The following is a 57,110-nucleotide window of genomic DNA, read 5'->3' on the forward strand; positions in this document are numbered from 1 at the left end:
GCGGCATCCGAGGCCCAGGAGTACGAGAAGGCCGCCCAGTACCGCGACCAGCTGCAGGCGCTCGACGCGGTGCTCGCGAAGAGCAACGTGGTGCTCGCCGACAGTGTCGACACCGACCTGTTCGGCATCGAGCACGATGAACTCGCGGCCGCCGTTCAGCAGTTCGTCGTGCGGGGCGGGCGCATCCGTGGTGTGCGGGCCTGGATGGTCGACAAAGAGCTCGACCTGACGACCGCCGAGCTCGTCGACTCCATTCTGCAGACCGCCTACGACGCGCAGATTCCGCCGCGTGAGATCATCGTGCCCGCCCTGCCCGACGACGCGCACGAGCTCGAGCAGTGGCTCTCAGAGCGGCGCGGCACATCGAAGGTGGCCCTGAAGACGGCGCAGCGGGGCGAGAAGGCGGCGCTCATGCAGACCGCCACGCTGAACGCGAAGAACGCCCTGATGCTGTACAAGACCAGGCGCAGCTCCGACTTCGTCGCGCGCACCGAAGCGCTCACCGACATCATGAACGGGCTCGGGATGACCGACGCACCCCTTCGCATGGAATGCTTCGACGTGTCGCACCTCGGCGGCACCAACGTCGTGGCCTCGATGGTGGTCTTCGAAGACGGGCTGGCGCGCAAAGACCAGTACCGCCGCTTCACCATCCCCGAGACCACCGACGACACCGACTCGATCTACCAGGTCATCGCGCGCCGGCTCTCGTATCTCAAGGAGGGTTCGGAGCGCGCCGAGTCCGACACGGTCGCCAAGAAGTTCTCGTACCCGCCCAACCTGCTCATCGTCGACGGCGGCCAGCCCCAGGTGCAGGCCGCGGCCCGCGCCCTCGAGGAGTCGGGCGTCGAGGGCATCTTCCTGTGCGGCCTCGCGAAGCGCCTCGAAGAGATCTGGCTGCCGAACGACGACTACCCGGTCATCCTGCCCCGCGGCAGCGAGGCGCTGTTCCTGCTGCAGCGTATCCGCGACGAGGCCCACCGCTTCGCGATCACGCACCAGCGAGCCCGCCGCAAGCGCGACATCACCTCGGTTCTCTCAGAGATCCCCGGCCTCGGCCCGGCCCGCGTGAAGACCCTGCTCAAGGAGTTCGGTTCGGTCTCGAAGCTCAAGCAGGCCTCAGCCTCCGAGATCGCCGAGGTCAAGGGTGTGGGCCCCACCCTCGCCGCCTCCATCGTCGACCAACTCCGCGCCTGACACGCCAGCTGGTATCATGAGCTATGCTTAGTTTTTGCAACGATGCCGACCATGTCTCACTTCGAATTCACCGGCGCTGAGAGGCCAATCGGAGCTGGCAAAACCGTCAGACAGATCCGCACGCTGGTCGACCTGCCCGATACGAGAACCGATCTCACTCACCCAGAGGGTGTAAGAAATGTTAAGGCAGGCGAAGTCGGCGGATGGATCGAGAGTAAGTCTGTTGTCGACGAGTTTGGCAACCTACGTCCTCGGCTTGGCGGCACTTCCTGGGTGGCCGATGAAGCTTGTGTCTACGGCCAAGCACGTCTCGAAGACGACGCGCGAATCGAAGACAACGCCTCAATATACTCGAACGCCGTCATGTCAGGCCAGACACGAGTCCGCGACCACGCGCGAATAAGTGGGCACGCGCGGATACTCGGGCGAGCCACCGTGGACAACCACAGCATGACTTTCGACGATGCCGTCGTTGAAGACGATTCTCACATCACTGATAGCGCTGTCGTCTGTCAGAACTCTCACGTCGCCGAGTCAGCGCGTATCGGCGGCAACTCGCGGATTCGAGGCTCTTCAACGGTCACGGGTGGTTGCAGTGTGCTCGGTCTGGCAACAATCGAGGGCAATGCCGTCCTCAAGGCTGAGACGATAATCTGCGGAACCTTCGCAATCGGAGGTGAAGCACTCATTGAATCAAGCAACCACATGTTGGTGATACATCCGATCGGTCCTGCGACCATGTTCGCGACACTCTTCTACCGAACCGCGTCCGGCCTCGGCGAAGTGGCACACAGATTCGAGCAACCCTGGCTCGGAAGCCTCAGCGACTTTCGAGTGGAAGCCACGAATTTTCTCGCGCGGCTCGGAGTGGCCGATCCCCGGAGGTCGCTCTGGCGCGCCCAATACGATGCGCTCGACGCATTGGCTACGCTGGCAGAGCGGAATTGGCAGTCATCAGTAGCCTCTGATCGCCTAAAAACGAGCAGTTGAACAGCCAGCGATCGATTCATCGCGAGGATGTTGGCGACGAAGTCGCGCTCGAATGAAGCGGTCATTGCCCCCTCTCCGGCCCTTATGCTGAGCAACATCAGCGACGGGATAAGGCGATGACAAAAGAACCTTTGAAGGCATGCATGGTTTGCGGCAACTTCACCGTGCGCCCCGTGGGCTGGGATGTCTGCCGCGTCTGCTTCTGGGAGGACGACGGGGTGATCGAGCCTGATCGACACAGTGCCAGCAATCACATGACCGTCGCGGAAGGTCGAGAGGCGTTCGCCCGCTACGGCGCCGTCGAAGAACGCTTCGCTTCGAAGGTACGGCCCCCGAGAAAGCGGGAGCGGCCCGAGAACCAGCCTTCGCCGACCTAGGGCGGCTCGCTTTCGGGGTGTGTAGGCCCGATAGTCTAGAAGCCAGAGCAAGGCGAGACCGCGCACGCGCCCGAGGCGAAAGCACCCATCACGATGACACTCGACACTGCCGACCAGCAGGAAGTGCTCATCGTGACCGGAATGTCGGGCGCGGGTCGATCGACGGTCGCGAACGCGCTCGAAGACCTCGGCTGGTACGTGGTCGACAACCTGCCGCCGCAGATGCTGCGCCCGCTGGTCGACCTCGCCGAACGGGCCGGGGGAGCGCTGCCGCGGCTGGCGGCCGTGGTCGACGTTCGGGGCCGCGACTTCTTCTCCGACCTGCAAGACATCATCGAAGACCTGCGCAGCGGCATCCAGCTGCGCATGGTGTTCCTCGAGGCGACGGATGCCGCACTGGTGCGTCGCTTCGAACAGGTCAGGCGACCGCATCCCCTGCAGGGAAACGGCACGCTGCTCGATGGCATCGGCGCCGAGCGGGCCCGCATGACGCCGATCCGCGAGTCGAGCGACATCGTCATCGACACGTCAGACCTGAACATCCACCAGCTCGCCACGCTCGTCGCCGAACGATTCCAGGCCGCCGACACCGCGGGGGTGCAGGTCACCGTGATGAGCTTCGGTTTCAAATACGGGGCCCCGAGCGACGCCGACGGCATCGCCGACTGCCGCTTCATTCCGAACCCGTTCTGGATTCCCGAACTGCGCGACAAATCGGGTCTCGACCCCGAGGTCAGCGACTACGTTCTGGCCCAGGAAGGCGCCGAAGACTTCGTTGAGAACTACGCCAAAGCCCTTGCACCTGTGCTCGCCGGGTACCAGCGCGAGAACAAACGCCACGCCACGATTGCCATAGGCTGCACAGGCGGCAAACACCGCTCAGTGGCGGTCGCCCGCAGGCTGGCAGAACTGATCAGCACCAACCCCGGGGTCGCAGTGAGCGTCAAGCACCGCGACCTGGGGCGCGAATAGGAGATAACAAGATTGGCCCTCACCGCCGATGTCAAAAGCGAACTGACCGGGGTCGTCGTCAGCCGAACGGCAGCCCGGGCAGCCGAATTAGCGACGATTCTGCGTTTCGCCGGGGGGCTGCACCTCATCTCCGGCCGAATCGCCATCGAATCTGAGCTCGATACGCCCGAACTCGTCAAACGGGTGCGCAAAGACCTGGCCGAGCTGTACGGCGTGCGCGGCGACGTGTCGCTGGTCTCGGCCTCTGGCGCCCGCCGCAACAGCTACTACCTTGTGCGCGTCATCGACGGCGGCGAGACCCTCGCGCGGCAGACGGGGCTGCTGGATGCCCGGCGGCGCCCCATCCGGGGGCTACCCAACCGGCTCACCACGGGGTCTGCAGAAGAGCTCGCGGCGGTCTGGCGGGGTGCGTTCCTCGCCCAGGGTTCGCTGACCGATCCCGGCCGGTCGGCTGCCCTCGAGGTGGTGTGTCCCGGCAATGAATCCGCCATGGCTCTCGTGGGGGCCGCCGCTCGCCTGCACGTCTCGGCGAAAGCCCGTGAGGTGCGCGGAGTGCACCGCGTGGTCATCCGCGACGGCGAGTCGATCGCTGCGATGCTCGGTCTCATGGGGGCCGCGCAGTCGCTCGCGAAGTGGGAGGAGATGCGCCAGCGCCGCGAGGTGCGGGCCACCGCCAACCGGCTGGTGAACTTCGACGACGCGAATCTGCGTCGCTCGGCGCAGGCCGCCGTCGCCGCCTGCTCCCGCGTGGAGCGCGCGCTCGAGATCATCGGCGACGAGGTGCCAGACCACCTGAAGTATGCAGGTGAACTCCGGCTGAACTTTCGTGACGCGAGCCTCGACGAGCTGGGCCACCACGCCGACCCGCCCATGACGAAGGATGCCATCGCCGGGCGCATCCGCCGGCTGCTCGCCATGGCCGACAAGAAGGCCTCCGACCTCGGCATTCCCGGCACCGACGCGAACCTGCCACCCGACCTCGACGACTGACCGACCGCTGACCGACGACCGGCTCGACGAACGACGCGACGACCGGCCTGCCGTGCCCGGTCGCCGGGTACGGGCATCCGGTTGCCGGGAAGCATTCAGTGGCCGTGCGGTTGACATCAATAGAATGGTCAGGTGGGCAGTACGCCCGGAAGCCGACTCTTCGGCCTTCTGCCGCGCCCCACATCACAAGTACAAGGAGAAAAGCAATGGCTGAATACACTCTTCCAGATCTTCCCTACGACTACGCAGCTCTTGAGCCGCACATCAGTGCGAAGATCATGACCCTGCACCACGACAAGCACCACGCGACCTACGTCGCGGGCGCCAACACCGCCATCGCCGGCATCAAAGAGGCGAGCGAGTCAGGCAACCTCGGCGCGATCAACAAGCTCGAGAAAGACCTCGCCTTCAACCTCGGCGGTCACGTCAACCACTCCATCTTCTGGACCAATCTGACCCCCGAGACCCAGACCCCCGAGGGCGAGCTCGCCGCGGCCATCGACGACTCGTTCGGGTCGTTCGAGAAGTTCCAGGCCGCCTTCACCGCCGTCGCCCTCGGCGTTCAGGGTTCGGGCTGGGCCGTTCTCGGCTACGACGTGATCGGTCGCAACGTCGTCACGTTCCAGCTGTTCGACCAGCAGAGCAACCTGCCCGCCGGCGTCGTTCCGCTGTTCATGCTCGACGTCTGGGAGCACGCGTACTACCTCGACTACCTCAACGTGCGCGCCGACTACATCAAGGCCATCTGGAACGTCGCGAACTGGTCGAACGTGGCCGCTCGCCTCGCCGCCGCGACCTCGAAGACCGACGGCCTGCTGGTACTGTAAAAAGCGATGCTGGCGCGGGCTCCTCACGGAGCCCGCGCTCTCGTGACCACCGTTTTCACACCTCACAACACACCGCCCCGAGGGGCCACAGTTACAGGAGCACTACGTGTCCGTAAAGATCGGTATCAACGGCTTCGGCCGCATTGGCCGCAACTACTTCAGAGCAGCGCTGGCCAAGGGCAGCGACATCGAGATCGTTGCCGTCAACGACCTCACCGACAACAAGGCTCTGGCCCACCTGCTGAAGTACGACACCATCGGTGGCCGTCTCGACGCGACCGTCGAGCTCGATGGTGACAACATCGTCGTCAATGGCAAGCCGATCCTGGTGCTGGCCGAGCGCGACCCCGCCAACCTGCCCTGGGGCGAGCTGGGCGTCGACATCGTCATCGAGTCGACCGGCCGCTTCACCAAGTCGTCGGATGCCCGCAAGCACATCGACGGCGGAGCCAAGAAAGTCATCGTGTCTGCCCCCGCCACCGGCGACGACGTCGCGACGCTCGTGCTCGGTGTCAACGAGGGAACCTACGACCCCGACATCCACGACATCATCTCGAACGCCTCGTGCACCACGAACTGCCTCGCGCCGCTCGCCAAGGTGCTGCTCGACAACTTCGGCATCGAGCGCGGCCTGATGACCACGGTCCACGCGTACACGGCCGACCAGAACCTGCAAGACGGCCCGCACAGCGACCTGCGCCGCGCCCGTGCCGCCGCTGCGAACATCATCCCGACGTCGACCGGTGCCGCCAAGGCACTGGGTCTCGTCATCCCCGAGCTCGTCGGCAAGCTCGACGGCTACGCACTGCGCGTTCCGGTTCCCACCGGCTCGATCACCGACCTCACGGTCGAGGTGACCAAGCCCGTCACCGTGCAGCAGATCAACGAGGCGTACAAGAACGCCGCGAACGGCGAGCTCAAGGGCATCCTGAGCTACACCGAAGACGAGATCGTGTCGAGCGACATCGTCGGCGACCCGCACTCCTCGATCTTCGACGCCGGTCTGACCAAGGTCATCGGCAACCAGGTCAAGGTGGCGTCGTGGTACGACAACGAGTGGGGTTACTCCAACCGCCTCGTCGACATCACCGAGTTCGTCGCAAGCAAGCTGTAGAGACACCCCGAGAAGTGACGATACGAACACTCGAGAGCCTCGGGTCGCTCGCCGGTAAGACGGTCATCATCAGATGCGACCTGAACGTGCCGTTGAAAGACGGTGTCATCACTGACGACGGACGAGTCCGTGCGTCACTTCCCACGCTTCAGGCGCTGGCCGGCCAGGGAGCCCGGGTGGTCATCGTGAGCCACCTCGGCCGCCCTGACGGCGCGCCCGAGGCGAAGTACAGCCTCGCGCCCGTCGCCGAACGGTTGTCAGAGCTGCTCGAGGCGCCGGTCGCCTTCGCAGCCGACACCGTCGGCGACGCCGCGAAGGAGGCCGCCGCCGCTCTCGGCGACGGCGAATTCGCGCTGCTCGAGAACCTGCGGTTCAACCCGGGCGAGACCGCGAAGTCAGACGACGACCGGCGCGCGTTCGCCGAACAGCTCGTCGCCGCCACCGGCGCCGACGTCTTCGTGTCAGACGGATTCGGTGTTGTGCACCGCAAGCAGGCGAGCGTCTTCGAACTCGCCCAGCTGCTGCCGAGCGCAGCCGGCCTGCTGATCGAGACCGAGCTCCAGGTGCTCGACCAACTGACCGAGACGCCTACGAGGCCCTACGCGGTGGTTCTCGGCGGCTCGAAGGTGTCCGACAAGCTCGGGGTCATCGGCCACCTGCTGCCCAAGGTCGATTCGCTGCTCATCGGCGGTGGGATGCTCTTCACCTTCCTCGCGGCTCAGGGCTACCAGGTCGGCGCCAGCCTGCTCGAGAAAGACCAGATCGACACGGTCAAGGGGTACCTCGAGAAGGCGAAGCAGCTCGGTGTCACGATCGTGCTGCCCACCGACGTGGTCGTCGCATCGAAGTTCGGTGCCGACGCCGAGCACACGGTGACGAGCGCAGAGACGATCGAGGAGACGCCCTTCGGAGCATCCGGTCTCGGTCTCGACATCGGCCCCGACACATCGAAGGCGTTCGCCGAGATCATCGAGGCGTCGCACACTGTCTTCTGGAACGGCCCCATGGGCGTGTTCGAACTCGAGCCGTTCGCCGAAGGCACTCGTGCCGTCGCAGCGGCTCTGACCAAAGTCGACGGCCTCGGCGTCGTCGGCGGCGGCGACTCGGCGGCGGCCGTTCGCGCACTCGGATTCACTGATGACCAGTTCGGTCACATTTCTACGGGTGGCGGTGCCAGTCTCGAGTTTCTCGAAGGCAAGCGTCTCCCCGGCCTGGAGGTTCTCGGATGGATAGCGTGAAAAGCCCCGCAACCCGCACCCCGCTCATCGCGGGCAACTGGAAGATGAACCTCGACCACCTGCAGTCGATCGCCTTCGTGCAGAAGCTGGCCTGGAGCCTGAAAGACGCCTCGCACGACTTCGCCGACGTCGAGGTGGCCATCTTCCCGCCGTTCACCGACCTGCGCTCGGTTCAGACCCTCGTATCGGCCGACAAGCTCGAGCTGGCCTACGGCGGGCAAGACCTGTCTGCAGCCGACTCCGGTGCCTACACCGGTGAGATCTCGGGGCAGTTCCTGTCGAAGCTCGACTGCGTGTACGTGATCATCGGCCACTCCGAGCGTCGCACGATGCACAACGAGACCGACGAGGTCGTCGCGGCCAAGGTCGCCGCCGCCCTGAAGCACGGGCTAGTTCCCGTCATCTGTGTGGGCGAGACGGCCGAAGACCTGGAGAGGTTCGGCCCGAGCGCCGTTCCGGTATCGCAGCTGAAGGCCGCCCTCGCCGGCGTACCCTCTGACGCGAACATCGTCGTGGCGTACGAGCCGGTCTGGGCCATCGGCTCGGGCCAGGCCGCCACGCCCGACCAGGCCGAGGCGGTCTGCGCTGCGCTTCGAACGGTGATCGCCGAGAGCCTCAGCGATGACACGGCTGCGGCCACGCGCATCCTCTACGGCGGCTCGGTGAAGTCGGGCAACATCGCCGGCTTCATGCGTGAGCCCAACGTCGACGGTGCCCTCGTCGGCGGCGCGAGCCTCGACATCGACGAGTTCAGCGCCATCGTGCGCTACAAGAAGCACGTCGGCGTGTGAGCTGTGAGTTATACTGACTCTTGGTCTTGGGGGGCCAGAGTCCCTCTTTTGGTGTGTGAAAGGTAATCCGTGCAAATCCTTCAAGTCGTTCTCCAGGTACTTGTCGGCATTACCAGTCTCCTGCTCACGCTGTTGATCCTGCTGCACCGCGGTCGCGGCGGCGGCCTGTCTGACATGTTCGGTGGTGGTGTCACCTCGAACCTCGGCGCCTCAGGCGTTGCAGAGCGCAACCTGAACCGCATCACCGTCATACTCGGGCTGATCTGGGTTCTGTCGATCGTCGTGCTGGGTCTCATCACCAAGTTCGACACGGGCAGCTAGTTCACCGGCCCACATTTCATCATCGGTAACGAGGGGTAATTTCCATGGCTTCAGGCGGCAGTGCAATTCGGGGGTCTCGCGTCGGCGCCGGCCCCATGGGCGAACAAGACCGCGGCTACCACGCCGATCGCATCAAGGTCTCGTACTGGGATGCTCTCGGCAATGAGACCGTTCGATACTTCGCCGCAAACCTGCCCGCCGAAGAGATCCCCGAGACCATCGATTCGCCCCAGTCGGGCCTGCCCGCCGGTCGCGACCAGCTGAACCCGCCGTCGGTGGCGAAGCTCGAGCCCTACAAGACGCACCTGGCCTATGTCAAAGAACGCCGCACCGAAGAAGAGGCGGCCCAGCTTCTCGAAGACGCCCTGGCCCAGCTGCGCGCGCGCCGCGGCACGGCGGCTCCCGTCGCCAACTAGTTCAGTCCGTTGGAACGGCCGCGCCCGCCCTCGGGTTGCGGCCCTTCCATCATCTACAGTCAACCGAGCGCGCAGTAGTGATAATGTCTCACTATGGCACGAAAGAAGCGACTGGGTTCCGTAGCGGGATGGTTTGCGATCCTGGTTTGGCCCGCAGTGATCGTTGCCTTCTTCGTATCACTTCTCATTCCTAAGCCACCGACTCCGATCTACGATTTCAGCTTTCCACCCGGCCTGTGCGCTGACGCTTCGTCGAGTCCGACGACTGTAGCCGTCAATTTTGAGGCCCAAGTCGCCAAAAGCCTTCCCCCTGAATCTGATTCCGACCTACGCCCTCATTTCGTATCAGCCAGGCGGCACTGGAGATGACGCTCCCGGGGAGCCTGTAAAAGTGAACCCCGACACGACAACCTTCCCGTGGTCGCAAACTGTCGTCATTCATCCGGGCGTTGGCTGCGACAAAATAGCGATGAGTGCGATTTCCAAAAGCGGGGGCACAGTGACGTGCCGCATAGTTGTCGACGGGCAGGTCACGTCAGAAGACACCGAAACAACGGAGTCTAGGATTCAACCAGGTACCAAGCCCGGCGCACTGTGCGTGACTGACCTCGGCAAACTGCTGTCGACGCCATGATTCGCACTCATCGGCACTGTCAGCGACGGTGTGTGATCTAGCGCTATGGTGTTGAGTATCGAGCGTGACGTAGGCCCTTCGGCCGATCCAAGCCATTCATCGCACCTAGGCACCCGGCTGTGATTGAGGCACGGCGCTGATGGTCGTTGTGGCCTAAGATCAGTACGAGGGTGCGATGAGGTTCTCGGGAACCTCGGCGCTCCGACTCCAGCCAACGCGAGGACGAGCGCCGGGAACTTGTCGGCACCGGCGAGCACGAGCCAGATGCGGTCGGGCCGACTGGATGACCGGCAGCGTCAGGCTCAACCGCAGGGGTGGGGCTTGGGGGGGCAGCAGCGCTCCTTCCGTCACCATCCGATCTGGCCTTCCGAAAGCATGAGCAGCTTATTCCCTGAGATATAATCGGATTCGTGACACATCCACACGCAATGGTAGGGCATATCGTGCTGACGAATATATGTTCTGGCGCCGGATGTATCAGAGGTTATCAACTGGGAACAATCTTCTTGGCGATTGCTCCGATTTTCGTGATAACCATTTCCATTTGGGTAGCGAGACCAGCAAGACGATTACGTAGTATCGCCGTGGGTTCTGTGGTTGCTCTAGCCATGTGGGGCTACTTGATCTGTGAATTAATTATTGCCAATCCGTGGGCAACGGGATTTTGGGTGTGGCAACAGCAGTTTTCGTTTCTGTGGTTTTAGTCCGCATTGCACTCGGCGCCGAGTCCTCCAGCAAGCCTTCTGCGGATGCGTCGGTTTGCGTGCTCCAACTGGGTTCTGAATGCTAGTAGGAGGGAGCGATGAGGTTCTCGGGAACCTCGGCTGCCGCCTCTTTGTCGACGAAAAAGACGGTGCGTTTGCGGCCCTCGGCCCCGGCGACCGGCACCTCGTCGACGCTGGCACCGGCCAGGGCGAGGCCGAGCGCCGACGCCTTGTCGGCACCGGCGAGCACGAGCCAGATGCGATCGGCCGACTGGATGACTGGCAGGGTGAGGCTCAATCGCAGGGGCGGTGGCTTGGGGGAGTTGCGCACCGACACCACCGAGGCGTCACGCACGGTGATGCCCTGCATTCCGGGGAACAGCGACGCGATGTGCCCGTCGGGGCCGACGCCCAGAAACAGGATGTCGAAGCACGGGTTCTGCCGACCATCCGGTGCCGCGTCGGCGAGCTGGCGCGCGTACGACGCCGCAGCCTCGTCGAGGTCGGCGATCTCGTCGGTGGAGGCGAACGGATGCACCTTTGCATCGTCGACCGGAATGTGGTCGAGCAGCGCCTCACGTGCCTGTAGCTCATTGCGATCAGGGCTGCTCTTCTCGACGAACCTCTCGTCGCCCCACCAGAAGTGGATGCGGCTCCAGTCGACGTTCGTCTGGGCGGCGGAGTTACGGATGGCCACCAGCACATCGGTGTTGACGCTGCCCCCGCTCAGCACCACGTGCGCGTCGTCGACCTCGTCGAGAATGTCGATGATCTTCGTGATGAAACGTGCCGCCACGGCGCCGGCCAGGGAGGCCTTGTCGGGGTGAACGAGAACGCGTCGATCGGTTGTCATGTGTTGCGGCCCCTACGTGATGATGTTGATGACGCCCGTGCTGAGCCCGACGTCGGTCGACTCGAACAGCTCTGCCAGGCCGACGGAGATGACCTCACCATACAGGTCGTCGGGGTCGAGCCTGCGCAGCTCCTCGGCGAGGCAGTCGCGCAGGTTGCGGCGCGGCAGCGAGAGGTCGTGCGTGGGCTGGTTGGGCTGGATGAGCGTCGCCACGTTGGGAATCTCACGGGTCAGGTCAATGGTTCCCGACTCGCGCGTCAGCTTGACGCTGTGAATGCCGCTCGACCCGTTCGAGCGCTTGGTGAGCCCATAGGTGACCGGCGCCTGCAGCTGGTGGCCGAGCCACGCCGCGAGCAGCAGCGTCGACGGCGAGTCGGAGGCACCCTGCACCTCGACGGCCGTGACCGGCTCGTAGGGCGGCTGGTCGAGCACCGCGGCGAGCTGGGCGCGCCACAGGGTGAGTCGGGTCCAGGCGAAGTCGCTGTCACCGGGGGCGTAGCTCTGGGCGAGCTTGATGAGCGACTCGACCGGGTTCGGGTGGTTCGAGGCGTCGGTGATGCGGCGCTGGGCGATGCGGCCGAGGCTCGACGTCGACGCCTTCTCGGGCGACTCGCCCGGCCACCACACGACCACCGGGGCGTCGGGCAGCAACAGGCCGGTGACCAGACCCTCTTCGTCGGAGGCGGCGGCGCCGTAGGCCTTCAGCAGAACGACCTCGCTTGCGCCGGCGTCACCTCCCACGCGAATCTGGGCGTCGAGCCGGGCCCCGCGGCCGGTGCGGGCGGCGTCGGGGTCGCTGTCGGTCGACACCACGATGACGCGCATCGGATGCTCGCGCGAGGCGTCATTCGCGGCCTCGATCGCCTCCTCCTCATGACCGAGACTGGTGCGGATGACGAGCGTCAGCACCCGGCCGAGGGCGACAGCGCCGCCCTCTTCGCGGATCTTGACCAGGGCCTTCGAGATCTTGCTGGTATTGGTGTCTGGAAAATCGACGATCACGGACGTCTCCAAGTTCTTCCGTCGCGGGCGAGCAGTTCATCGGCGGAGTCAGGGCCCCAGGTGCCGGGCCGGTACTGGTCGGGCTGGCCCTGCGTCGCCCAGTACTCCTCGATCGGGTCAAGGATCTTCCACGACAGCTCCACCTCCTGGTGTCGGGGGAAGAGCGGCGGCTCACCGAGGAGCACGTCGAGGATGAGTCGCTCGTAGGCCTCGGGGCTGGCCTCGGTGAAGGCGTGGCCGTATCCGAAGTCCATCGTCACGTCGCGCACCTGCACGCCCGCGCCGGGTACCTTCGAGCCGAACCGGATGGTCACACCCTCGTCGGGCTGAACCCGGATGACGAGCGCGTTCTGGCCGAGCTCGCTGGTCTGGCTCTCGGCGAAGAGGTACTGCGGCGCACGCTTGAACACCACCGCGATCTCGGTGACGCGGCGGCCGAGGCGCTTACCTGCACGCAGGTAGAACGGCACGCCGGCCCAGCGGCGGGTGCCGATGTCGAGCCGAACGGCCGCGTAGGTCTCGGTGGTCGACTGCGGGTTCATGCCGTCTTCTTCGAGGAAGCCCGGCACGTACTCGCCGCCCTGCCACCCGCTCGAGTACTGGCCCCGGGCCGTGGTCGCACTGAAGTCCTTCGACACCTTGACGGCGGCGAGCACCTTCTCCTTCTCCTGGCGGAGGTCGGCGGCGTTGAACGAGATCGGCTCCTCCATCGCCGTGAGGGCCATCAGCTGCAGGAGGTGGTTCTGGATGACGTCGCGCGCCGCACCGATGCCGTCGTAGTAGCCGGCCCGACCGCCCACGCCGATGTCTTCGGCCATGGTGATCTGCACGTGGTCGACGTAGTTGCCGTTCCAGATGGGTTCGTACAGCTGGTTCGCGAACCGCAGCGCAAGGATGTTCTGCACCGTCTCTTTGCCGAGGTAGTGGTCGATGCGAAACACGTCGTCGGGTGCGAACACCGATTCGACCACGTCGTTCAGCTCGCGCGCCGTCTTGAGGTCGCTGCCGAAGGGCTTCTCGATGACCACACGGCGCCACTGCCCGGGCTGCGGGTGAGCCAATCCCGAGCGACGCAGCTGCTCGGTGACCAGCGGGAACGCCTTCGGAGGAATGGAGAGGTAGAAGGCGTAGTTGCCCTTCGTGCCCCGTACGGCATCCAGCTCGCTCATCGTCGCCTTGAGCGACTCGAACGCCGAGTCGTCGTCGAACTCACCCGAGACGAAGCGGATGCCCTCAGAGAGCTGCCGCCACACGTCTTCGTCGAAGGGGGTGCGCGCGTACTCCTTGACGGCGTCGTGCACGACGCGCTCGAAGTCCTGGTCTTCCCAGTCGCGGCGGGCGAAGCCGACGAGCGAGAAGCCCGGCGGCAGGAGCCCGCGGTTGGCGAGGTCGTACACCGCCGGCATCAGCTTCTTGCGTGACAGGTCGCCCGTCACGCCGAAGATGATCAGGCCGCTGGGCCCGGCGATGCGGTTCAGGCGCCTGTCGGTCGGCAGCCTGAGGGGGTTGTAGTCCGGAGTGATTTCTACCGGTGACATCGTGCTCCTTGCAGACGACGAGGGATGCGCGTGACGCTCACCCCCGTCTATTCAGTTGAGGGAATCGAACAGACTGGTCACATCAGCGGCCGGATCGGTGAGGTTCAGGCGCAGCACAGGTCGACCGTGGTCGGCGAGAACGCTTGCGTCGCCCGCGGCCTGGGCCTGGATGAGCTGGCCGAAGGTGAACGGCCGGCCGGGCACCTCGAGGTCGGTGCCTGCGTTCTCGGTGATCTGCAGGAAGACACCGACCGCGGGGCCGCCTTTGTGGAACTGGCCGGTCGAGTGCAGAAACCGCGGACCCCAGCCGAAGGTCACCGGTCGGGTGATCTTCGACGCGATGCGGTCGCGCAGCTCGACCAGCTGCGGCAGGGCGAGGCGGTCGACGTAGGCCTGGATCGAGACGTAGCCGTCTGACGGGGTCTCGGCCAGCAGCCTGTCGATCGCGGCGGCGACGGTCTCTTCACCGTTCACCGAACCGCCGACGACCGATGCCGTTCCGCGCACCTCGATGCCGCCCGCGACGAACGCGGGTGCCTCGGGTTCGGGGCGGGCGTCGAGCAGGCCGCGCGTCGCGACCTTCGCCGACTCCACGTCGGGCTGGTCGAACGGGTTGATGCCCAGCAGGCGACCCGCGACGACCACCGCGTACTCCCAGGTCAGGATGAGGCCGCCGAGCGAACCGCTCATCAGGATCTCGCCGTCGTGGCGGTTCTGCGGCAGCAGGTGGAACTGGTCGGCCTCTCGCACGAGCCGAACCACCTGCAGGTCGGGCAGGTTCTCAGCCAGTTCGGGGGAGTGGGTGTCGAGCACGACGGGCAGCAGCCCGCGACCGATCTTGCCGGTCGATTCTGCGATGAGTTGCTCGGCCCAGTCGGCGAACCCTGCGATGTGCGTGCCGTCGGAGACGATGCCGAGCTTGTTCTTCAGCGGCGTGGTGCCGGCGATGGCCGCCCCGAGGATGAGCGCCGGGTTGTCGTCGTCGTCGGTGGCCAGGTAGAGCTCGATGGCCTCGGCCTCGTCGAGCAGCTCGCCGATGTCGGCACCGGCGAGACCCGACGGCACGAGACCGAACGCGGTGAGCGCCGAGTACCGGCCGCCCACGTTCGGGTCGGCGGTGAACACGCGGTAGCCCGCTTCGGTGGCCGATGCCTCGAGCGGCGAGCCGGGGTCGGTGACTACGACGATGCGCTCTCTCGGGTCGACCCCGACGTCGCGGAAGGCCTTCTCATAGGTTCGACGCTGGCTGTCGGTCTCGACGGTCGAACCCGACTTCGACGAGACGACGAGAGCCGTCGTTGCGAGGCGGTCGGCCAGTGCCGCCTCGACCTGCCCGGGGGCGGTGGAGTCGAGCACGGTGAGTTCGACGCCGGCGGTGCGCGTGATCACCTCGGGAGCGAGCGACGAGCCGCCCATACCTGCGAGCACGAAGTGGTCGACACCCGCGGCCAGCAACGACTCGCGCAGCGCGGCGATCTCGGCCACCAGGGGCCGGGAGACCGACACGGCCTCGGTGAAGCCGAGGCGCTTCGACGCCTCGGCTTCAGCATCGGCACCCCAGAGGGCTGGATCCTGACCTGTGATGCTCGAGGCGACCAGGTCGGTGACGAGGGTGGGAACGGCGGCCTCGACGGCCGCCTTCACCACCCCCGAAACGTGGATCTTGACGCTCATGCGCCTTCGCCGGCGTTGGCCGCATCGAGAGCGGTCTGAACCGTCTCGAGCAGCTCTTTCCACGACACGATGAACTTGTCGACGCCCTCTTTTTCGAGCAGCTCGGTGACCTCGGCGTACGAGATGCCCTGCGCGGCGACCGCGTCGAGAATCTTGTTCGCACCGGCGTAGCTGCCGTCGATGGTGTTGCCGGTGATGACGCCGTGGTCGAAGGTCGCGTCGAGCGTCTTCTCGGGCATCGTGTTCACGACCTCGGGGGCGGCCAGCTCGGTCACGTACATCGTGTCGGGCAGCGACGGGTCTTTGACACCGGTCGAGGCCCACAGCGGACGCTGCTTGTTGGCGCCCGCGGCGAGCAGCACCTTGGCGCGCTCGGTGGTGAAGGCGTGCTCGAAGACCTCGTAGGCGAGCTGGGCGTTGGCCACGCCGGCCTTGCCCTTGAGGGCCTTCGCCTCGTCGGTGCCGACGGCGTCGAGGCGCTTGTCGATCTCGGTGTCGACCCGCGACACGAAGAACGACGCGACCGAGTGGATCTTCGACAGGTCGATGCCCGCCTCCTGGGCCTTCTCGAGGCCGGCCAGGTAGGCGTTGATGACGTCGCGGTAGCGCTCGAGGCTGAAGATCAGCGTCACGTTCACGCTGATGCCCGCGGCGATGGTCTCGGTGATGGCCCGCAGGCCCTCGATCGTCGCCGGGATCTTGATGAGCACGTTCTCTTTGTCGACCTTGTCGAACAGCTCTTTGGCCTGCTTGATGGTGGCGTCGGCGTCGTTCGCGAAGCCGGGCTCGACCTCGATCGACACGCGGCCGTCGAAGCCGGCGGTCGAGTCGTAGATGGGCTTGAAGATGTCGCAGCCGTGCGCGACGTCGCTCGTGGTGATCTCGAACACGGCGTCGGTGACGTTGGCACCGGCGGCCGCGAGCTCGCGCACCTGCTGGTCGTAGGCCTCGCCGTTGGCGAGGGCCGAGGCGAAGATCGACGGGTTGGTGGTGACCCCGACGACGTTCTTCTCGGCGATCAGCTTCTGCAGGTTGTCGGTGCGCAGGCGCTCGCGCGAGAGGTCGTCGAGCCAGATGCTCACGCCGACGGCGGAGAGCTGGGCGGTGGGGGTTTCGAGCTGGGTGTCAGTCATGATGTTGTCTCCTTGTGAAAATCGTGGGTCAGACGGCGGCGAGTGAGGCGAGCGAGGTCTTCGCGGCCTCGATCGCGCTGCCGGTGGTCATTCCGAACTCGCGGAACAGCGTCTTGTAGTCGGCGGATGCCCCGAAGTGCTCGATCGAGACGCTCTTGCCGTGGTCGCCGACGTAGCCGCGCCAGGTGAGCGCCAGGCCGGCCTCGATCGACACGCGAGCCTTCACGGCGGGCGGAAGAACGTGCTCGCGGTACTCCGCGGTCTGCTCTTCGAACCACTCGAGGCACGGCGCCGACACGACGCGGGCGTTGATGCCGTCGGCCTTCAGCAGTTCGCGCGCCTCGACGGCGATCTGAACCTCTGAACCGGTGGCGATGAAGATCACGTCGGGCGTGCCGCCCGGCGCCTCGGCCAGGATGTAGGCACCCTTGGCGACGTTCTTCGCCGAAGCGAAGGTCTCGCCCGAGGCGTCGCCGTCACCGCGCTCGAAGGTGGGGATGTTCTGGCGGGTCAGCGCGATCGCGGCTGGCCCGACGCGACGCGACAGAATCGTGTGCCAGGCCCAGGCGGTCTCGTTCGGATCGCCGGGGCGAACCACGTCGAGGCCCGGAATGGCGCGCAGTGTCGAAAGCTGCTCGATCGGCTGATGGGTCGGGCCGTCTTCGCCGAGCGCGACCGAGTCGTGCGTGTAGACGAAGATCGACGGCGACTGCATCAGCGCGGCGAGACGGATGGCCGGGCGCATGTAGTCCGAGAAGATGAGGAAGGTGCCGCCGAACGGTCGCGTGTTGCCGTGCAGCACGATGCCGTTGATGATGGCGCCCATGGCGTGCTCGCGGATACCGAAGTGCAGCACGCGGCCGTACGGGTTGCCCGACCACTCGTGCGTGGAGCGTTCGGCGGGAACGAACGACGCCCCCGACTCGATGGTCGTGAGGTTCGACTCGGCGAGGTCGGCAGACCCGCCCCAGAACTCGGGCATGACACCGGCGATCGCGTTGATGACCTTGCCGGAGGCGGCACGGGTCGACACCTCTTTGCCTGCCTCGAACGAGGGCAGCACGTCTTCGACGCCCTCGGGCAGTTCGCCCTTCAGCACGCGGTCGAGCAGCGCCTTGCGCTCGGGGTTGGCCTCGGCCCAGGCGTTGAACGCGACGTTCCACTCTTCGTGGGCGGCCTTGCCGCGGGTGATGGCCTCGCGGGTGTGGCTGATGACCTCGTCGGAGACGGCGAAGGTCTCGTCGGGGTTGAAGCCGAGAACCTCCTTCAGGCCTTTCAGCTCGTCGGCGCCGAGCGCCGAGCCGTGGATCTTGCCCGAGTTCTGCTTCTTCGGCGACGGCCAGCCGATGATCGTCTTCAGAATGATGAGCGACGGCTTCGCAGTCTCTGCCTTGGCGGCCTCGATCGCGTCGGCCAGGGCCTGCACGTCTTCGACGTACTCGCCCGTCTTCTTCCAGTCGACGACCTGCACGTGCCAGTGCAGTGCCTCATAGCGCGCCTTGACGTCTTCGGTGAACGCGATGTTCGTGTCGTCTTCGATCGAGATCTGGTTGCTGTCGTAGAACGCGATCAGGTTGCCGAGCTCCTGGTGGCCGGCCAGCGACGACGCCTCGTTGGTGATGCCCTCCTCCATGTCGCCATCGCCGGCGATGGTGTAGATGAAGTGGTCGAACGGGCTGGTGCCGGGTGCGGCATCCGGGTCGAAGAGGCCGCGCTCGAAGCGCGAGGCGTAGGCGAAGCCCACGGCAGAGGCGAGGCCCTGGCCGAGCGGGCCGGTGGTGATCTCGACGCCGTCGGTGTGACCGTATTCGGGGTGGCCCGGGGTGAGCGAACCCCACGTGCGCAGCTTCTTCAGGTCGTCGAGCTCGAGGCCGTAGCCACCCAGGTAGAGCTGGATGTAGAGCGTCAGCGAGCTGTGGCCCACGGAGAGGATGAACCGGTCGCGACCGATCCACTCGTTGTCTGACGGGTCACGCCGCATCTCTTTCTGGAAGAGGAGGTAGGCGAGCGGTGCGAGCGAAATGGCGGTTCCGGGATGACCGTTGCCGACCTTCTCCACGGCGTCTGCCGCGAGAACCTTCACTGTGCTTACGGCCTGGTCGTCAATAGATTCCCACTGCAATGATGCCACGAGGTGTAGAGCCCTTCTTAGGTTGCGGACGAGGGGGGAGCCTCGGTGCACCGTCGAGCCGAAGGTGAATTCCCACCCTTCATCCAGTATAGAGAGGGGCGGGGTGCCAGCGCCTGCTCGTGAGCGACTTCTACGCGCCGTAAAGTAGAGTGGAGCAGGTATGTCAGGAGCAGTTAGAGGAGCAATGGACGTTGCGGTAGAAGGCCGGGTCGGGCATCCGCGCATCGGCGTGGGCCAGAAGGCCAAAGCGTACGTCGCACTCACGAAACCCCGCGTGATGGAGCTGCTGCTCGTCACCACGGTTCCCGTGATGATCCTTGCGCAGGGCGGCATTCCCAACCTGTGGTTGGTCTTCGCCACGCTCGTCGGCGGCGCGCTGAGCGCAGGCGGCGCGGGCGCGTTCAACTGCTACATCGACCGCGACATCGACCGCGTGATGAACCGCACGAAGTCGCGGCCCCTCGTCACCGGCGAGCTGAGCGACCGCGAGGCGCTCGTGTTCGCGTGGGTTCTGGCCGTCGTCTCGACCCTCTGGTTCGGATTCTTCGTGAACTGGTTCGCCGCGGGGCTGTCGGTGATCGCGATTGTGCTGTATGCGGTCGTCTACACGATCATCCTGAAGCGCCACACCTCGCAGAACATCATCTGGGGTGGCACCGCCGGCTGCATGCCGGTGCTCATCGGCTGGGCCGCGGTGACGAACTCGCTCGACTGGCCCGCGTGGATTCTGTTCGGCGTCATCTTCCTCTGGACCCCGCCTCACTACTGGCCTCTCTCGATGCGCTACAGCGACGACTACAAGTCGGTCGGCGTTCCGATGCTCGGCGTCACCCGGGGCCGCGCGGTCGTCGGCCTGCAGACCATCCTGTACGCGTGGGCGACGGTGGCCTGCTCACTGCTGCTCATCCCGGTGGCCTCGATGGGCATCGTCTACACGGTCGCCGCCATCGCCTCGGGCGGCTGGTTCATCTACGAGACGCACCGCCTCTACAACTCGGCCATCAGGCACGGGGATGTTCGGCCGATGCGCGTCTTCCACGCCTCGATCACGTACCTGACCATCCTGTTCCTGGCCATCGCGATCGACCCGCTGCTCCCGTTCTGAGGATCCGCCGCATGCAGACCCCACTCTCCTGGGCCGCAGACCGCTGGACCATCAGTGCCCGAGCGCTGCGTTGGGCGACCACCGCCGCTCTCGTCGTCAGCATCTTCATCGTGCTGAGCGGCGGCATCGTGCGGGTCACCGGTTCGGGTCTCGGCTGCCCGACCTGGCCCGCCTGTGAGACGGGGTCGCTGACGACGACGCCCGAGCTGGGCATCCACGGCCTGATCGAGTTCACGAACCGGGCACTGACGGGTGTGCTCATCGCCGCGGTCGGCTGGGTCATCATCGCCGCCCGGCTGCAGAAGCCCCGGGTGCGCGCCATGACCCGGCTCACCTGGTCGCAGTTCTGGCTGGTCGTCGCGAACGCGGTCGCCGGTGGCATCACCGTGCTGGCGCAGCTGAACCCCTACATCGTGGCCTTCCACTTCGTGATGGCCATCGCCCTGCTCACGACCACCACGCTGACCTGGCACCGCGCGCACCGCGGCCAGTCGGCGGCGGTGCGGCTGCCGGCGCCGGCCCGGGTGCTGAGCGTGGTGCTCGTCGCGGTGACGATCGTGCTCATCCTCGTCGGCACGCTGGTGTCGGGCACCGGGCCCCACTCGGGCGACTCGGCCGACGTGCCCCGTATGCAGTTCGACTGGGGCGACGTGACCGTGCTGCACGGCATCCTGGGCTCGCTGACGCTGGTGCTCGGCATCGTGCTGTTCGCGGTTCTCGCCCGGGTGGCCGGTGCCCAGCTGGCCCGTCGCCGCACGCTGACCTTCATCGTGGTCGTTCTGGCCCAGGCGGCGCTCGGCCTGATCCAGGCGCTGACCGGGCTGCCCGAGGCACTCGTGGCGCTGCACCTGCTGGGGGCCGCGCTGGTCTGGGTGGGCGCCCTGCGCGTTCTGCTCGACGTGAACCCGACCCTCTTCTCGGTCGACCAAACCGTTACCTCTGAGGTTGCGGGGTATCGACCTGAGACAATCTCCGCCCCGGTAGAATAAAAAGGTTGCCAGCGCCGTTGGAGCTAGCAATAGGAAGGGAGAAAGTCATGACAGACGTACTCATCGACCGGCCAGAACTTCAGAACCTGGGGGTGTACGAGTTCGGGTGGTCCGACTCCGACGCCGCCGGCGCGACCGCCAAGCGCGGCATCTCGCCTGAGGTCGTGAAGGGCATCTCGACGCTGAAGAGCGAACCCGAGTGGATGCTCAAGGCCCGCCTCAAGGCACTGCAGATCTTCGAGCGCAAACCGATGCCGACGTGGGGAGCAGACCTTTCCGGCATCGACTTCGACAACATCAAGTACTTCGTGCGGTCGACCGAGAAGCAGGCGCAGACGTGGGAAGACCTTCCTGACGACATCAAGAACACCTACGAGAAGCTCGGCATCCCCGAGGCAGAGCGCCAGCGCCTCGTCTCCGGCGTGGCCGCGCAGTACGAGTCGGAGGTCGTGTACCACACGATCCGCGAAGACCTCGAGGCCCAGGGCGTCATCTTCATGGACACCGACACCGCGCTGCGTGAGCACCCCGAGTTCTTCGACGAGTACTTCGGAACGGTCATCCCGGCCGGTGACAACAAGTTCGCCGCGCTGAACACCGCCGTGTGGTCGGGCGGGTCGTTCGTGTATGTGCCGAAGGGTGTGCACGTCGAAATTCCGCTGCAGGCCTACTTCCGCATCAACACCGAGAACATGGGCCAGTTCGAGCGCACGCTGATCATCGCCGACGAGGGCTCGTACGTGCACTACATCGAGGGTTGCACGGCCCCGATCTACAAGAGCGACTCGCTGCACTCCGCCGTGGTCGAGATCATCGTGAAGAAGAACGCCCGCGTTCGCTACACGACGATTCAGAACTGGTCGAACAACGTCTACAACCTGGTCACCAAGCGTGCGATTGCGCACGAGGGGGCGACCATGGAGTGGATCGACGGCAACATCGGCTCGAAGGTCACCATGAAGTACCCGTCGATCTACCTGGTCGGCGAGCGGGCCAAGGGCGAGACGCTCTCCGTCGCCTTCGCAGGCCCCGGCCAGCATCAGGATGCCGGCGCCAAGATGATCCACATGGCGCCGTACACCCAGTCGTCGATCGTCTCGAAGTCGATCGCTCGCGGCGGCGGCCGTGCGGGCTACCGCGGCGAGGTTCGGGTCGCCGAGAACGCGCACCACTCGGCGAACACCGTGCGCTGCGACGCGCTGCTGGTCGACACGCAGTCGCGCAGCGACACGTACCCCGCCATCGACATCCGCGTGGATGACGTGCAGCTGGGCCACGAGGCCACCGTCTCCCGGGTCAGCGAAGAGCAGCTCTTCTACCTGATGAGCCGTGGGCTGCCCGAAGACGAGGCCATGGCCATGATCGTGCGCGGCTTCATCGAGCCGATCGCCCGCGAGCTCCCGATGGAGTACGCCCTCGAACTCAACAAGCTCATCGAGATGGGCATGGAAGGGTCAGTAGGTTAATGACCTCAGCAGCACCAGGTAATACGACTGTGCCCGAAAACACGGTCTCCGAAGCGGCCGCAGCGGCATTCGCCGTGCCGGCCGCCGGGGGTCACCGCGGCGAGCCGGTGGGGTCGAAGAGCCACACCGACGGCGCCTGGCACGAGATTCCCGTTCAGACGCGGTCTGAGCGCTACACCTCGGCCGACGTGAGCGACTTCGACGAGCCCACCGGGCACGAGGTCGACTGGAAGCTCACGCCGATCAAGCTCGTCGCAGATCTCATCAACGGCCCCCTCGACGGGTCGCCGGTCGAGGTCACCGCCGACGCGGTCGACGGTTTCGGCCTCACCTGGGTCGACCGCACCGACGAGCGCATCGGCAGCGCCGGCCTGCCCGAAGACCGGGCCAGCGCCAACGCCTGGTCGGCCTTCGACAAGGCCCTCGCCATCGACGTCACGGGCGAGACCCCCTCGGCGGAGTTCGTCGTCGCCCGCAGCGGCCTCGGCACGGGGGCCCGAGCCGCCCACACCGTGATCACCGCCTCGCCGAACAGCCGCGGCCTCGTGATCATCGAGAACACGGGGGATGCCCGGCTCACCGAGAACGTCGAGATCGTCGTTCGCGAGGGGGCCCAGCTCACCGTCGTCACGGTGCAGCAGTGGAACGACTCCGCCGCGCACCTGGCCAGCCACTTCGCCCAGGTGGGCCGCGACGCCAGCCTGACCCACATCGTGGTGTCGCTCGGCGGATCGGTCGTGCGGGTGAACCCGAGCATCCACCTGTCTGACACCGGCTCGAACACGGAGGCCTACGGGCTGTACTTCGCGGATGCCGGGCAGCACCTCGAGCAGCGGGTCTACATCGACCACGAGGCCGAGAACTCGCGTTCGCGCGTCAAGTACAAGGGCGCACTGCAGGGCGAGGGCGCTCACTCGGTCTGGGTGGGCGACGTGCTCATCCGGCAGACCGCCAACGGCACCGACAGCTACGAGGAGAACCGCAACCTGGTTCTCTCTGAGGGCACGAGGGCCGACTCGATTCCGAACCTCGAGATCGAGACCGGCAACATCCTCGGGGCCGGGCACGCCAGCTCGACCGGGCGCTTCGACGACGAGCAGCTGTTCTACCTGCAGTCGCGCGGCATCAGCGAGGAGGAGGCGCGCCGCCTGGTGGTGCGCGGATTCCTGGCCGAGATCATCCAGAAGATCGGTTCGCCCGCCGTCGAGGAGCGTCTGACGCTCGCCGTCGAGGCCGAGCTGGTCGATGCCGCAGGCGGTGCCACGGCGTTCGCTGCGCCCGACGAGGCCATCGGCGGAACCCTCTGATGGCCGCCGTTCGCATCTGCTCGCTCGACGAACTGGGCGAGAACGAGGCCCTGCGCGTCGAGATCGACGGCGTGGCCATCGCGCTCGTCAAAGACTCGAGCGGCGAATGCTTCGCCATCGGCGACACCTGCACGCACGGCGACATCTCGCTGGCCGAGGGCTTCGTCGAGGGAGCTCCCTCAGCCGAAGCGTCGGCTGAGGGGCCGACGCTCGAGTGCTGGGCCCACGGCTCCAAGTTCTCGCTGCTCACCGGCAAGCCCCTGACCCTCCCGGCCTACGAGCCGGTTCCCGTCTACGAGCTCAGCATCGTCGACGGCGACATCTACATCGACCCGACCCTGACAAAAGAAATCGCCTAACCCATGTCAACTCTTGAAATCATCGACCTGCACGTCAGTGTCGACACCGAACAGGGCGCCAAGCAGATCCTGCGTGGCGTGAACCTCACGATCAGGCAGGGCGAGACCCACGCGATCATGGGGCCGAACGGCTCGGGCAAGTCGACCCTCGCCTATGCGATCGCCGGGCATCCGAAGTACCACGTCACCAGCGGGTCGATTCTGCTCGACGGCGAAGAGATGACCGAGCTGACGGTGGATGCCCGCGCCCGCGCCGGGCTCTTTCTGGCCATGCAGTACCCGGTCGAGATTCCCGGTGTGACGGTCACGAACTTCCTGCGCACCGCCAAGACCGCCATCGACGGCTCGGCCCCGCCCATCCGCACCTGGATCAAAGACGTCAAGACGTCGATGACCGCGCTGCGCATGGACAGCGCGTTCGCCGAACGCAACGTCAACGAGGGTTTCTCGGGCGGCGAGAAGAAGCGCAACGAGATCCTCCAACTCGAACTGCTCAAGCCGAAGTTCGCCGTGCTCGACGAGACCGACTCGGGCCTCGACGTCGACGCGCTGAAGATCGTGTCAGAGGGCGTCAACCGTGCCAAGACCAACACCGACCTCGGCGTGCTGCTGATCACGCACTACAACCGCATCCTGCGCTACATCACGCCCGACTTCGTACACGTGTTCGTCGCCGGCCAGGTCGTCGAGTCGGGCGGGCCCGAGCTCGCCGTGCAGCTTGAGAACGAAGGCTACGACGTGTATGTCGCGGCCAGCGCCGCCGCCGCCGAGGCGATCGCGTCAGCCGCGGCCGCCGACGAGGCATCCGCGGCCGCCGCTTCGTCGCCGGCCGTCAACGCCTAGAGCGACGTAGGATTAAGCACATGGTCACAACACTCGAACCCGCGAAGTTCGACCAGGTCGAAGAGGCGCTCAAAGACGTCATGGACCCGGAGCTCGGCGTCAACATCGTCGACCTCGGTCTCATCTACGACCTCGGCTGGGATGACGAGAACAACGCCCTCATCATCAACATGACCCTGACGAGCGCCGGATGTCCGCTCACCGACGTGCTCGAAGAGCAGACCGCCGAGGCGCTCGACGGCGTCGTGGAGGCCTTCCGCATCAACTGGGTGTGGATGCCGCCGTGGGGCCCCGACAAGATCACCGACGACGGTCGCGACATGATGCGGGCGCTCGGCTTCTCGATCTGAACCGTGCCCCCGACACTCGACGCCGCAATCTCGTCGACCGCCGAGCGGGTGCGCCTGACGATCTACGGCTCGTTCGCTGCCTCAGGACACTGCGCGTCGCGAGCCGACATCGCCGCAGAACTGCAACTCGATGCTGCGGAGGTCGGCAGCGCGATCGACGAACTCCAGACGCGGCACCACGTCGTGCTCGGGGAATCGGGCGACATCGTCATGGCGCATCCGTTCAGTTCAGTCAATCTGGGGTTCTCTGTCATGGGGCACGACACCCTCTGGTGGGGCGGATGCGCGTGGGACTCTTTCGCGATACCGCACCTCGTTCCCACAGAACCGTCGGTGCTCGTTGCGACCACCTGCCCCGCGTGCGGCACCGCCCACGCCTGGACCGTCGATCGCGACGCACCACCCGAGGGCGACCAGGTCGCGCACTTCCTCGTGCCCGCCGCGCGCATCTGGCACGACGTCGTGCACACATGCAGCAATCAGCGCATCTTCTGCTCGGAGGCCTGCGTCGATGACTGGCTGTACCGCTCCGGCAACAGCCGAGGGTCGAGCTTCGATCTCGCCACGCTCTGGCGACTGGCGGAGCACTGGTACGAGGGCAGGCTCGACACCCCGTACGAACGACGCGACCCCGTGGCGGCGGCCGCGTACTTCGCCTCGGTCGGGCTGCACGGACCGTTCTGGGGCACCCCCGAGATCGCCGGTGCGCCCGCGAGGGAATAACCCCCAGGGCCGACGATTTATACTGGGGTATCCCCACCCACCCCTGTCGCGGCGACGCGAGATCAGAATTGGACTATACCCGTGCTCAGTGTGCATGACCTTGAGCTGCGAGTTGGCGCCCGGATTCTGATGTCAGACGTGAACTTCCGCGTCTCCGCGGGTGACAAGATCGGCCTCGTCGGCCGCAACGGGGCGGGCAAGACCACGCTCACGAAGACGCTGGCGGGTGAGCTGAAGCCCGACGGCGGCAAGATCGACATCTCGGGCCAGATCGGCTATCTGCCGCAAGACCCGCGCTCGGGCAACCCCGAAGACCTGGCTCGCACGCGCATCCTGGATGCCCGTGACCTCGGCCAGATCGTGCTGCAGATGCAGCAGGCGCAACTCGACATGGCGTCGAGCGACCCGGCGGTCGTCGAGAAGGCCATGAAGAAGTACGGCAACCTCGACGACCGGTTCAACGCGCTGGGCGGCTACTCGGCCGAGGCCGAGGCGGCGTCGATCGCCTCGAACCTGAGCCTGCCCGACCACATCCTCGACCAGCCGCTCTCGACCCTCTCGGGCGGTCAGCGCCGCCGCATCGAGCTGGCCCGCATCCTCTTCTCGGGCGCCGACACGATGCTGCTCGACGAGCCCACGAACCACCTCGACGCCGACTCGGTGGTCTGGCTGCGCGAGTTCTTGAAGAACTTCCAGGGCGGCCTGATCGTGATCAGCCACGACGTGGCACTCGTCGAAGAGACGGTCAACCGCGTGTTCTACCTCGACGCGAACCGCACGGTCATCGACATCTACAACATGGGCTGGAAGAACTACCTACGCCAGCGCGCCTCCGACGAAGAGCGTCGCAAGAAGGAGCGCGCCAACGTCGAGAAGAAGGCCGGCGTGCTGCAGATGCAGGCCGCCCGTTTCGGCGCGAAGGCCTCGAAGGCCGCGGCCGCCCACCAGATGGTTCGCCGTGCCGAGAAGATGCTCTCAGGGCTCGACGAGACCCGCGTGGTCGACCGCGTGGCAAAGCTGCGGTTTCCCGAGCCCGTGGCCTGCGGGCGCACCCCGCTCATGGCCAGCGACCTCTCGAAGAGCTACGGCTCGCTCGAGATCTTCACCGCCGTCGACCTCGCCATCGACCGCGGCTCGAAGGTGGTCGTGCTCGGCTTCAACGGCGCCGGCAAGACCACTCTGCTGCGCATCCTGGCCGGCATCGACAAGCCCGACACAGGCCAGATCGAGCCGGGCCACGGCCTGCGCATCGGCTACTACGCGCAGGAGCACGAGACCATCGACGTGAAGCGCACCGTGCTGTCGAACATGGTCTCGTCGTCGCCGAACCTCACCGAGACCGAGGCGCGGCGCGTGCTCGGCTCGTTCCTGTTCACCGGAGACGACGGCCACAAGCTCGCCGGCGTACTCTCGGGTGGCGAGAAGACGCGTCTCGCCCTCGCGATGATCGTCGTCTCGGGTGCCAACGTGCTGCTGCTCGACGAGCCCACGAACAACCTCGACCCGGCCTCCCGCGAAGAGATTCTGGATGCCCTGGCCAACTACGAGGGCGCCGTGGTCTTGGTCTCCCACGACGAGGGCGCCGTCATGGCGCTGAACCCCGAGCGCGTGCTCATCCTGCCCGACGGCACCGAGGACCACTGGAACAAGGAGTACCAAGACCTGATCGAGCTCGCCTGACTCGGCCTCGTCGCTCGACGAGGCCGCATCCGCGCCCGTTCGGCATAACCGCGCCCCCTCGAACCCGCGCGTTCATGCCGAACGGGCGCGCTCTCATTGCAACGAGCCATGCGTAACGCCGTCAGACGTCGTCCACGAGAACGCGGGCGGCCCTGCCGGGAGTTGTGCGGTCGCGACGGATCCGTGCGTGGGCTGCGGCGTCTGGCTGCCAGGTGTGGGCAGTTCGCTCTCGGGCCACCACGCCATCCATTGCCCGTTCTGTACAGTAGCCGGAACATCGACACCCGCCGCAAGGTGAACGGTCACGGACATAACACCGTCGCCGACGCTACCTTGAACCTCCTCGACGCGAGATCCGGCGATCCCGTCGAACCCGTTCAGCTGTTCAAGCACCGCGGTGCCGGATGCCGTCGCGATGCCTGCGTCGAGAGCACCCAGCTCCCGGGCCCACTGAATCTGACCGGCCTTGAGCACGCAATATGCCCGGTCACCGGAATGGTCGATCACGAGCGACTCATAATCTCCGCGAGTGTCTGCGACCAGGACAGTCGAGCTGCCTGCCGCCCACGAGTCCGCGGCCTTTGCACACGAATCGACGTCGGCAGCAGACGCAGGGATCGGCGTCGCCGCTGCACTCCAGCCTGCAAGCGCACCAAGAACAAACAGCGGTGGCGATGTGTCCGGGTCGGCATGCCCTTCCTCCGCGTCACTGATTCCCGTCGACACATGCGACCGCCCATCAGCGGTGGCGAAGTCGATCGTGAGGTCTTTGGCAGCATCCATCGCCGAGGGGCCCGATCCGAGAGAGCCGCTTGCGACGGGCCACCAAGCCGCCCAGACGCCATCGCCCAATGTGGCCGATATCGACTGACCCGTCTCAGGATTCGTCACGGCCAACGTCGTGACGTCGGCGCCTGCACGCCCGGAGATGGCGAGCATCCAGTCAGACACCTGAACCACGTCGTAGGCTGCGTCTTCTGCGGCCACAGGAGGCGCCACCACGGCACTGAAGTCGACCGAGTTCTCGACGATGCCTCCGGCGAGAACGCAGTAACCGGTAGCACCGCTCTGCTCTACCATCAGCGAAGTGAAGTCGCCTCGCTGGTCACTCGTGAGCACCGTCGGCGCGTCATCCTGGAGACCGAAGCCAAGCGCCGTCGCGCATGAACGAATGTCGTCGGAGCTCACGTCGGCTCGCGACGGCGTCGCACTCCAGCTCGAGAGTGAGCCGTGCGCAGGCAGAGCGTACGACCTGACCGGGGCCGAAGATACGCCCAGTGAGGCGCTGGCGACGACAGCAATCGCGACAGCGGCAACGCTGAATCCCGTGATCGCCGTAGCGGTCGCACGGCGACGCGATGGCCGGGGGATGGAGACCAGAGGATGCTCGTCCGAGCACACGCGCACCAGCAGCGCGTCACGACGGGTCATCTGCGGGGCAGTGAGGGGGACCGGCGGAGCCGGGTCGAGCGGGCGCAGGTCGTCGAAGGTCGGGGGAGTTCTGGTGGGCGTCATGAGATGGTTCCTAGCGTGAGAGGTGAAGCGGGTACAGGTTCTGGCGTCTCGCGAATGAGTGCTGCGAGGCGACGGCGGGCGCGAGTGAGGCGCATCGAGTAGGTGGCTCGCGAGCATCCGATCGCCGACGCAGCGGAACGGGCGTCGAGGTCTTCCCAGACGTGGAGGGCAAGCACCTCCTGATCGGCCGCGCTGAGCGTCTGGAAGGCGGCACGCAGATCGAGTTGGCGCTCAAGGGCGGCTACATCGTTGGCGTCTGCTTCTGGCACATGAGCTGCGATGCGCATCGTGAGCGCCTGACGACGCCCAGAGCCGCGCGCCGAGTTCAGCATCACATTGCGCGCGGTGCGGTAGAGCCACGGCAAGGCAGGCGAGGGCAGCGAATTGCGCCGCTGCCATGCCGCGATGAACGTCTCGCTGACGATGTCGTCGACGTTGAGCGGATGGGCGCGACGCGTGACAAACCGCAACACCTCGGCGTAATGGTCGGCGTAGATCTGAGCGAAGCGTGCGTCAGGTGGTGGTGACATCGATCCTCGTTTCTCGAGACCGATGAATGGCCTCATCTGAGAAATGTCCGGAAAGACATCCTTTGCAACACCTCAGCCTCACATAACTGAGATAATGTTACTTTACTCGGTGGTCGGGAGCGCCGAAACCGACACCGGGAAGTCGCGGGAGACGTGGAACTCGCGCAGGAGGTCGACGTTCTCGTCGCACGCGACCCAGACGTTGACGCGGTCGGTCGAGTAGATGCGCGAGATGCGCGGCTTGCGCCACGAGATCGCCTGCGACGCCGTGGTGCGGCGTCCGGCGCGGTAAGGTCGACTCGAGCGCCTGCCCGAGCGGCCCAGCCCGTTTCGTGGCTCAACGGGGCCGGCATCCGCGCCTATTCGGCATGACCGCGCCCCCTCGAAACTGGGCGGTCGTGCCAAACAGGTGCGCTCTACCGCGGTGAGCCGTGCGTGGCGCCGTCGGCGCTGTTTGCTGCCGCCGCGACGCTGGAGTGATCGAGGGGAGCGACGGCGACCGGGAAGTCGCGGGAGGCCAGGAACTCGCGCAGGAAGTCGACGTGCTCGTCGCACGCGACCCAGACCTTGACGCGGTCGGCCGAGTGGATGCGGGGGTTGCGCCACGAGATCGCCTGCGTGGCCTCGGCGCGGCATCCGGCGCGCGAGCATTCACGCTGGCCGGGTTCGCTGCCCAGCCCGAGCATGCTCACTCGGGACGCCCGCCGAACTCGCGCTGCCGGGCGGTGGGGGGCACCTGGTCGAGGGCGACGAGCTGTCCGCCGGGGGAGTTCATGGTGCCGGGGGTGTTCGCGCCCGTGTTCGCGATCACGACGGCAAGCCACGGCAGAACGACGGCGGCGACGCCCAATGCGATCATCAGGTACCACTCATGCACGAAGAGCAGCGCGGCGAGGCACAACAGGCGGGTACCCATGGCGATCGAATACTTGATCATGCGCGAGTGCCGCTCTTCGAGCGGAGACTGGGGCAGGGAGGTTACCGACTGCTGCTGTTGCTTCTTCATGTGCGAGCCACTTCGAACGGGGGATGTTCTGAGTTTACGCTCACCGGGAGTCTCCTAAGCTGATACGCGGCCCGGTAATACTCCGGGTTGACACGCTCGGAAAAGGACCAACCATGACCCCACCCGTCACGCCCACCACGCCCCGCACCGTTCTCATCACGGGCGGCAACCGCGGCATCGGCTACGCGCTGGCCGAGGAGTTCGTCGCGCAAGGCCATCGTGTCGCGGTGACGGCCCGCTCGGGCGAGGGGCCCAAGGGCACTCTCACGGTGCGCGCCGACGTCACCGACACCGCCTCGATCGATGCGGCGTTCACCGAGGTCGAGGCGGCCCTCGGCCCGGTCGAGGTGGTCGTGGCGAACGCCGGCATCACCCGCGACACGCTGCTGCTGCGCATGAGCGAAGACGACTTCACCGAGGTCATCGACGCCAACCTGACGGGCGCGTGGCGCGTGGTGAAGCGCGCCTCGAAGGGCATGCTCAAGGCGCGGTTCGGCCGCATCATCCTGATCTCGAGCGTCTCGGGGCTGCTCGGCGCGGCCGGCCAGGTCAACTACTCGGCCTCGAAGGCGGGTCTCGTGGGCATGGCCCGCTCGCTCACCCGCGAGCTCGGCGCGCGCAACATCACCGCGAACGTCGTCGCCCCCGGACTCATCGAGACCGACATGACAGCCGAGCTTCCGGATGCCCAGCTCGCCGACTACAAGAAGTCGATCCCGGCCGGCCGGTTCGCCAGGCCTGCCGAGGTCGCGAAGGTCGTCGCCTGGATCGCCTCCGACGACGCCGCGTACATCTCGGGCGCAGTCATCCCCGTCGACGGCGGCCTCGGCATGGGTCACTAGCGGGCCCGGCCGCCGGTTGAGTAGCGGGGCGACGCCGCGCGTATCGAAACCCCCACGCACACCGGTTTCGATACGCGGCTGCGCCGCTACTCAACCAGCGGGAGGGGCCGACACCCGAGCCGCCGGTTGAGAAGCGGGGCGACGCCGCGCGTATCAAAACCCCCACGCACACCGGTTTCGATACGCGGCTGCGCCGCTACTCAACCAGCGGGAGGCGGGGCGTCAGCCGCGCAGGCCGAGCAGGGGGAGCAGCTGCGAGAGGTCGCGGGTGTCGACCGCTACATGCGCGGCGGCGCGTACGACCTGGCGCGCGTTGAACGCCACCGAGAGTCCGGCGGCCTGCATCATGAGCAGGTCGTTGGCACCATCGCCCACCGCCACGGTCTGAGCGAGGGGGAGGCCCGCCACGCGAGCCCACTCCACGAGCGCATCGGCCTTGGCCCGTGCATCCACGATCGGCCCGCGCACGCGACCGGTGAGCCTGCCCTCGGCCACCTCGAGACGGTTGGCGTGCCAGTGATCGAGGTCGAGGTCGTCGGCCAGGGCATCCAGCAGTTCGTGGAAACCGCCCGAGACAACGCCGATACGGCCACCCGTCGCGTGCAGGCCGCCGACCAGCTCGGGTACCCCCCGGGTGACCCGGATGCCCGCCGCGACCTCGTCGAAACACGACGTCGGCAGCCCCTCCAGCGTCGCGACCCGTGACCGCAGGCTCTGCTCGAAGTCGAGCTCGCCCGACATGGCCCGCTCGGTGATCTCGGCGACGGCGCCCAGACTGCCCGCGCAGTCGGCCAGCATCTCGATGACTTCGTTTTCGATCAGTGTCGAATCGACATCGAGCACGACCAGAAAACGGGCATCGGTCATGGTTCTACGGTTACTCCCTTACCCACAACGGTGATGCCCGTGTCGGTGACAGTGAAGCCGCGTTCGCGGTCGCGAGCGTGGTCGATTCCGATCATGGCGCCGGCAGAGACCACCACGTTCTTGTCCAGAATAGCGCGGCGCACAACGGCGTCGGGGTAGATGTGCACGCGGTCGAAGAGCACCGAGTCCTGCACCAGCGCGCTCGACTCGATGGTCACCCACGGCCCCAGGACGCTGCGCTCGATGCGGGCGCCCGAGATGAGGCAGCCGAGCGACACGATCGACTCGATCGTCGTACCGCTGTTGCCCTTCGCGTCGCGCACGAACTTCGCCGGCGGCGAGTTGAGCTGCTGGGTGTAGATCGGCCACTCGCTGTTGTACAGGTTGAACACCGGCAACGCCGAGATCAGGTCTTGGTGCGCGTCGTAGAACGACTCGATGGTACCCACGTCGCGCCAGTAATACCGGTCACGGTCGGTGGCGCCCGGCACCTCGTTGCGCGACAGGTCGTACACGCCAGCCTTGCCGCGCGCCACGAAGTCGGGAATGATGTCGCCACCCATGTCGTGGTTCGACCCGGGCTTCTCGCCGTCGCGGATCACCGCGTCGATCAGCGCGTCGGCGTTGAAGACGTAGTTGCCCATCGAGGCGAGCACCTCGTCGGGGGAGTCGGCCAGGCCCACAGCAGTCTTCGGCTTCTCGAGAAACTCGGTGATCAGCGAGGGGTTGTCGGCGTCGGTCTGGATGATGCCGAACTGGTCGCTGAGCTCCATCGGCTGGCGGATGGCCGCCACGGTCACCGGCAGGCCGGAGGCGATGTGCGCGTCGACCATCTGCGCGAAGTCCATGCGGTAGACGTGGTCGGCGCCGACCACCACCACGATGTCGGGCTTCTCGTCGCGAATCAGGTTGAGGCTCTGCAGAATGGCGTCGGCCGAACCACTGAACCAGCGCTTGCCGAGCCGCTGCTGCGCGGGAACGGATGCGACGTAGGAGTCGAGCAGACCGGTCATGCGCCAGGTCTGCGAGATGTGCCGGTCGAGACTGTGCGACTTGTACTGCGTCAGCACGACGATCTTCGTCAGCCCCGAATTGATGAGGTTCGAGAGGGCGAAGTCGATGAGGCGATAACCGCCCCCGAACGGAACACCGGGCTTCGCGCGGTCTGCGGTAAGCGGCATGAGCCTCTTGCCTTCGCCACCTGCGAGTACGATGCCGAAAATCTTCTTTGATGCAGCCATAGCTCAACAATAGGGCTAGCGGCCACCCATCCACTGCCCTCGACTCACAGGCTGATAGGTACTACGTTCATGGTTGTGCGCGTCGATGTGATTTCCAGAGAGTATCCACCCGAGGTCTACGGCGGAGCGGGGGTGCACGTCGCCGAACTCGTGAAGGCTCTGCGGGTCAACATCGACGTCATCGTTCGGGCCTTCGGTGCGCCGCGCGATGAGGCCGGCGTGTTCTCCTACCAGCCGCCGACCGAGCTCGTCGGCGCGAACCCCACGCTCACGACGCTCGGTGTCGACCTGCAGATCGCGAACGACGTCGGGGGAGCAGACGTCGTTCACTCGCACACCTGGTACGCCAACGCGGCCGGGCAGCTCGGGTCGATGCTGCACGACATTCCGCACGTCGTCACCGCGCACTCGCTCGAGCCGCTTCGACCGTGGAAGGCCGAACAGCTGGGCGGCGGCTATCGCATCTCGTCGTGGGTCGAGAAGAACGCGTTCGAGAGCGCCGACTCGGTGATCGCCGTCAGCGGCGGCATGCGTAACGACATCCTGCGCTCGTACCCGTCGATCGCCGAAGACCGGGTGAGCGTCGTCTACAACGGCATCGACCTTGAGAAGTGGAAGCCGGTGCACGACGACGAGGTGCTCGCCCGGCACGGCATCGACAAGAGCCGGCCATCCGTCGTCTTCGTCGGCCGCATCACCCGCCAGAAGGGTCTGCCGTACCTGTTGCGCGCTGCCGCGCAGCTGCCACCGGATGTTCAGCTCATCCTCTGCGCAGGGGCCCCTGATACCCCCGAGATACTCGCCGAGGTCACCGCGGGCGTTCGTGCGCTGCAGGAGGAGCGCACCGGAGTGGTCTGGATTCCCGAGCTGCTCAGCCAGCACGACCTCTCGGCCGTCTTGACGAGCGGAACCGTCTTCGTCTGCCCCTCGGTCTACGAGCCGCTCGGCATCGTGAACCTCGAGGCGATGGCGTGCGGGCTGCCTGTCGTCGGCACCGCCACCGGAGGCATCCCGGAGGTCGTCGTCGACGGCGAGACCGGGCGCCTGGTTCCCATCGACCAGGTCACCGACGGCACGGGCACGCCGATCGACCCTGAGCGCTTCGTGCACGACCTCGCCGCGGCCCTGCGAGACGTCGTCGCCGACCCCGATTCGGCCCGCGTCATGGGTGCGAACGGCAGGCTGCGGGCAGAAAGCACGTTCAGCTGGAAGCAGATCGCCGAAGAGACCGAACGCATCTACCGGTCGCTGATCTGAGATTTCGATACGCGCTGCGCGCTACTCAATCAGCGATGGCGGTGGTCGAGTAGGCCGACAGGCCGTATCGAAACCGTCAGAACGCGAACGCTCTGGCGGCTAGGCTTGAAGGCATGCCCACAGTTCTTGACCTTGAAGACGTGTCGGTCGTCCGCAACGGAAACCGCATCCTCGAAAACATCAACTGGAAGGTCGAAGCAGACCAGCGATGGGTCATTCTGGGGCCGAACGGCGCCGGCAAGACCACCCTGCTGAACCTCGCTTCGGCAATGGTGCATCCCACCAGCGGCACCGCACAGATCCTCGACTCGCGCATGGGCAAGGTCGACGTGTTCGAGTTGCGCCCGCGCGTCGGGTTCGCGTCGACGGCGATGGCCAAGCGCTTCCCGGGTGACGAGAGCGTTCTGAACGTGGTGCTGACCGCCGCCTACTCGGTCACCGGCCGGTGGAACGAGCAGTACGACGAGATCGACCTGCGCCGCGCCCAGCGGGTGCTTGCCGAATGGCACCTCGACCACCTCGAAGACCGCCCGTTCGGCTCGCTCAGCGACGGCGAGCAGAAGCGCGTGCAGATCGCCCGCTCGGTGATGACCGATCCCGAGCTGCTGCTGCTCGACGAGCCGGCCGCCTCGCTCGACCTCGGCGCCCGCGAAGAGCTGCTGCAGCTGCTGGGCGGGTACGCCAGCGCGCCCGCGGCACCGGCCATCGTGATGGTCACGCACCACGTCGAAGAGATTCCGCGCGGTTTCACCCACGTGCTGCTCATCTCGAACGCGAAGGTCGTGGCTGAGGGGCCGCTTCAGGATGCCCTGACCTCAGAGAATCTCGAGGCGACGTTCGGGCTGCCGATCATCCTCACCGAGACCGACGGGCGCTATTCTGCCCGGGCAGCGTCGTAACACCTACCCTTCGGGGAAGAATCGCCGCGTTTCGTGGCCACCTTCAGCTGCCGCCCTGCTGCTCATCTGATAGAGTTGGTAGCTGGCCGTCGTGCCGCTGACTTCTCACTCACACCATCGATAGCATCAAGGATTCCCCATGAAGACCGACACCCACCCCGACTACCTGCCCGTCGTGTTCCGCGACCTGGCCTCGGGCGCTACCTTCCTCACTCGCTCGACGGTGACGAGCCAGAAGACCATCGAGTGGGAAGACGGAAACACCTACCCCGTCATCGACGTGGAGATCTCGAGCGAGTCGCACCCGTTCTACACGGGCAAGCAGCGCATTCTCGACTCGGCCGGCCGCGTCGAGAAGTTCAACAGCCGCTACAAGGGCTTCGGCAAGTAGCAGTACGCTTCGCGTCACGCGACAGCACGCTTTGCACAACAGAAGAGGGGCGGATGACTTCGGTCATCCGCCCCTCTTCTGTTGTGCGCGCCTACGACGGTCAGGTTGTCACGCCCCGTGGAACGCCGCTGAGACTTCATGCAACCACGGGGTTACAAGATCGACAACAGCCTCAGAGCTGAGACCATCGGCGTTAGTGACGAGCACCGTGATGACAGCGTCGTCTGCAACCAGATCGACTTCGGCGGATCCGGCCCCTGAGACGTCGGTGCGCACGAAGTAGCTTGCGTTCAGAGCCGGGCGCTCACTGAATCCTGCGGACGACAACCGTTCTTCGGTGCTCGCGCGTCCCTCGCTGACCGGGGTGAAGATCTGAATGCCGACCGTGAAAGAGCCTGCACCGGTCATGCCATAGAGGCAGGAGATGCCAGCCGGAGTAGACCCGTCGGCGTCGACACGATCTTCACTCACTTTGGTTGCAGCCTGCTGCGTGAGCGACCAGTCATGGAGCATCGACTCCGACACGACCTCCTCACAGCTGCTCGGCAGGATGGGAAATCCGGTCGCGGCTGCAACGTCGATCGACCCGACCGACGCGTCGGGTGTCGTGGGTTCGACGGACGGTGTCGCTGCTGAGAGCGGGGTGTGGTCTGCTGGGTTGTCACTCTGCCCATCTGAGCCGGCGTCGCCCGTGGAACATGAAGACAGGAAGACGGCCGCCGCCAGCGCTGACACACAGACCAACGCAGGAGAACCAGATGTGCGTGAGAGACATTGGCCAAGAGCCTTTACATGAGCTAATTTCATTATTCATGATAGGCGCACCGAGGCTTGGAAACGGCTGAGAAGCCCTCGTCGGCGCAGTCAGCAGACGGGCCAGGCGGCGCGGGCCGTGAAGGTGGGGTCTTTGGTGCGGCGCATGTAGTCCTGGAACGACTCGGCCTGCACGCGGGCCCAGGCGACCTGCGAGTGGTGCAGCTGCTCTTGGGAGAGGTCGAGTTCGGCCTCGAAGCGCAGCGCGAGGGCCTGCGCGACACGGCCGGCCGCAATGGCGTCGGCGCCGGCGTCGTGGGCGTCGAAGAGGTCGACCTCGTAGTGCAGGGCGGCGGCCTCGAGGGTGCGCTTGCCCTTGCGGTAGCGGTCGAGCGCCTTGTCGATGACGAGCGGGTCGACCACCGGGATGGGCTCACGCAGGGGAGTGATGCCGTGCCGGCGGGCCTCGCGGTCGAGCAGCGTGAGGTCGTACGGCGCGTTGTAGATCACGATCGACAGCCCGTCGTCGAGGGCCTCTGTCAGGGCATCCACGATCTCGGCGACGACGTCGGGCGCGTAGCGGCCCTCTGCGACGGCCTGTGCGGTGCTGACGCCGTGCACGGCAGAGGCCTGCTCGGGAATCGGCACCCCGGGGTTCGCCATCCAGTCGAACCGCGACAGCGTCGCCCCCGAGTGGTCGATGATGCTGACGTTCGCGGTGACGATGCGGCTGGTCTCGACGTCGATGCCCGTGGTCTCGAGGTCGAACACCGCGAGCCGGTGGGCCCAGGCCGGGCCTGCCGGCGCCTCGAGCACGGCGACGGATGTCCGGGCGGCCGTGCGCTGCAGGGCACCGTTGTCGGCACCGCCCACGAAGCCCCCGTTCAGCGGAACGAACGGCGCCGGCGGCCGGTCGACCAGCACGTGCCGACCGTGCGGCTCGACGAGCGGCAGCACCTCGGCCGGCTCGATGTCGAAGAGAGTCGGCTGAAGGAGATGCTCTGTCGGTTCCACGGAATTCACATTAGAGCGAGCTACCGACATTGCTCGGCGGGCCGCGCGGCGAGTGCCGAAAAGCACGGGCGCCGGCCCCTCAGTAGACCTCCTCGGAGGCGACCTGGCCGATCTTCAGCCAGTAGAAGCTCTGCGTGGCCAGCGTGAGGGTGACCATTCCGTCGTCGCCCACGGTGGGGAACTCTCCGCCGCCGAACAGGTCGGTGAGGCGGCGGCCCGCGAACTCTGAGAGGTCGATCGTCACCGAGACCGGGTTGTGGGCGAAGCTGAAGACGCAGAAGATGCGTTCCGGTGCATCCCCCCACTGGTTCGACGAGCCCTGGTACGAGCGCACGAACGCGAGCACCGACTCGTGGGTTGCCGGGGCGATCTTGAGGTCGCCGAGACCGAAGGCCGGGTGCGCCTTGCGCACATGGATCACGTTGCGCACCCAGTGCAGCATCGACCGCGACTGCGCCAGCTGCGACTCGACGTTGACCAGCGAGTAGTTGTAGACCAGCGACTGCACCACGGGCAGAAAGAGCTTGCCCGGGTCGGCGGTGGAGAAGCCCGCATTGCGGTCGGGGGTCCACTGCATGGGCGTTCGCGACGAGTCGCGGTCGGGCAGCCAGATGTTGTCGCCCATGCCGATCTCGTCGCCGTAGTAGAGGAACGGCGAGCCGTTCAGCGCGAACAGCAGGGCGTGCGCCAGTTCGAGCTCGGCCCGTGAGTTGTCGAGCAGGGGGGCAAGCCTGCGCCGGATGCCGATGTTCGCACGCATGCGCGGGTCGTAGGCGTACCAGCCGTACATCGCCTGCCGGTACTCCTCTGACACCATCTCGAGTGTGAGCTCGTCGTGGTTGCGCAGGAAGACGCCCCAGCCCGCCGTCTCGGGAATCTCGGTGACCTCAGAGAGCGTGCGGATGAGCTCGCCCGCCGTCTGCGAGCGCAGCGAGTAGAAGATGCGCGGCATCACCGGGAAGTCGAACGCCATATGGCACTCGGGGTCTTCGTCGGTGCCGAAGAACGCGGCGACCTCGCGCGGCCACTGGTTGGCCTCGGCGATCATGATGCGGCCGGGGTATTCACGGTCGACCATCTTGCGCAGCTTCGCCACGAACTCGTGGGTCTTGGGCTCGCCCTCGCCGTTGCCCTCGTCGGACTCGTAGAGGTACGGGATCGCGTCGAGCCGGAACCCGTCGACACCCAGGTCGAGCCAGAACCGCACGATCTCGAACATCGCCTCGTGCACGGCCGGGTTCTCGAAGTTGAGGTCGGGCTGGTGCGAGAAGAAGCGGTGCCAGAAGAACTGCCGCCGCACCGGGTCGAACGTCCAGTTCGACTCTTCGGTGTCGACGAAGATGATGCGCATGTTCTGGTACTTCTCGTCGGTGTCGCTCCAGACGTAGAAGTCGCCGTACGGCCCCTCGGGGTCTTCGCGCGACTGCTGGAACCACTCGTGCGCGTCGGAGGTGTGGTTCAGCGGCAGGTCGATGACGATGCGCATGTTGCGCTCGTGCGCCTTGGTGACGAGGTCGCGGAACTCGTCGATCGACCCGAACTCGGGCAGAATAGCCCGGTAGTCGGAGATGTCGTACCCGCCGTCGCGCAGCGGGGAGTCGAAGAACGGCGGCAGCCACAACCCGTCGATGCCCAGCCACTGCAGGTAGTCGAGTTTCGACACCAGCCCGGCGAGATCGCCCGCTCCGTCGCCGTTGCTGTCGACGAATGACCTGATCATCACCTCGTAGAACACCGAGCGGCGAAACCACTGCGGGTCGAGCGTGAGTCCGGGCAATTGAATGGGTGCAGTAAAGCTCACAGCAGACCTTCCCTGATGGCATTTCAAAGGGGCCGGCAGCCCTCCTTCACGATAGACCAGGTTGACGGTGCTTCGTGTCACTGCGACGAGGGCCTTGCGTTGTGCGCGCCTCATCTGCGTTCGCTGGCGGGCCTCAGACGGCTGCCGGATGATCGAACTAAGGTTGTTGACGATGATTCCGCCCGATCCCCACGCCGCACAGCTCGCCGCCAAGCCGCTCACCCGCCACAGCATCGACGTGCTCGGCGGCACCACCGAGCTTTGGACCTACGGCCCCGCCGGCACCACGACGCCCGCCCCGACCATCCTGCTCGTGCACGGTTTTCGCGGCGACCACCACGGCCTCGAACCGATCGCCGCCCGGCTGGCTGCCCACACCGTCATCGTGCCCGACCTGCCCGGGTTCGGAATCTCGACCCCCCTGAGTGTCACCCACGACATCGTGGGCTACTCCCGCTGGCTGCGCGAGCTCGTCGACGCCCTCGACGTCGACGGCCCGCTGGTGGTTCTCGGTCACTCGTTCGGGTCGATCATCGTCTCTGCCGCGCTGGCCGACGGTCTCGAGGCAGAGCGGGTCGTCCTGGTGAACCCCATCGCCGCGCCCGCCCTGTCGGGGCCCCGCGGCATCCTCACGCGCCTGGCCGTCTTCTACTACCGGGTGGGCGCGTGGCTTCCGCAGCGGGCGGGTTTCGCGTGGCTGCGTCTCGGCATCGTCACGCGGTTCATCAGTGTCACCATGGCGAAGACGAAGCACCGCGCCCTGCGCCGCTGGATACACGACCAGCACGCCAGATTCTTCGGCGCCTTCTCGAACCGCGCGGTCGTTCTCGAGGCGTTCGAGGCGTCGGTGAGCAACGACATTCCCGAGTTCGCCGCCGCCATCCACGCACCGACCCTGCTGATCGCGGGCGACCGCGACGACATCACCCCGGTGGCCGCCGAAGAGCGCCTCGCGACGCTGATTCCGGATGCCCGGCTGGTGGTGCTCGGGGGAGTGGGCCACCTCATCCACTACGAGCGGCCCGTGGCGGCCGCGCGGGCGATCGAGGAGTTCCTGGCCGAAGAGCGCACCGCGTGAAGATCGTCTTCGACTGCCGCTACACGCGGGTGGGGCGCCACGACGGCATCAGCCGGTACACGGCCGGGGTCGTGCGGGCGTTGGCGGAGCTGGTGGCGGCCGAGCCGATCGAGATCACGATGCTGATCAGCGACCGCCGTCAGCTCGAGAACCTGCCCGACCTGCCCTGGAGCATGGTGAGCCCGCCGACCAGCCCGCGCGAACCGCTCGTGGCCCTGCAGGTGAACCGGCTCGACCCCGACGTGGTGTTCAGCCCGATGCAGACGATGGGCACCTTCGGCCGCCGCTACCCGCTGGCGCTCACCGTGCACGACCTGATCTACTACTCCAACCGAACCCCGCCGCGCGAGTTCGTGTGGCCACTGCGCCTGCTCTGGCGGCTGTATCACGTGTCGTGGTGGCCGCAGCGCCTGCTGCTGAACGGCGCCGATGCGGTGGTGACCGTGTCGCAGACCACCGAGGCCCTGGTCGAGCAGCACCACCTCACGAGAAAGCCGATCGTCGTGGTGACGAACGCCGCCGACGCCCTCGACGCGGCGCCCGAGGTCGTGGCGCCGCGCGCCAGGTCACTGGTCTACATGGGGTCGTTCATGCCTTACAAGAACGTCGAGACGCTCGTGCGGGCGATGCCGCTGCTGCCAGACTACGAGCTGCACCTGATGAGCGCGGTTCGAGACGCCGACCGCGACCGTCTGGCCGCCCTCGCCCCCGGCGCGAGACTCGTCTTTCACAACGGCGCGAGCGATGAGCAGTACCTCGCCGAACTCGACCGGGCCACGGCACTCGTGACCGCGTCGTTGAACGAGGGTTTCGGCATCCCGCTCGTCGAGGCGATGGGCCGGGGCACCCCCGTGGTGGTGAGCGACATCGCGGTGTTCAGGGAGATCGGCGGCGAGGCGGGCCTGTACTTCGACGCCACCGACCCCGCGCGTGCCGCGGCGCAGGTCAGGTCGCTCGAAGACCCCGCCGAGTGGCGGGCCCGGTCGACGGCCGGCCTCGAACAGGCCGCGAGGTTCAGCTGGGCGGCGTCAGCGCGGGCACTTCTGGGGCTGCTTCGAGAGCTGGCCGCCGCACCGTCAGGTCGTCGACGGCCGCGCCGTTGAACTCGTCAAGCCGCAGCCGCCCGTCGATGTAGGTGAAGTAGTGCACCGACCCGTTCGGAATGCGCTCGTCGGCGCGCGGCCGGGCTCCGTCGGTGGCGAACCGCACCAAAGAGCTGATGACCCCGCCGTGGCACACCACGATGAGCGACTGCCCGGGCCGCTCATCGGCGGCGGCGATGAGCGCGTCGTGCACCCGGCGCCGCACCTGCGAGTGCGTCTCGCGGCCCGGCACCACACTCTGGGCGGGAAAGCGGCGGTGCAGCTCGTCGAAGTCGAGTCCCTCGGCCTCGCCGTAGTGTCGCTCGACCAGGCCGGGCACCGCCACCGGCTCACCCAGGTCGAGTACGTTCGCGATGATCTCGGCCGTCTCGACGGCGCGGCCGAGCGGGCTGGTCAGAATGCCGTCCCAGTGCCGGCTGGCCAGGGTCTCGGCGGTGTGCTTCGCCTCTGCGCGGCCCGTCGCGTTCAGGGGAATGTCGGTGCTGCCCTGAATGCGTTTCGCGAGATTCCAGTCGGTCTGGCCGTGCCGCACGAGAGCGAGGTAGGTCATGGGGCGGTGATCCTCCGAGCGTGTGGCGTCAGCAGTACGCCCAGCGTAGGCGGCGAACGCTACGACAGCAAACGGTCGGCGAGCGCCGTCAGCGTCTCTGAGGTGCCCGCGTCGAGCTTCACCGTCGCGCGCGAATCGCCCTTCGTCTCACCCCGGTTGACGATCACGATGGGCAGCCGCCTTCGCCTGGCCTGCTCGAGCAGACGGATGCCCGAGTTCACCACGAGCGACGAACCGGCGATGATCATCGCCTCCGATGCACGCACCAGGTCGCTCGCCTCGGTGAAGCGCTCCTTGGGTATGAACTCGCCGAAGAACACGACGTCGGGCTTGAGCGTTCCGCCGCACACCGTGCAGGCGGGAACGATGAAGTCCTGCCAGTTGGTGACCTCGGCGTCGCCGTCGGGGTTCACCGTCACGGCGTCTGGTTCGGTCATCCACGGGTTCGCCGTGTCGATCTGCTCGGCGACGCTCACCCGGGCGAACATCTGGCCGCAGTTGAGGCAGCGCACCCTGTCCATCGAGCCATGCAGGTCGACCACCCGGTTCGAACCGGCCCGCACGTGCAGGCCGTCGACGTTCTGGGTGACGACGCCGGTCAGAACGGCGGCCTGCTCCAGCGTCGCCAGCACGGCGTGGCCGCGGTTCGGGGCGGCCGAATCGAACAGCCTCCAGCCCAGGTGGCTGCCGGCCCAGTAGCGCTGGCGGTGCGCGGCGCTCGCCAGAAACTGGTCGTAGGTCATCGGGTTGCGTTTGGGCGCGCCCTTGCCGCGATAGTCGGGAATGCCCGAGTCGGTGCTCATGCCCGCCCCGGTGAGAATGACGAGGCGCTTGCCGGCGAGCAGTTCGGCGACCTCATCGAGCGCGGCCTCGAACGACGCTGCGTCGCCCGCGGCCTGCGCCTCGGGGGCGCCGGAGTGCGCAGAGACGAACTCTGAATCGACAACCGCCACGGTCGGCCCCCTCTCGCGCATCGAAGCCTTGAGCACGAGTCTAGACAGCGAAGTTTTCTGGAATGTTTCCGGCGACTGGCAGAGTGACTGTCATGCCCGTGATTCAGATTACCGACCTGCACCCCGGCGGAGCCCTCGACGACGCTCTCGCCGACTACCGCGACCTCACCGATGTCGCGCTGCGCCGGGTCAGCGAGCCCGCCGGCGGGCTCTACATCGCCGAGTCGAGCAAGGTCATCGAACGCGCGATCGCCGCGGGGCACCGGCCGCGATCAGTGTTGTGCGAGCAGAAGTGGCTGGCGGGCATCCAGGGCATCGTGGCCGATGACGTGCCGATCTACGTGGGGCCGTCAGACGTTCTCGAGTCGATCACCGGGTTCAATCTGCACAGGGGAGCCCTGGCGTCGATGCACCGGCCGGCGCTGCCGCCGGTCGAGCAGCTGCTTCGGGATGCCCGGCGGGTCGTCATTCTCGACAGCCTCGTCGACCACACCAACGTGGGCGCGATCTTCCGTTCGGCGGCCGGTCTGGGGGCGGATGCCGTGCTGGTCACTCCGCGCTGCGCCGACCCGCTCTACCGGCGCAGCGTGCGTGTCTCGATGGGAACGGTGCTGCAGGTGCCGTGGACCAGGCTGCCCGAGTGGACCGAGGCGGTGCCGCTGCTGCACGCCGCCGGATTCGACATCGCCGCGCTCGCCCTGAGCGACACAGCCTTGACGCTCGACGAATACGCGGCGTCTCCGCCCGAGCGCGTGGCCGTCGTTTTCGGCACAGAGGGCGATGGACTCGGCCGCGCGGCGCTGGCGGCGGCCGATACGGTCGTGACGATTCCGATGCTGCACGGGGTCGACTCGCTGAACGTCGCCTCGGCGAGCGCGGTGGTGCTGTGGGCGCTGCGCGTCTGAGCGCACTGACAGGCGTTTCGTACAAGCTCTGACCGGGCATCCAGACCCTGCCAAGGCGGCGCTCGAACTCGTCACGCACGGTGGAGGGATGGCCTCCACCGACACGACCGGCACCACCGTCGCTGCCACCGCCACTGCGGCGACCGCTGCCGCTGCCACCACCGCGACCGCAGCTGCTTCCGCTGCCGCTGCCACCACCGCGACCGCGGCTGCTTCCACTGCGACCACTGCAACCGCGACCACGGGTGCGGCGGCCGTCGCCGTACGACACCCGCCCGCGCCACCCCGCCCGCGTCGACCACTGCGGCCGGCAGCACGCCGGTCGGCCGGCCGCCGACGCGCGGTCCCACCGCGACACCGTGACGCGCTGCTCGCGTGGAGTCTCGCGGCCGTGTTCTTCACCGTCTACAGCGTGCTCGCGGTGCAGCGGCAGCAGCAGCTGCTGACGACCGGCTACGACCTCGGCATCTTCGAGCAGGGAATCCGCAACTACGCTGCCGGGCAGCCTCCTATCGCCGTGCTCGAGGGCGCGGGGGCGTCGCTGCTGGGCGACCACTTTTCGCCCATCCTCGCGACGCTCGCTCCGGTCTACGCCGTGTTCCCGGCTGCCGAGACGCTGCTGCTCGCGCAGTCTGCGCTGCTGGCGGTCGGCGCGGTGCCGCTCACCCTCTGGGCGGCACGGCGCCTCGGCCGGCGGACCGCCGCCGTGGTCGCGGTCGGCTATGGACTCTCGTGGGGCATCGCGAGCGCCGTCGTGTTCGACTTCCACGAGGTGGTGTTCGCCGTGCCGCTGGTGGCGTTCAGCCTCGCCGCCCTCGGCCAGAACCGCCTGCGTTCGGCCCTGCTGTGGGCGCTGCCGCTGATGCTGGTGAAGGAAGACCTGGGGCTCACCCTGGCCGCGATCGCGCTGCTCGTGGCGTGGTGCGCGCGCTCGGGTTCGACGTCGCCGAAACAACCGGCGCAGTCCGCCATTCCGGCGTCGCCCGCCTCGCCCATCTCACCCATCTCGCCCACCTCGCCCACCTCGCCCGTGCCGCCCGTGCCGCCCGCAACCACCCCGGCAACCACCCCGGCATCCGCACCACCAGCCGCCCGCCGCCTCCGCCGCTGGGCGCTGCTCGCGGCCGCGTTCGGCGTCGCCGCGAGCGCGGTCGAGATGCTCGTGATCATTCCGGCGTTCAACACCGGCGGAACCGACGCCTACACCGGCCGCGTCGTCACGGCCGACCCGCTGAGCTAGCTGCTCACCTTCTTCACGCCCGACACGAAGCTGCTCACCCTCGTGCTCCTGCTGGTGCCGACAGCGTTTCTCGCGGTGCGGTCTCCGCTGGTGCTGGTGGCGGTTCCGACACTGCTCTGGCGGTTCGCCTCGAGCGATCCGGCCTATTGGGGCACCGACTACCACTACAGCGCCGTGCTGATGCCGATCGTGTTCGCCGCCTTCGTCGAGGCCCTGACGCGAGTGCGGGCGCGGCAGTGGCGCCGAGTGTTCGTCGGGGCGAGCGCGCTGGCCACGGGCATCCTGCTCGCCTTCTCGCCGCTGACGCAGCCGCTGAGCCCCACGCTCTGGGCCGACACCCCGCGTCAGGATGCCGAGCGCAGCCTGCTCGCCCGCATTCCGTCGGGGGTGACCGTCGCCGCCTCGAACACTCTCGCGGCCCAGCTGACCAGTCGAGACACCGTCACCCTGTTCGGTCGTCTCGACGACGCCTCGGCAGGCGACGTGCCCGCCTTCGCCACCCTCGCGGGGCTGGCCGCCCGGCCGCAGTACATCGTGGCCGACACGAGCAAGGGTGACGACTTTCCGACGTCGGCGCTGCAGCAACGCGTGATTCTCAGCGAAGACATCGCCGACGGTTACACCGTTCTCTACGACTCCGACAATCTCACACTGCTGAAGCTCGGCGCGTGACGGTCAGTCGGCGGCGACCGGCGGGGTGAGGGCGTAGTCGATCGGCAGGGCATCCGGCCTCTTCGGCAGAACGCCGTCGCCCGACGACTGGTGCCGCACCCGCCGCAGCACCCACGGCACGAAGTACTCGCGTGCCCACACCAGGTCGCCGGCACGCGCCTGGCGCCAGCTGGCCACCGGCAGCGGTTCGGGCGAATTCGGCTGCAGGTCGTTCGGCACGTTCAGCGCATCGAGCACCATGCGAGCGACCTCGTGGTGACCGTACGAGTTCAGGTGCAGGCGGTCGGGCGCCCAGAAACCGGGGTCTTGAATGGATGCCAGGCCCCACTGGTCGGCCACGATGAGGTCGTGGCGCTTGGCGATCGAGCGGATGTTCTCGTTGTAGATCGCCACCTTTCCGCGAATACTGCGGAACACCGGCGAGAAGCCCACGTCGGTACCGGTGAAGATGACGATCGTGGCGCCGTCGCGCTTCAGTTCGGCGATGCCCGCATCGAACCGGGTGGCGATCGCGTCGGGGTCGGTGCCGGGCCTGATGACGTCGTTGCCGCCCGCCGAGATCGTGATGAGGTCGGGTTTCAGCTCGAGCGCGGGCTCGATCTGCTCGTCGAGGATCTGGCGCATGAGACGCCCGCGAATCGCCAGGTTCGCGTACGAGAAGTCGCCGTCGACCTGGGCACTCAGAACCTCGGCCACGCGGTCGGCCCAGCCCCGGAACCCGCCGGTGCTGGCCGGCTCGGGGTCACCGATCCCCTCGGTGAACGAGTCGCCGAGCGCCACATAACGACGCCACGGATGCGGTTCGGTCACGGTCGATCCTCCTTCGAAATCACCCTTCCAGCCTACGACCGCGCCGCGGGTGGTCGGCCAGGCGCGGCTGTCACAGCTACGAGCGCGCCGCGGGTGATCGTCGGGCGTGGCTGCCACGGCCTACGAGCGCGCCGCGGGTGATGTACCCGGCTGGGCCGCACGCCAGAGGTGCATGCCGGCGTAGCTGCGCCACGGCGACAGCCGCTCGGCGAACCGGGCGAGCTCGCGCCGGCCCGACGGCAGCCCGAGGCGCCCGGCGCCCGCCCTGATGGCCAGGTCGCCGTCGAGCAGCACGTCGGGCGCGCCGAGCACGCGCATCGCCACGTAGCCGGCGGTCCAGTCTCCGATGCCAGGCAGCGCCACGAGGTCGGCGGTCAGCTGCGCCTGCGCTACGCCCACGTCGACCACGAGTTCGCCCGACGCGAGCGCCTCGGCCACCCGAATGATCGTGTCGATGCGCTTCGCCGGCCCGCGCAGCACCGCGCGGCCACCCTCGGCGATCTGGGCGGCGGTCGGAAACAGCGTGGTCGTCGCCTCGTCGCCGAACGCGAGAGGCTCGCCGAGCTCGGCGGCCAGGTGCCCCAGAACGGTGCGCGCCGCCTTCGTCGACACCTGCTGGCCGACCAGCGCCCGAAAGACGATCTCGTGCGGCTCTGTCGCGCCCGGCACCCGGATGCCCGGCACCGCGTCGACCGAACGACACAGCTCCGCCACCTCACGCAGGGCTTCGTCGATCGCCTCGGCGTCGGCGTCGAGGTCGAACAGCCGCCGAACCCGCGCGGCCAGAGTCGAGAGGTCAGAGAGGTTCTGCAACCGCGCCCTGCACACCACGCTGTCACCGCGAACCTCGAGCGAGACCAGGGCCTGGCCGTGCGGCAGCAGCAGCCCCCGCCGATAGACGCCATCGACCACCGTCTCGACGCCCGGAACGGCGCGGTGCGCCAGAAAGTCGATCACCCCGGCACCGTCGAAGGGCGCCCTGGCGGGCAGCGTGATCGTGACCACTCCGGCGTCGCGCTCGCCGGGCAGGAGTCGGTGGGCTGCCCGTGCCTTCTCGCGCAGCGCTGACGGCGACGTCTCGTAGACCGCCGAGATGGTGTCGTTGAAGGCACGCACACTCGAGAAGCCGCTCGCGAACACCACCTGCGTCACCGGCAGCTCGGTGCTCTGCAGCAGCACGCGTGCGCTCTGCGCCCGGTGTGCCCGGGCGAGCGCCTGCGGGCCCGCCCCGAGCTCGGCGGTCAGCACGCGCGTCAGATGCCGGGGCGTGTAGCCGAGGCGGTGCGCCAGGCCATCGACACCCTCGCGATCGACGACCCCGTCGTCGATGAGGCGCATCGCGCGGGCCGAGAGGTCGTCGCGCAGATTCCACTCGGGCGAACCCGGAACAGCGTCGGGAAAACAGCGCTTGCAGGCGCGCAGCCCCGCTTCGTGCGCGGCGGCCGCCGTGAGGTAGAACGACACGTTCTGCGGGTTCGGTGTTCGGGCGGGGCAGCTCGGGCGGCAGTAGATGCCGGTCGAGTGCACCCCGGTGATGAACTGGCCGTCGAAGCGGGCGTCTTTGGCCTTCATGGCCCGGTAGCGTCGCTTGAACACCGGGTCGTCGGGGGAGTGCATGCGTCTATTCTGCCGGGCGGGCATCCACTCTCCTAGCGGAAATCAGACATGACTGGAGGGTCCGCCGCAGCGGCACAGGCCACCGCTGCCGACGAGAACAGCACCGCACCCCGCCGCTTGGGCGAGCCGCTCGAACAGCGGGTAAGGTCTTTCGAAGTGACTATTCTGCCCTCCTCCAAGCCGCCCATCGGAACGAGCGCGGCCGAGCACCTCTCGCCCTCCTTTCCCGAGCGCGCGGCGTGGGGAACGGCCGGAAAGCTGCGGGCCTGGCAGTCAGAGGCGCTGACGGCGTACTTCGAGCACGAGCCGCGCGACTTCCTCGCCGCGGCCACCCCCGGCGCCGGAAAGACCACGTTCGCGCTGCGGCTCGCCGCCGAGCTGCTCGCCCGCAACACCATCGACCGCATCACCGTCGTCGCGCCCACCGAACACCTGAAGAAGCAGTGGGCCGATGCGGCCGATCGGGCGGGCATCCGGCTCGACCCCATGTTCAAGAACAGCCACGGGCGCCACGCGCGGCACTATCACGGCGTCGCGGTGACCTACGCCCAGGTGGCGGTGCGCGCCGAACTGCACCGCGACATCACCCTTAGCGGCCGCACGCTCGTCATTCTCGACGAGGTGCACCACGGCGGCGACGCGCTCAGCTGGGGCGACGCCATCCGTGAAGCCTTCGAGCCGGCGACCCGGCGGCTCTCGCTGACGGGCACGCCCTTCCGGTCAGACACGGCACCGATTCCGTTCGTGGCGTACCTGCCCGACGAGCACGGCATCCGCCTGTCGCAGACCGACTACAACTACGGCTACGGCCGCGCCCTCGCCGACGGCGTCGTTCGCCCCGTGCTCTTCATGGTGTACGCCGGCCACATGCGCTGGCGCGACGGGGCGGGCGAAGAGATGGAGGCCCGGCTCGGCGAGGGCAACACCAAAGACATCACCTCGCAGGCCTGGCGAACCGCGCTCGACCCGAAGGGCGAGTGGATACCGTCGGTGCTCGAAGCGGCCGACCGCCGGCTGAGCGAGGTGCGGCACTCGATTCCGGATGCCGGTGGCCTCGTCATCGCGACCGACCACTATGCGGCCCGCGCCTACGCCGAGCTGCTCGAATCGATCTCGGGGCAGCCGGTGACCGTCGTGCTCTCCGACGAGAAGGAGGCCAGCGACCGCATCGAGGAGTTCTCGAACTCGTCGCGCCGGTGGATGGTCGCGGTGCGCATGGTGTCAGAGGGCGTCGACATTCCGCGGCTCTCGGTCGGCGTCTACGCCACCTCGGCGGCCACCCCGCTCTACTTCGCACAGGCCATCGGCCGTTTCGTGCGGGCCCGGCGTCGCGGAGAGACGGCCTCCATCTTCCTGCCGAACGTGCCGTCGTTGATGGCGCTGGCCGGCGCGATGGAGCTCGAGCGCGACCACGCCCTCGACCGCCGGGAGACCGGCGACCCCGAGGTCGACATGTTCGCCCCCGAAGAAGACATGATGGATGCCGCCAACCGGCAGGAGAAGGCCTCCGACGCCCTGCAGCAGGAGTTCAGCTTCGAACCCATCTCGTCGCACGCCACCTTCGACCGCGTGGTCTACGAGAACACCGAGTTCGGTGCCGAGGCGATCGTCGGCAGTGACGAAGAACTCGACTTCATCGGCATCCCGGGCCTGCTCGAACCCGACCAGGTGCGCGAGCTGCTGCAGCACCGCCAGCACCGGCAGGCCCGCCGCAAGCACGAGCCGGGGTATGTGGCGCCCGTGGTCGAGAATCCGGATGCCGCACCGGCGGCCCCGCTCTACCGAACGTTGAAAGAGCAGCGGTCGCTGCTGAACAGCGTGGTGGGCATCTGGGCGAAGACGTCGGGCGAGCCGCACGGGCTCATCCACGCCGAGTTGCGCCGCGTGTGCGGGGGGCCGGCGGTGGCGCAGGCGAGCGTGACGCAGCTGCAGGCGAGAATCGCACTGGTACGAAAGTGGATCGGGTCGGGGCACTGACCATGCCGAATCGAAGGAGCGCACCATGGAATATGTGAAACTGGGCAGCAGCGGGCTCGAGGTGTCGGCGATCACGCTCGGCTGCATGAGCTACGGCGTTCCCGACCGCGGCACGCACGAATGGTCGCTCGACGAGGAGACGTCGCGCCCATTCATCCAGAAGGCGCTGGAGGCGGGCATCACCACCTTCGACACCGCCAACTCGTACTCCGACGGCACGAGCGAAGAGATCGTCGGGCGAGCGCTGGCCGACTTCGCCCGCCGCGAGGAGATCGTTCTGGCCACCAAGGTCTTCATGCCGATGCGGCCCGGGCCGAACGGCCGCGGGCTCTCACGTGTGCACATCATGAACCAGATCGATGCGAGCCTCCGCCGCCTCGGCACCGACTACGTCGATCTGTACCAGATTCACCGGTGGGACGACTCGACGCCCATCGAAGAGACCATGGAGGCGCTGCACGACGTCGTGAAGTCCGGTAAGGCGCGCTACATCGGTGCGTCATCCATGTTCGCCTGGCAGTTCGCCAAGGCCCAGTACACGGCCGACCTGAACGGCTTCACGCGCTTCGTCTCGATGCAAGACCACTACAACCTGATCCAGCGCGAAGAAGAGCGCGAGATGCATCCGTTCTGCCTCGACCAGGGCGTCGGCGTGCTGCCGTGGAGTCCGCTGGCCCGCGGCCGCCTCACCCGGCCCTGGGGCGAGAGCACCTTCCGCGACGACACCGACAAGGTCAGCGCGAAGGTCTACGCGGGTACCGAGCAGTCCGACCACGCCGTGGTGGATGCCGTCGCCTCCGTCGCGGCGGCCCGCGGCGTGTCGCGTGCCCAGGTCGCCCTCGCCTGGGTGCGCCAGCAGCCGGCCGTCACCTCGCCGATCGTGGGCGCCACCAAGACGCAGCACCTCGACGACGCCGTCGCCTCCCTCGCCCTCACCCTCACTTCCGACGAGCTTGCAGCCCTCGAGGCCCCCTACACCCCACACACCCCCACCGGCTTCTGACCCTCAGGCCGTCGGGTCGAGCATCCGCACCCTTTCGGCAGAAGGGCGCCCCTTCGAAACGAGGCGGTTATGCCGAAAGGGTGCGTTTGCGGGGCGTGGAACGTCAGACGATGGGGTCGACGATGACGACAGGGATCTCGCGGTCGGTTTTGGTCTGGTAGTCGGCGTAGTCGGGGTAGAGGCTGACCATCTTCGCCCAGAGGGCGGGCTTCTCTTCCGCGGTGGCGGTGCGGGCGGTGCCGCGGATGATCGCGCCCTTGTTCTGCACGACGACCTCGGGGTTCGCCTGCAGGTTGAGGTACCACGCCGGGTGTTTGGGGGCACCGCCGAGGGAGGCGACGAGAATCTGGCGGCCCTCGTCTTCGGCGCCGATCAGGCACGTACGGCGCCACTCGCCCGACGTGCGGCCCTGCGTGGTGAGCAGCACGAGGGGAGCGCCGCCCTTGAACGTCGGCTTCTCACCATCGGTCGCGAGGTACTCCTCGATCTGCTTCTTCACCCACTCGGCGTCGTTGTCGATGGGGTTCTCGGGGCTCGTTCCGGCTGCGTCACTCATATCACCAGCTTAAGCAGGAAAATGCCCGCCATTTTCTGCCGGGCATAAAGCGAAATGCCCCCCGCCGAAGCGGAGGGCATTTCAACGAGCTTCATCATCCAGTTTTAGAAGCGCGTGCGCTTCTAAAACTGAGCGATGTCGAATCAAAGATTCGACGAGCCAGTATTACAGGCTACGGATGTTCTCCGCCTGCGGGCCCTTCGGGCCCTGAGTCACGTCGAACTCGACGCGCTGGTTCTCGTCGAGCGACTTGTAGCCGTTCGAAGCGATCGCCGAGTAGTGGGCGAAGACGTCGGGGCTGCCATCCTCGGGAGCGATGAAGCCGAAGCCTTTTTCAGCGTTAAACCATTTGACGGTACCAATTGCCATGTTAAAACTCCTCCAGGAGCGTTCTATTCGGACCCCACTGCGGGGCCCTGATAGCGCGGTGCCTGTCATCCATCTTTCAAGCGCAATGGGCAACGGGGCTTGGCCGCGAGCATTCAGAACTGCGAGGCACAGCAACTTCTTGTTAAACACTACCCCAGCTTGGGGCAAATGAAGAACGGGATTGCGTTTCGGGTGTCATTCCCGTACGCAATCCCGTTGTCTCTGCGGTGTCCGAAAGGGGACTTGAACCCCTACGCCCTATACGGGCACTAGCACCTCAAGCTAGCGCGTCTACCATTTCCGCCACCCGGACAGGTGTCTCTCATTGTCGCACTGCTGCAACAACAAGGTAAGACGATAGCACGGAACACGAGCCCCCCGAACGCACGCCCATGGCCCGGGCTGCAGGTAGCGTGAAGGCATGACGTCGCCAGCTTCGAATCCCCTTGACCGAACAGCCCGCATCACGCGCGACCTGATCAGGTTCGACACGAGCAACTACGGCGACGGCAAGTCGAACGGCGAGACCATCGCCGCAGAGTACGTCGAGAACGAGCTCGCGGCGCTGGGTCTGAAGCCGCAGCTCTTCGACTCGGCACCCACCCGCACCAGCGTCATCGCCCGGGTCGAGGGCGCGAATCCGGATGCCCCGGCCCTCGTCGTGCACGGACACCTCGACGTCGTTCCGGCCATCGCCGACGACTGGTCGGTCGACCCCTTCGGCGGCGACATCCGCGACGGAATGGTGTGGGGCCGGGGAGCCGTCGACATGAAGAACATGGACGCCATGATCCTCACCGCGCTCGGCGAGATCCTGGGCAGCGGGCGGCAGCCGGCGCGCGACCTCGTCATCGCGTTCTTCGCCGATGAGGAGGCCGGGGGAGTGTTCGGGTCGCACTACATGGTGCGTGAGCATCCGGAGGTCTTCGAGGGCGCCACCGAGGCCATCAGCGAGGTCGGCGGCTACTCGATCGACCTCGACGGCAGGCGGGCGTACCTCGTGCAGACCGGCGAGAAGGCCCTCATCTGGCTCAAGCTCATCGCTCACGGCCGAGCCGGGCACGGCTCGCAGATCAACACCGAGAACGCGATCACCCGGCTCGCGGCGGCCGTAGCCCGCATCGGCAGCCAGGAGTGGCCGGTCAAGCTCACGAAGACCACCCGCGAGTTGCTCGACCGGGTGGCCGAGATTCTCGGGCACGACCCCACGCAGGTGTCAGCCGAAGAGCTGGCGATCGCCACCGGTACCGCGTCGCGCTTCATCTCGGCCACCCTGCGCACGGTCACCAACCCCACGCTGCTGAGCGGCGGCTACAAGGTGAACGTCATTCCCGACCGCGCCGAGGCCATGATCGATGTTCGGGTGCTGCCCGGCGACGAGGTCGAGGTGATGGCGCGCATCCGCGAACTCGCCGGCGACGACATCGAGATCGAGGTGATGCACGAAGACGTCGGGCTCGAGACGGCCTTCGAGGGCCCGCTGGTCGACCAGATGGTGTCGAGCCTGCACCGGTACGACCCCGGGGCTGAGGTTCTGCCCTACCTGCTCTCAGCCGGCACCGACAACAAGGCGCTCAGCCTGCTCGGCATCAGGGGCTACGGTTTCGCGCCGCTGCAGCTGCCGGCCGACCTCGATTTTCCGGCGCTGTTCCACGGTGTCGACGAGCGGGTGCCGCTCGACGCACTAGTGTTTGGCACAGATGTTCTGACCGACCTGCTGCTTCGGTACTGACCCGACCTCGGCCCTACCCGACCGACCGAAAGTAACTACATGGAGTTCTTCCAAGCCATCATCCTCGGCCTCGTGCAGGGGCTCACCGAGTTTCTGCCGATCTCGTCGAGCGCCCACATCAAGATCGTGGGGGAGCTGATCGGCACCGGCGGCGACCCGGGTGCGGCATTCACCGCGATCATCCAACTCGGCACCGAGGCCGCCGTGCTGGTCTTCTTCTGGCGCGACGTGGTGCGCATCATCTCGAAGTGGGCCCGGTCGCTCGTCGGCCGCATTCCGCGCAACGACCCCGACGCCCGCATGGGCTGGCTGATCATCATCGGCAGCGTGCCGATCATCGTGCTCGGCGTCGCGTTCCAAGACCAGATCGAGACGGTCCTCCGGTCGCTCTGGATCGTGGTGTTCACCCTGATCGTGTTCGGCATCCTGCTGGGTGTCGCCGATCACGTGGGCAGCAAGAAGCGCCGGCTGAAAGACCTGACGTACCCGCACGGCATCATCTACGGCTTCGCGCAGGCCCTGGCGCTCATCCCCGGCGTCTCGCGCTCAGGCGGCACCATCACGGCCGGCCTCTTCATGGGCTACGAGCGCAAGGCGGCGGCGCGCTACTCCTTCCTGCTCGCGATGCCCGCCGTGTTCGGCAGCGGGTTCTTCCAGCTCTACAAGTCGATCAAAGACCCGTGCACCGCGGCGCTCGCGTCGTCGACCGGATGCACGCCCGAGATCTTCAACGGGGTCGACACCCTCGCCGCCACCATCGTCTCGTTCGCCGTCGGCCTCGTCGTGATCGCCTTCTTCATGAACTACATCTCACGCCACAGCTTCACGCCGTTCGTGATCTACCGCATCGTTCTCGGCGTCGTCGTGGCTGTGCTGCTGCTCACGAACACGATCGCGGCCTGAGCGGGTCGGGGGAGCGGGTTTCGATACGCGCTTCGCGCTACTCAACCGGCGGGGGGCGGGTTTCGATACGCGCTTCGCGCTACTCAACCGGCCGGGCGCCGGTCGAGTAGAGGCGAAGTCACGTATCGAGACCCGGTTAGAGTTACGTAGTGCATTCCTGGCGCTCTCCCGACGTTCCCACGCTGCCGGGCGAAGGCCCCCTGCCGCGGCTGTTCAACCAGGCCACCGGCCTCGTCGAGACCACGAGCGTGGGTGCTGACGATCGCGCCGGCCTCTATGTCTGCGGCATCACGCCCTACGACGCCACGCACCTCGGCCACGCGGCGACCTACCTCGCCTTCGACACGCTGAACCGACTCTGGCTCGATGCCGGCCTCACCCTGAACTACGCCCAGAACGTCACAGACATCGACGACCCGCTGCTCGAGCGTGCGACGGCGACCGGTGTCGACTGGCGCGAGCTCGCCGCGTCGCAGACCGACCTGTTCCGCGGCGACATGGTGGCGCTTCGCATCATCGCCCCGCAGAACTACATCGCCGTCACCGAAGTGATCGACCAGATCGCGTCGGCCGCGGCCGAGCTGCTCGAACTCGGCTTCGCCTACGGCGTGCCGACGCCCGACGCCGAGAACGCGGGCGACCTCGACCTCTACTTCGATTCGGCCCGCGCCGCCGAGGCCACCTCGTGGTATCTCGGTTTCGAGAGCCGGTACGACCGGGCGACGATGCTCGACCTGTTCGCCCAGCGCGGGGGAGACCCCGACCGGGCCGGCAAGCGCGACCCGCTCGACCCGCTGCTCTGGCGCGTCGCCCGCTCGGGCGAACCGTCGTGGCCTGCTGGCATCGGTGCCGGGCGACCCGGCTGGCACCTCGAGTGCACGGTGATCGCACTGCAGCACCTCGGCACCGGGTTCGCGGTGCAGGGCGGCGGCGGCGACCTCGTCTTTCCGCACCACGAGTTCAGCGCGGCGCACGCCACGGCCCTGACCGGAATGCCGTTCGCGAGTATCCATGCCCACACCGGCATGGTGGCCTACGAGGGCGAGAAGATGAGCAAGTCGCTTGGCAACCTCGTGCTCGTCTCGAGGCTCACCGAGGCGGGCGTGGATGCCCGGCTCATCCGGCTCGCCCTGCTGGCGCACCACTACCGCAGCGACTGGGAGTACGTCGACGACGACCTCGCCCGGGCATCCGCTCGTCTCGATGCGTGGAACGGCGCACCCCGCACCGACGCCGACGACCCGGGTGCCCTGGCCCTGCTCGAACGCCTGCGGGGCCGCCTGGCCGACGACCTCGACACCCCGGGCGCCCTGGCCGACCTCGACGCCTGGTTCGCCGAGGGCGGCGCGGTGGCACCGCTGCTCATCGCGGCCCTGGATGCCCTGCTGGGCATCCGTCTCGACGACGCCGCCTGACGGCTCGACTCGTCGGCCCGTCTGCTGGGCGCCGGCCCGTCTGGTGGGCTCGGCCCGTCTGGTGGGCTCGGCCCATTTGGTGGGCACCGACACGCCTGCTGCGGCGTACGCACGCCCGCTAGCCCGCTGGCCCGTCGGCCCCGCCGACCCCGCCGGCCCCGCCGACCCTTAAGTCAGTCGCGGGGGCGCCAGGGCTCGTTCGAACCGGCGGCGCCCGGCGCGGCCGGACCGTCGCCGCGCTTGCGCAGGTAGCGCTCGAACTCCTGCGCGATGGCCTCGCCGCTCGCCTCGGGCGAGTCGACGGTGTCTCTGGCCTGTTCGAGCTGCTGGATGTATGAGGCCATCTCGTCGTCTTCGCCCGCGAGCGAATCGATGCCCGTCTCCCAC

The 57,110-nt window shown here is 66.9% G+C and carries 56 protein-coding genes, 1 tRNA gene and 1 pseudogene (2 of these 58 only partly in view); 34 read left to right on the plus strand and 24 right to left on the minus strand.

From position 1 onward, the window contains the following. The 12 genes from uvrC to V3W46_RS18585 form a co-directional block, all read left to right on the plus strand. Positions 1–1,197, plus strand: the 3' portion of a protein-coding gene (gene uvrC, locus V3W46_RS18530; RefSeq protein WP_331784618.1) for an excinuclease ABC subunit UvrC. 657 nt of this gene lie to the left of the window's left edge; only the last 1,197 of its 1,854 coding nucleotides appear in the window; its start codon lies off the left edge, out of view; it ends in the stop codon at positions 1,195–1,197. Between the two features lie 51 nt (positions 1,198–1,248). Continuing rightward, positions 1,249–2,187, plus strand: coding sequence for a hypothetical protein (locus tag V3W46_RS18535; RefSeq protein ID WP_331784619.1), 939 nt, complete (start codon positions 1,249–1,251; stop codon positions 2,185–2,187). Positions 2,188–2,303: 116 nt separating this feature from the next. Then, positions 2,304–2,564 (plus strand): CPCC family cysteine-rich protein, encoded by a 261-nt coding sequence (locus tag V3W46_RS18540; protein ID WP_331784620.1) that lies wholly within the window; start codon positions 2,304–2,306, stop codon positions 2,562–2,564. Positions 2,565–2,657: 93 nt separating this feature from the next. Beyond that, a complete protein-coding gene (rapZ, locus tag V3W46_RS18545; RefSeq protein WP_331784621.1) occupies positions 2,658–3,536 on the plus strand; it encodes an RNase adapter RapZ in 879 nt (292 codons plus the stop codon). A 12-nt stretch (positions 3,537–3,548) separates the two neighbouring features. Continuing rightward, positions 3,549–4,526, plus strand: coding sequence for a DNA-binding protein WhiA (gene whiA, locus V3W46_RS18550; RefSeq protein ID WP_331784622.1), 978 nt, complete (start codon positions 3,549–3,551; stop codon positions 4,524–4,526). A gap of 206 nt (positions 4,527–4,732) precedes the next feature. Continuing rightward, a complete protein-coding gene (locus V3W46_RS18555; protein WP_331784623.1) occupies positions 4,733–5,353 on the plus strand; it encodes a superoxide dismutase in 621 nt (206 codons plus the stop codon). A 106-nt stretch (positions 5,354–5,459) separates the two neighbouring features. Then, positions 5,460–6,467: a type I glyceraldehyde-3-phosphate dehydrogenase gene (gap, locus tag V3W46_RS18560; RefSeq protein ID WP_331784624.1), complete on the plus strand. Its 1,008-nt coding sequence runs from the start codon at positions 5,460–5,462 to the stop codon at positions 6,465–6,467. Between the two features lie 14 nt (positions 6,468–6,481). Further along, entirely contained in the window at positions 6,482–7,705 is a 1,224-nt protein-coding gene (locus tag V3W46_RS18565; protein WP_331784625.1) for a phosphoglycerate kinase, read from the plus strand. After that, complete coding sequence (gene tpiA / locus V3W46_RS18570; protein WP_331784626.1) at positions 7,693–8,496, plus strand: triose-phosphate isomerase; 804 nt, start codon at positions 7,693–7,695, stop codon at positions 8,494–8,496. Before V3W46_RS18565 ends, tpiA begins: the two co-directional genes overlap by 13 nt. A 69-nt stretch (positions 8,497–8,565) precedes the next feature. After that, positions 8,566–8,817 carry a preprotein translocase subunit SecG gene (gene secG / locus V3W46_RS18575; protein WP_331784627.1) on the plus strand — a complete coding sequence of 84 codons (252 nt, stop codon included), beginning with the start codon at positions 8,566–8,568 and terminating at the stop codon, positions 8,815–8,817. A gap of 44 nt (positions 8,818–8,861) precedes the next feature. Then, positions 8,862–9,233 (plus strand): RNA polymerase-binding protein RbpA, encoded by a 372-nt coding sequence (locus V3W46_RS18580; RefSeq protein WP_331784628.1) that lies wholly within the window; start codon positions 8,862–8,864, stop codon positions 9,231–9,233. 1,044 nt (positions 9,234–10,277) lie between these two features. After that, positions 10,278–10,571 carry a hypothetical protein gene (locus tag V3W46_RS18585; protein ID WP_331784629.1) on the plus strand — a complete coding sequence of 98 codons (294 nt, stop codon included), beginning with the start codon at positions 10,278–10,280 and terminating at the stop codon, positions 10,569–10,571. An 82-nt stretch (positions 10,572–10,653) separates the two neighbouring features. On the opposite strand, the gene pgl is transcribed toward V3W46_RS18585, so the two are convergent. Genes pgl through tkt form a run of 6 tightly spaced genes read right to left on the minus strand, consistent with a single transcriptional unit; the run spans position 10,654 to position 18,902 of the window. Continuing rightward, entirely contained in the window at positions 10,654–11,424 is a 771-nt protein-coding gene (gene pgl / locus V3W46_RS18590) for a 6-phosphogluconolactonase (protein ID WP_331784630.1), read from the minus strand. Positions 11,425–11,436: 12 nt separating this feature from the next. Then, a complete protein-coding gene (locus V3W46_RS18595) occupies positions 11,437–12,426 on the minus strand; it encodes a glucose-6-phosphate dehydrogenase assembly protein OpcA (protein ID WP_331784631.1) in 990 nt (329 codons plus the stop codon). Continuing rightward, positions 12,423–13,964 carry a glucose-6-phosphate dehydrogenase gene (gene zwf, locus V3W46_RS18600; RefSeq protein WP_331784632.1) on the minus strand — a complete coding sequence of 514 codons (1,542 nt, stop codon included), beginning with the start codon at positions 13,962–13,964 and terminating at the stop codon, positions 12,423–12,425. Before zwf ends, V3W46_RS18595 begins: the two co-directional genes overlap by 4 nt. A gap of 51 nt (positions 13,965–14,015) precedes the next feature. Beyond that, entirely contained in the window at positions 14,016–15,638 is a 1,623-nt protein-coding gene (locus V3W46_RS18605) for a glucose-6-phosphate isomerase (RefSeq protein ID WP_331784633.1), read from the minus strand. Then, positions 15,635–16,771: a transaldolase gene (tal, locus tag V3W46_RS18610; RefSeq protein ID WP_331784634.1), complete on the minus strand. Its 1,137-nt coding sequence runs from the start codon at positions 16,769–16,771 to the stop codon at positions 15,635–15,637. The genes V3W46_RS18605 and tal overlap by 4 nt, the downstream gene beginning before the upstream one ends. Before the next feature lie 28 nt (positions 16,772–16,799). Then, positions 16,800–18,902: a transketolase gene (gene tkt, locus V3W46_RS18615; RefSeq protein ID WP_331784635.1), complete on the minus strand. Its 2,103-nt coding sequence runs from the start codon at positions 18,900–18,902 to the stop codon at positions 16,800–16,802. Between the two features lie 184 nt (positions 18,903–19,086). Here tkt and V3W46_RS18620 point away from each other — a divergent pair, with 184 nt between their 5' ends. From V3W46_RS18620 to V3W46_RS18660, 9 genes are all read left to right on the plus strand, one after another. Continuing rightward, positions 19,087–20,007: a heme o synthase gene (locus V3W46_RS18620; protein ID WP_331784636.1), complete on the plus strand. Its 921-nt coding sequence runs from the start codon at positions 19,087–19,089 to the stop codon at positions 20,005–20,007. 11 nt (positions 20,008–20,018) lie between these two features. Then, positions 20,019–20,996, plus strand: coding sequence for a COX15/CtaA family protein (locus V3W46_RS18625; protein ID WP_331784637.1), 978 nt, complete (start codon positions 20,019–20,021; stop codon positions 20,994–20,996). Between the two features lie 47 nt (positions 20,997–21,043). Continuing rightward, positions 21,044–22,462, plus strand: coding sequence for a Fe-S cluster assembly protein SufB (gene sufB, locus V3W46_RS18630; protein ID WP_331784638.1), 1,419 nt, complete (start codon positions 21,044–21,046; stop codon positions 22,460–22,462). A gap of 29 nt (positions 22,463–22,491) precedes the next feature. Then, positions 22,492–23,769, plus strand: a complete 1,278-nt coding sequence (gene sufD, locus V3W46_RS18635) for a Fe-S cluster assembly protein SufD (RefSeq protein WP_443070011.1) — start codon at positions 22,492–22,494, stop codon at positions 23,767–23,769. After that, on the plus strand, positions 23,769–24,128 hold the full coding sequence (locus tag V3W46_RS18640; protein ID WP_331784639.1) for a non-heme iron oxygenase ferredoxin subunit: 360 nt from the start codon (positions 23,769–23,771) through the stop codon (positions 24,126–24,128). The genes sufD and V3W46_RS18640 overlap by 1 nt, the downstream gene beginning before the upstream one ends. A gap of 3 nt (positions 24,129–24,131) precedes the next feature. Further along, on the plus strand, positions 24,132–24,971 hold the full coding sequence (gene sufC / locus V3W46_RS18645) for a Fe-S cluster assembly ATPase SufC (RefSeq protein WP_331784640.1): 840 nt from the start codon (positions 24,132–24,134) through the stop codon (positions 24,969–24,971). A gap of 20 nt (positions 24,972–24,991) precedes the next feature. After that, a complete protein-coding gene (locus tag V3W46_RS18650; protein ID WP_331784641.1) occupies positions 24,992–25,321 on the plus strand; it encodes a metal-sulfur cluster assembly factor in 330 nt (109 codons plus the stop codon). 3 nt (positions 25,322–25,324) lie between these two features. After that, positions 25,325–26,044: an organomercurial lyase gene (merB, locus tag V3W46_RS18655; protein ID WP_331784642.1), complete on the plus strand. Its 720-nt coding sequence runs from the start codon at positions 25,325–25,327 to the stop codon at positions 26,042–26,044. 81 nt (positions 26,045–26,125) lie between these two features. Further along, positions 26,126–27,724, plus strand: a complete 1,599-nt coding sequence (locus V3W46_RS18660; protein WP_331784643.1) for an ABC-F family ATP-binding cassette domain-containing protein — start codon at positions 26,126–26,128, stop codon at positions 27,722–27,724. A 93-nt stretch (positions 27,725–27,817) separates the two neighbouring features. On the opposite strand, the gene V3W46_RS18665 is transcribed toward V3W46_RS18660, so the two are convergent. The 5 genes from V3W46_RS18665 to V3W46_RS18685 all read right to left on the minus strand — a co-directional run bounded on the left by V3W46_RS18665 (position 27,818) and on the right by V3W46_RS18685 (position 30,775). Continuing rightward, positions 27,818–28,912: a hypothetical protein gene (locus V3W46_RS18665; RefSeq protein WP_331784644.1), complete on the minus strand. Its 1,095-nt coding sequence runs from the start codon at positions 28,910–28,912 to the stop codon at positions 27,818–27,820. A 323-nt stretch (positions 28,913–29,235) separates the two neighbouring features. Continuing rightward, on the minus strand, positions 29,236–29,769 hold the full coding sequence (locus V3W46_RS18670; RefSeq protein ID WP_331784645.1) for an RNA polymerase sigma factor: 534 nt from the start codon (positions 29,767–29,769) through the stop codon (positions 29,236–29,238). A gap of 102 nt (positions 29,770–29,871) precedes the next feature. Next, a complete protein-coding gene (locus V3W46_RS18675) occupies positions 29,872–30,174 on the minus strand; it encodes a hypothetical protein (protein WP_331784646.1) in 303 nt (100 codons plus the stop codon). An 11-nt stretch (positions 30,175–30,185) separates the two neighbouring features. Next, on the minus strand, positions 30,186–30,455 hold the full coding sequence (locus tag V3W46_RS18680; RefSeq protein WP_331784749.1) for a hypothetical protein: 270 nt from the start codon (positions 30,453–30,455) through the stop codon (positions 30,186–30,188). A gap of 2 nt (positions 30,456–30,457) precedes the next feature. Next, a complete protein-coding gene (locus V3W46_RS18685; RefSeq protein ID WP_331784647.1) occupies positions 30,458–30,775 on the minus strand; it encodes a DUF3099 domain-containing protein in 318 nt (105 codons plus the stop codon). Positions 30,776–30,888: 113 nt separating this feature from the next. On the opposite strand from V3W46_RS18685, the gene fabG reads away from it, so the two are divergent. After that, the gene (fabG, locus tag V3W46_RS18690) at positions 30,889–31,617 is read left to right on the plus strand and encodes a 3-oxoacyl-ACP reductase FabG (protein WP_331784648.1); all 729 of its coding nucleotides are present in this window, start codon (positions 30,889–30,891) and stop codon (positions 31,615–31,617) included. A 222-nt stretch (positions 31,618–31,839) separates the two neighbouring features. Here fabG and serB read toward each other — a convergent pair whose 3' ends face one another. Together serB and V3W46_RS18700 are read right to left on the minus strand one after the other, a co-directional pair. Continuing rightward, positions 31,840–32,484, minus strand: coding sequence for a phosphoserine phosphatase SerB (gene serB, locus V3W46_RS18695; protein WP_331784649.1), 645 nt, complete (start codon positions 32,482–32,484; stop codon positions 31,840–31,842). After that, positions 32,481–33,725 (minus strand): glucose-1-phosphate adenylyltransferase, encoded by a 1,245-nt coding sequence (locus V3W46_RS18700; RefSeq protein WP_331784650.1) that lies wholly within the window; start codon positions 33,723–33,725, stop codon positions 32,481–32,483. Before V3W46_RS18700 ends, serB begins: the two co-directional genes overlap by 4 nt. A gap of 75 nt (positions 33,726–33,800) precedes the next feature. Here V3W46_RS18700 and glgA point away from each other — a divergent pair, with 75 nt between their 5' ends. From glgA to V3W46_RS18715, 3 genes are all read left to right on the plus strand, one after another. Then, positions 33,801–34,982 carry a glycogen synthase gene (glgA, locus tag V3W46_RS18705; protein WP_331784750.1) on the plus strand — a complete coding sequence of 394 codons (1,182 nt, stop codon included), beginning with the start codon at positions 33,801–33,803 and terminating at the stop codon, positions 34,980–34,982. A gap of 113 nt (positions 34,983–35,095) precedes the next feature. Further along, entirely contained in the window at positions 35,096–35,881 is a 786-nt protein-coding gene (locus tag V3W46_RS18710; protein WP_331784651.1) for an ABC transporter ATP-binding protein, read from the plus strand. 139 nt (positions 35,882–36,020) lie between these two features. Continuing rightward, entirely contained in the window at positions 36,021–36,272 is a 252-nt protein-coding gene (locus tag V3W46_RS18715; RefSeq protein WP_188679140.1) for a type B 50S ribosomal protein L31, read from the plus strand. A 108-nt stretch (positions 36,273–36,380) separates the two neighbouring features. Here the strand turns inward: V3W46_RS18715 and V3W46_RS18720 are convergent, their stop codons facing one another. The 3 genes from V3W46_RS18720 to treS all read right to left on the minus strand — a co-directional run bounded on the left by V3W46_RS18720 (position 36,381) and on the right by treS (position 39,840). After that, positions 36,381–37,007, minus strand: a complete 627-nt coding sequence (locus tag V3W46_RS18720) for a hypothetical protein (protein ID WP_331784652.1) — start codon at positions 37,005–37,007, stop codon at positions 36,381–36,383. 129 nt (positions 37,008–37,136) lie between these two features. Continuing rightward, positions 37,137–38,039 (minus strand): exonuclease domain-containing protein, encoded by a 903-nt coding sequence (locus tag V3W46_RS18725; RefSeq protein ID WP_331784653.1) that lies wholly within the window; start codon positions 38,037–38,039, stop codon positions 37,137–37,139. A gap of 79 nt (positions 38,040–38,118) precedes the next feature. Next, a complete protein-coding gene (gene treS / locus V3W46_RS18730) occupies positions 38,119–39,840 on the minus strand; it encodes a maltose alpha-D-glucosyltransferase (protein ID WP_331784654.1) in 1,722 nt (573 codons plus the stop codon). A gap of 172 nt (positions 39,841–40,012) precedes the next feature. On the opposite strand from treS, the gene V3W46_RS18735 reads away from it, so the two are divergent. Next, positions 40,013–40,918, plus strand: coding sequence for an alpha/beta fold hydrolase (locus tag V3W46_RS18735; RefSeq protein WP_331784655.1), 906 nt, complete (start codon positions 40,013–40,015; stop codon positions 40,916–40,918). Continuing rightward, a complete protein-coding gene (locus V3W46_RS18740) occupies positions 40,915–42,021 on the plus strand; it encodes a glycosyltransferase family 4 protein (protein ID WP_331784656.1) in 1,107 nt (368 codons plus the stop codon). Before V3W46_RS18735 ends, V3W46_RS18740 begins: the two co-directional genes overlap by 4 nt. Here V3W46_RS18740 and V3W46_RS18745 read toward each other — a convergent pair. Together V3W46_RS18745 and V3W46_RS18750 are read right to left on the minus strand one after the other, a co-directional pair. Next, a complete protein-coding gene (locus tag V3W46_RS18745; RefSeq protein ID WP_331784657.1) occupies positions 41,933–42,571 on the minus strand; it encodes a histidine phosphatase family protein in 639 nt (212 codons plus the stop codon). The genes V3W46_RS18740 and V3W46_RS18745 overlap by 89 nt on opposite strands. Positions 42,572–42,630: 59 nt before the next feature. Further along, entirely contained in the window at positions 42,631–43,416 is a 786-nt protein-coding gene (locus V3W46_RS18750) for a Sir2 family NAD-dependent protein deacetylase (protein ID WP_331784751.1), read from the minus strand. 200 nt (positions 43,417–43,616) lie between these two features. Between V3W46_RS18750 and V3W46_RS18755 the strand changes: the two genes are divergently transcribed. Further along, positions 43,617–44,429: a TrmH family RNA methyltransferase gene (locus tag V3W46_RS18755; RefSeq protein ID WP_331784658.1), complete on the plus strand. Its 813-nt coding sequence runs from the start codon at positions 43,617–43,619 to the stop codon at positions 44,427–44,429. Positions 44,430–44,517: 88 nt separating this feature from the next. Further along, positions 44,518–46,341 (plus strand): annotated as a pseudogene (locus V3W46_RS18760) (DUF2079 domain-containing protein). Between the two features lie 3 nt (positions 46,342–46,344). On the opposite strand, the gene V3W46_RS18765 reads toward V3W46_RS18760, so the two are convergent. Both V3W46_RS18765 and V3W46_RS18770 read right to left on the minus strand, forming a co-directional pair. After that, a complete protein-coding gene (locus tag V3W46_RS18765; RefSeq protein WP_331784659.1) occupies positions 46,345–47,151 on the minus strand; it encodes an SGNH/GDSL hydrolase family protein in 807 nt (268 codons plus the stop codon). A 120-nt stretch (positions 47,152–47,271) separates the two neighbouring features. Further along, entirely contained in the window at positions 47,272–48,768 is a 1,497-nt protein-coding gene (locus V3W46_RS18770; protein WP_331784660.1) for an AlkA N-terminal domain-containing protein, read from the minus strand. A gap of 156 nt (positions 48,769–48,924) precedes the next feature. Here V3W46_RS18770 and V3W46_RS18775 point away from each other — a divergent pair, with 156 nt between their 5' ends. Further along, entirely contained in the window at positions 48,925–50,745 is a 1,821-nt protein-coding gene (locus V3W46_RS18775) for a DEAD/DEAH box helicase (protein WP_331784661.1), read from the plus strand. Between the two features lie 25 nt (positions 50,746–50,770). After that, positions 50,771–51,748 (plus strand): aldo/keto reductase, encoded by a 978-nt coding sequence (locus V3W46_RS18780; protein ID WP_331784662.1) that lies wholly within the window; start codon positions 50,771–50,773, stop codon positions 51,746–51,748. Positions 51,749–51,851: 103 nt separating this feature from the next. Here V3W46_RS18780 and V3W46_RS18785 read toward each other — a convergent pair whose 3' ends face one another. From V3W46_RS18785 to V3W46_RS18795, 3 genes are all read right to left on the minus strand, one after another. After that, the gene (locus V3W46_RS18785; RefSeq protein WP_331784663.1) at positions 51,852–52,304 is read right to left on the minus strand and encodes a nitroreductase family deazaflavin-dependent oxidoreductase; all 453 of its coding nucleotides are present in this window, start codon (positions 52,302–52,304) and stop codon (positions 51,852–51,854) included. A 165-nt stretch (positions 52,305–52,469) separates the two neighbouring features. After that, entirely contained in the window at positions 52,470–52,673 is a 204-nt protein-coding gene (locus V3W46_RS18790) for a cold-shock protein (protein ID WP_104243768.1), read from the minus strand. A gap of 228 nt (positions 52,674–52,901) precedes the next feature. After that, positions 52,902–52,986, minus strand: a tRNA-Leu gene (locus tag V3W46_RS18795). Positions 52,987–53,094: 108 nt separating this feature from the next. Here V3W46_RS18795 and V3W46_RS18800 point away from each other — a divergent pair. The 3 genes from V3W46_RS18800 (at position 53,095) to mshC (ending at position 56,723) form a co-directional block, all read left to right on the plus strand. Then, positions 53,095–54,405, plus strand: coding sequence for a M20/M25/M40 family metallo-hydrolase (locus V3W46_RS18800; RefSeq protein WP_331784664.1), 1,311 nt, complete (start codon positions 53,095–53,097; stop codon positions 54,403–54,405). A 39-nt stretch (positions 54,406–54,444) separates the two neighbouring features. Next, positions 54,445–55,308: an undecaprenyl-diphosphate phosphatase gene (locus V3W46_RS18805; protein ID WP_331784665.1), complete on the plus strand. Its 864-nt coding sequence runs from the start codon at positions 54,445–54,447 to the stop codon at positions 55,306–55,308. Between the two features lie 149 nt (positions 55,309–55,457). Further along, positions 55,458–56,723, plus strand: a complete 1,266-nt coding sequence (mshC, locus tag V3W46_RS18810; protein WP_331784666.1) for a cysteine--1-D-myo-inosityl 2-amino-2-deoxy-alpha-D-glucopyranoside ligase — start codon at positions 55,458–55,460, stop codon at positions 56,721–56,723. Between the two features lie 173 nt (positions 56,724–56,896). Here the strand turns inward: mshC and V3W46_RS18815 are convergent, their stop codons facing one another. Next, positions 56,897–57,110, minus strand: partial view of a proteasome assembly chaperone family protein gene (locus tag V3W46_RS18815; protein WP_331784752.1) — the final stretch only. It continues 638 nt past the right edge of the window; only the last 214 of its 852 coding nucleotides appear in the window; its start codon lies beyond the right edge, outside the window; the stop codon is at positions 56,897–56,899.

This window comes from Subtercola sp. YIM 133946, assembly GCF_036553535.1.
Taxonomy (GTDB): Bacteria; Actinomycetota; Actinomycetes; order Actinomycetales; family Microbacteriaceae; genus Subtercola.

Coding starts and splice junctions, on each gene's coding strand:
- V3W46_RS18535 (WP_331784619.1), top strand. CDS start 1,249: ATGTCTCACTTCGAATTCACCGGCGCTGAGAGGCCAATCGGAGCTGGC.
- V3W46_RS18540 (WP_331784620.1), top strand. CDS start 2,304: ATGACAAAAGAACCTTTGAAGGCATGCATGGTTTGCGGCAACTTCACC.
- rapZ (WP_331784621.1), top strand. CDS start 2,658: ATGACACTCGACACTGCCGACCAGCAGGAAGTGCTCATCGTGACCGGA.
- V3W46_RS18555 (WP_331784623.1), top strand. CDS start 4,733: ATGGCTGAATACACTCTTCCAGATCTTCCCTACGACTACGCAGCTCTT.
- tpiA (WP_331784626.1), top strand. CDS start 7,693: ATGGATAGCGTGAAAAGCCCCGCAACCCGCACCCCGCTCATCGCGGGC.
- V3W46_RS18580 (WP_331784628.1), top strand. CDS start 8,862: ATGGCTTCAGGCGGCAGTGCAATTCGGGGGTCTCGCGTCGGCGCCGGC.
- pgl (WP_331784630.1), bottom strand. CDS start 11,424: ATGACAACCGATCGACGCGTTCTCGTTCACCCCGACAAGGCCTCCCTG.
- zwf (WP_331784632.1), bottom strand. CDS start 13,964: ATGTCACCGGTAGAAATCACTCCGGACTACAACCCCCTCAGGCTGCCG.
- V3W46_RS18605 (WP_331784633.1), bottom strand. CDS start 15,638: ATGAGCGTCAAGATCCACGTTTCGGGGGTGGTGAAGGCGGCCGTCGAG.
- tal (WP_331784634.1), bottom strand. CDS start 16,771: ATGACTGACACCCAGCTCGAAACCCCCACCGCCCAGCTCTCCGCCGTC.
- V3W46_RS18620 (WP_331784636.1), top strand. CDS start 19,087: ATGGACGTTGCGGTAGAAGGCCGGGTCGGGCATCCGCGCATCGGCGTG.
- V3W46_RS18625 (WP_331784637.1), top strand. CDS start 20,019: ATGCAGACCCCACTCTCCTGGGCCGCAGACCGCTGGACCATCAGTGCC.
- sufB (WP_331784638.1), top strand. CDS start 21,044: ATGACAGACGTACTCATCGACCGGCCAGAACTTCAGAACCTGGGGGTG.
- V3W46_RS18640 (WP_331784639.1), top strand. CDS start 23,769: ATGGCCGCCGTTCGCATCTGCTCGCTCGACGAACTGGGCGAGAACGAG.
- sufC (WP_331784640.1), top strand. CDS start 24,132: ATGTCAACTCTTGAAATCATCGACCTGCACGTCAGTGTCGACACCGAA.
- V3W46_RS18650 (WP_331784641.1), top strand. CDS start 24,992: ATGGTCACAACACTCGAACCCGCGAAGTTCGACCAGGTCGAAGAGGCG.
- V3W46_RS18670 (WP_331784645.1), bottom strand. CDS start 29,769: ATGTCACCACCACCTGACGCACGCTTCGCTCAGATCTACGCCGACCAT.
- V3W46_RS18680 (WP_331784749.1), bottom strand. CDS start 30,455: ATGCTCGGGCTGGGCAGCGAACCCGGCCAGCGTGAATGCTCGCGCGCC.
- V3W46_RS18685 (WP_331784647.1), bottom strand. CDS start 30,775: ATGAAGAAGCAACAGCAGCAGTCGGTAACCTCCCTGCCCCAGTCTCCG.
- fabG (WP_331784648.1), top strand. CDS start 30,889: ATGACCCCACCCGTCACGCCCACCACGCCCCGCACCGTTCTCATCACG.
- serB (WP_331784649.1), bottom strand. CDS start 32,484: ATGACCGATGCCCGTTTTCTGGTCGTGCTCGATGTCGATTCGACACTG.
- V3W46_RS18700 (WP_331784650.1), bottom strand. CDS start 33,725: ATGGCTGCATCAAAGAAGATTTTCGGCATCGTACTCGCAGGTGGCGAA.
- V3W46_RS18710 (WP_331784651.1), top strand. CDS start 35,096: ATGCCCACAGTTCTTGACCTTGAAGACGTGTCGGTCGTCCGCAACGGA.
- V3W46_RS18715 (WP_188679140.1), top strand. CDS start 36,021: ATGAAGACCGACACCCACCCCGACTACCTGCCCGTCGTGTTCCGCGAC.
- V3W46_RS18735 (WP_331784655.1), top strand. CDS start 40,013: ATGATTCCGCCCGATCCCCACGCCGCACAGCTCGCCGCCAAGCCGCTC.
- V3W46_RS18745 (WP_331784657.1), bottom strand. CDS start 42,571: ATGACCTACCTCGCTCTCGTGCGGCACGGCCAGACCGACTGGAATCTC.
- V3W46_RS18755 (WP_331784658.1), top strand. CDS start 43,617: ATGCCCGTGATTCAGATTACCGACCTGCACCCCGGCGGAGCCCTCGAC.
- V3W46_RS18770 (WP_331784660.1), bottom strand. CDS start 48,768: ATGCACTCCCCCGACGACCCGGTGTTCAAGCGACGCTACCGGGCCATG.
- V3W46_RS18780 (WP_331784662.1), top strand. CDS start 50,771: ATGGAATATGTGAAACTGGGCAGCAGCGGGCTCGAGGTGTCGGCGATC.
- V3W46_RS18785 (WP_331784663.1), bottom strand. CDS start 52,304: ATGAGTGACGCAGCCGGAACGAGCCCCGAGAACCCCATCGACAACGAC.
- V3W46_RS18790 (WP_104243768.1), bottom strand. CDS start 52,673: ATGGCAATTGGTACCGTCAAATGGTTTAACGCTGAAAAAGGCTTCGGC.
- V3W46_RS18800 (WP_331784664.1), top strand. CDS start 53,095: ATGACGTCGCCAGCTTCGAATCCCCTTGACCGAACAGCCCGCATCACG.
- V3W46_RS18805 (WP_331784665.1), top strand. CDS start 54,445: ATGGAGTTCTTCCAAGCCATCATCCTCGGCCTCGTGCAGGGGCTCACC.